The 46,867-nt window shown below is 71.8% G+C and carries 34 protein-coding genes and 2 pseudogenes; 21 read left to right on the top strand and 15 right to left on the bottom strand.

The annotated features are described in order from the left end of the window. Nucleotides 1-3: 3 nt before the first annotated feature. Both ACILR4_RS19230 and ACILR4_RS19225 read left to right on the top strand, forming a co-directional pair. Nucleotides 4-872 (top strand): annotated as a pseudogene (locus tag ACILR4_RS19230) (cation:dicarboxylate symporter family transporter); the annotation flags it as partial. Nucleotides 873-1,013: 141 nt separating this feature from the next. Next, nucleotides 1,014-1,364 (top strand): annotated as a pseudogene (locus ACILR4_RS19225) (cation:dicarboxylate symporter family transporter); the annotation flags it as partial. Nucleotides 1,365-1,377: 13 nt separating this feature from the next. Here the strand turns inward: ACILR4_RS19225 and ACILR4_RS19220 are convergent. Together ACILR4_RS19220 and ACILR4_RS19215 are read right to left on the bottom strand one after the other, a co-directional pair. Further along, nucleotides 1,378-2,592, bottom strand: a complete 1,215-nt coding sequence (locus ACILR4_RS19220) for an alpha-hydroxy acid oxidase (RefSeq protein WP_395702484.1) — start codon at nt 2,590-2,592, stop codon at nt 1,378-1,380. A gap of 107 nt (nt 2,593-2,699) precedes the next feature. After that, nucleotides 2,700-3,401, bottom strand: a complete 702-nt coding sequence (locus ACILR4_RS19215) for an IclR family transcriptional regulator (RefSeq protein WP_395702483.1) — start codon at nt 3,399-3,401, stop codon at nt 2,700-2,702. A 237-nt stretch (nt 3,402-3,638) separates the two neighbouring features. Here ACILR4_RS19215 and ACILR4_RS19210 point away from each other — a divergent pair, with 237 nt between their 5' ends. Continuing rightward, nucleotides 3,639-4,613 carry a Bug family tripartite tricarboxylate transporter substrate binding protein gene (locus tag ACILR4_RS19210; RefSeq protein ID WP_395702482.1) on the top strand — a complete coding sequence of 325 codons (975 nt, stop codon included), beginning with the start codon at nt 3,639-3,641 and terminating at the stop codon, nt 4,611-4,613. 7 nt (nt 4,614-4,620) lie between these two features. On the opposite strand, the gene ACILR4_RS19205 is transcribed toward ACILR4_RS19210, so the two are convergent. Next, a complete protein-coding gene (locus ACILR4_RS19205) occupies nt 4,621-7,830 on the bottom strand; it encodes a two-component regulator propeller domain-containing protein (protein ID WP_395702481.1) in 3,210 nt (1,069 codons plus the stop codon). Between the two features lie 154 nt (nt 7,831-7,984). Between ACILR4_RS19205 and ACILR4_RS19200 the strand changes: the two genes are divergently transcribed. Then, entirely contained in the window at nt 7,985-9,796 is a 1,812-nt protein-coding gene (locus tag ACILR4_RS19200; protein WP_395702480.1) for a response regulator, read from the top strand. Between the two features lie 20 nt (nt 9,797-9,816). Here ACILR4_RS19200 and ACILR4_RS19195 read toward each other — a convergent pair whose 3' ends face one another. Genes ACILR4_RS19195 through ACILR4_RS19175 form a run of 5 tightly spaced genes read right to left on the bottom strand, consistent with a single transcriptional unit; the run spans nt 9,817 to nt 13,059 of the window. Next, nucleotides 9,817-10,605 (bottom strand): Bug family tripartite tricarboxylate transporter substrate binding protein, encoded by a 789-nt coding sequence (locus tag ACILR4_RS19195; RefSeq protein WP_395702479.1) that lies wholly within the window; start codon nt 10,603-10,605, stop codon nt 9,817-9,819. After that, nucleotides 10,605-10,922 (bottom strand): putative quinol monooxygenase, encoded by a 318-nt coding sequence (locus ACILR4_RS19190; RefSeq protein ID WP_395702478.1) that lies wholly within the window; start codon nt 10,920-10,922, stop codon nt 10,605-10,607. Before ACILR4_RS19190 ends, ACILR4_RS19195 begins: the two co-directional genes overlap by 1 nt. Before the next feature lie 32 nt (nt 10,923-10,954). After that, nucleotides 10,955-11,749, bottom strand: a complete 795-nt coding sequence (locus tag ACILR4_RS19185) for an SDR family NAD(P)-dependent oxidoreductase (RefSeq protein ID WP_395702477.1) — start codon at nt 11,747-11,749, stop codon at nt 10,955-10,957. Beyond that, nucleotides 11,746-12,219, bottom strand: a complete 474-nt coding sequence (locus tag ACILR4_RS19180) for a nuclear transport factor 2 family protein (protein WP_395702476.1) — start codon at nt 12,217-12,219, stop codon at nt 11,746-11,748. The genes ACILR4_RS19185 and ACILR4_RS19180 overlap by 4 nt, the downstream gene beginning before the upstream one ends. Continuing rightward, complete coding sequence (locus ACILR4_RS19175) at nt 12,220-13,059, bottom strand: SDR family NAD(P)-dependent oxidoreductase (protein ID WP_395702475.1); 840 nt, start codon at nt 13,057-13,059, stop codon at nt 12,220-12,222. Between the two features lie 117 nt (nt 13,060-13,176). Between ACILR4_RS19175 and ACILR4_RS19170 the strand changes: the two genes are divergently transcribed. After that, entirely contained in the window at nt 13,177-13,896 is a 720-nt protein-coding gene (locus ACILR4_RS19170; RefSeq protein ID WP_395702474.1) for a Crp/Fnr family transcriptional regulator, read from the top strand. Here the strand turns inward: ACILR4_RS19170 and ACILR4_RS19165 are convergent. After that, nucleotides 13,882-14,832, bottom strand: coding sequence for a LysR substrate-binding domain-containing protein (locus ACILR4_RS19165; protein WP_395702473.1), 951 nt, complete (start codon nt 14,830-14,832; stop codon nt 13,882-13,884). The genes ACILR4_RS19170 and ACILR4_RS19165 overlap by 15 nt on opposite strands. A 67-nt stretch (nt 14,833-14,899) precedes the next feature. On the opposite strand from ACILR4_RS19165, the gene ACILR4_RS19160 reads away from it, so the two are divergent. The 6 genes from ACILR4_RS19160 to ACILR4_RS19135 all read left to right on the top strand — a co-directional run bounded on the left by ACILR4_RS19160 (nt 14,900) and on the right by ACILR4_RS19135 (nt 22,126). After that, nucleotides 14,900-15,847: a 3-hydroxyacyl-CoA dehydrogenase family protein gene (locus tag ACILR4_RS19160; protein ID WP_395702472.1), complete on the top strand. Its 948-nt coding sequence runs from the start codon at nt 14,900-14,902 to the stop codon at nt 15,845-15,847. Beyond that, the gene (locus tag ACILR4_RS19155) at nt 15,844-16,665 is read left to right on the top strand and encodes a 3-keto-5-aminohexanoate cleavage protein (RefSeq protein WP_395702471.1); all 822 of its coding nucleotides are present in this window, start codon (nt 15,844-15,846) and stop codon (nt 16,663-16,665) included. The genes ACILR4_RS19160 and ACILR4_RS19155 overlap by 4 nt, the downstream gene beginning before the upstream one ends. 78 nt (nt 16,666-16,743) lie before the next feature. Further along, nucleotides 16,744-17,730 carry a Bug family tripartite tricarboxylate transporter substrate binding protein gene (locus tag ACILR4_RS19150; protein WP_395702470.1) on the top strand — a complete coding sequence of 329 codons (987 nt, stop codon included), beginning with the start codon at nt 16,744-16,746 and terminating at the stop codon, nt 17,728-17,730. Nucleotides 17,731-17,851: 121 nt separating this feature from the next. Beyond that, nucleotides 17,852-19,027 carry an acyl-CoA dehydrogenase family protein gene (locus tag ACILR4_RS19145; protein WP_395702469.1) on the top strand — a complete coding sequence of 392 codons (1,176 nt, stop codon included), beginning with the start codon at nt 17,852-17,854 and terminating at the stop codon, nt 19,025-19,027. A gap of 55 nt (nt 19,028-19,082) precedes the next feature. Continuing rightward, nucleotides 19,083-20,069 carry a LuxR C-terminal-related transcriptional regulator gene (locus ACILR4_RS19140; RefSeq protein WP_395702468.1) on the top strand — a complete coding sequence of 329 codons (987 nt, stop codon included), beginning with the start codon at nt 19,083-19,085 and terminating at the stop codon, nt 20,067-20,069. Nucleotides 20,070-20,158: 89 nt separating this feature from the next. Further along, nucleotides 20,159-22,126 (top strand): amidohydrolase, encoded by a 1,968-nt coding sequence (locus tag ACILR4_RS19135; protein WP_395702467.1) that lies wholly within the window; start codon nt 20,159-20,161, stop codon nt 22,124-22,126. A 16-nt stretch (nt 22,127-22,142) separates the two neighbouring features. Here the strand turns inward: ACILR4_RS19135 and ACILR4_RS19130 are convergent, their stop codons facing one another. The 4 genes from ACILR4_RS19130 to ACILR4_RS19115 form a co-directional block, all read right to left on the bottom strand. After that, nucleotides 22,143-23,615 carry an APC family permease gene (locus tag ACILR4_RS19130; protein ID WP_395702466.1) on the bottom strand — a complete coding sequence of 491 codons (1,473 nt, stop codon included), beginning with the start codon at nt 23,613-23,615 and terminating at the stop codon, nt 22,143-22,145. A gap of 65 nt (nt 23,616-23,680) precedes the next feature. After that, a complete protein-coding gene (locus ACILR4_RS19125; protein ID WP_395702465.1) occupies nt 23,681-25,444 on the bottom strand; it encodes a carboxylesterase/lipase family protein in 1,764 nt (587 codons plus the stop codon). Then, nucleotides 25,441-26,415, bottom strand: a complete 975-nt coding sequence (locus ACILR4_RS19120; protein ID WP_395702464.1) for a Bug family tripartite tricarboxylate transporter substrate binding protein — start codon at nt 26,413-26,415, stop codon at nt 25,441-25,443. Before ACILR4_RS19120 ends, ACILR4_RS19125 begins: the two co-directional genes overlap by 4 nt. A gap of 66 nt (nt 26,416-26,481) precedes the next feature. Beyond that, nucleotides 26,482-27,675 (bottom strand): CaiB/BaiF CoA transferase family protein, encoded by a 1,194-nt coding sequence (locus ACILR4_RS19115; protein ID WP_395702463.1) that lies wholly within the window; start codon nt 27,673-27,675, stop codon nt 26,482-26,484. Between the two features lie 100 nt (nt 27,676-27,775). Between ACILR4_RS19115 and ACILR4_RS19110 the strand changes: the two genes are divergently transcribed. Beyond that, entirely contained in the window at nt 27,776-28,777 is a 1,002-nt protein-coding gene (locus tag ACILR4_RS19110; protein WP_395702462.1) for a LysR family transcriptional regulator, read from the top strand. On the opposite strand, the gene ACILR4_RS19105 is transcribed toward ACILR4_RS19110, so the two are convergent. After that, nucleotides 28,764-32,144, bottom strand: coding sequence for a tannase/feruloyl esterase family alpha/beta hydrolase (locus ACILR4_RS19105; protein WP_395702461.1), 3,381 nt, complete (start codon nt 32,142-32,144; stop codon nt 28,764-28,766). The genes ACILR4_RS19110 and ACILR4_RS19105 overlap by 14 nt on opposite strands. Before the next feature lie 153 nt (nt 32,145-32,297). Continuing rightward, complete coding sequence (locus tag ACILR4_RS19100; RefSeq protein WP_395702460.1) at nt 32,298-34,265, bottom strand: helix-turn-helix domain-containing protein; 1,968 nt, start codon at nt 34,263-34,265, stop codon at nt 32,298-32,300. A 173-nt stretch (nt 34,266-34,438) separates the two neighbouring features. Here ACILR4_RS19100 and ACILR4_RS19095 point away from each other — a divergent pair, with 173 nt between their 5' ends. From ACILR4_RS19095 to ACILR4_RS19055, 9 genes are all read left to right on the top strand, one after another. Beyond that, nucleotides 34,439-35,230: an SDR family oxidoreductase gene (locus ACILR4_RS19095; RefSeq protein ID WP_395702459.1), complete on the top strand. Its 792-nt coding sequence runs from the start codon at nt 34,439-34,441 to the stop codon at nt 35,228-35,230. A 6-nt stretch (nt 35,231-35,236) separates the two neighbouring features. Beyond that, nucleotides 35,237-36,178 carry a 3-keto-5-aminohexanoate cleavage protein gene (locus tag ACILR4_RS19090; RefSeq protein WP_395702458.1) on the top strand — a complete coding sequence of 314 codons (942 nt, stop codon included), beginning with the start codon at nt 35,237-35,239 and terminating at the stop codon, nt 36,176-36,178. Nucleotides 36,179-36,209: 31 nt separating this feature from the next. Continuing rightward, nucleotides 36,210-37,109: an SDR family NAD(P)-dependent oxidoreductase gene (locus ACILR4_RS19085; RefSeq protein ID WP_395702457.1), complete on the top strand. Its 900-nt coding sequence runs from the start codon at nt 36,210-36,212 to the stop codon at nt 37,107-37,109. After that, the gene (locus ACILR4_RS19080) at nt 37,106-38,338 is read left to right on the top strand and encodes a branched-chain amino acid ABC transporter substrate-binding protein (RefSeq protein ID WP_395702456.1); all 1,233 of its coding nucleotides are present in this window, start codon (nt 37,106-37,108) and stop codon (nt 38,336-38,338) included. The genes ACILR4_RS19085 and ACILR4_RS19080 overlap by 4 nt, the downstream gene beginning before the upstream one ends. Nucleotides 38,339-38,507: 169 nt before the next feature. Further along, on the top strand, nt 38,508-39,524 hold the full coding sequence (locus ACILR4_RS19075; protein WP_395702455.1) for a branched-chain amino acid ABC transporter permease: 1,017 nt from the start codon (nt 38,508-38,510) through the stop codon (nt 39,522-39,524). Between the two features lie 4 nt (nt 39,525-39,528). Further along, nucleotides 39,529-40,863: a branched-chain amino acid ABC transporter permease gene (locus tag ACILR4_RS19070; RefSeq protein ID WP_395702454.1), complete on the top strand. Its 1,335-nt coding sequence runs from the start codon at nt 39,529-39,531 to the stop codon at nt 40,861-40,863. Next, the gene (locus ACILR4_RS19065) at nt 40,860-41,630 is read left to right on the top strand and encodes an ABC transporter ATP-binding protein (protein WP_395702453.1); all 771 of its coding nucleotides are present in this window, start codon (nt 40,860-40,862) and stop codon (nt 41,628-41,630) included. Before ACILR4_RS19070 ends, ACILR4_RS19065 begins: the two co-directional genes overlap by 4 nt. A gap of 1 nt (nt 41,631) precedes the next feature. Then, nucleotides 41,632-42,327, top strand: coding sequence for an ABC transporter ATP-binding protein (locus ACILR4_RS19060; RefSeq protein ID WP_395702452.1), 696 nt, complete (start codon nt 41,632-41,634; stop codon nt 42,325-42,327). Nucleotides 42,328-42,384: 57 nt separating this feature from the next. Further along, on the top strand, nt 42,385-46,575 hold the full coding sequence (locus tag ACILR4_RS19055) for an SNF2-related protein (RefSeq protein WP_395702451.1): 4,191 nt from the start codon (nt 42,385-42,387) through the stop codon (nt 46,573-46,575). Nucleotides 46,576-46,867 lie beyond the last annotated feature (292 nt).

Below are 46,867 nucleotides of genomic sequence, written 5' to 3'. Positions count from 1 at the left end.
GCGCTGAAGCCGCTGGGCGACGGCTTCGTCAAGCTGGTGAAGATGATGATCGCGCCGATCGTCTTCTGCACCATCGTCAGCGGCATCACCTCGCTCAACGACACGCGCGAGATCGGCAAGACGCTGCTGAAGTCGATGGGGCTGTTCTATGCGCTGACGATCCTCGCGCTGCTGACCGGCCTGGCGGCGGTGTTCCTGCTGCAGCCGGGCGCGGGCCTGCACATCGACCCGAAGCACCTGGATGCCGCGGTGGCCGCCAGGTATTCGAGCCAGGTGCCGCCGCGCGGCTTCACCGAGTTCGTGATGCACATCATCCCGTCCTCGTTCTTCGGTGCCTTCGCCGAAGGCGAGGTGTTGCCGGTGCTGTTGTTGTCGGTGCTGTGCGGCTTCGGCCTCACCCGCATCGGCGCGGGCGGCCGCGCGGTGCTGGAAGGCATCGATGCCTTCGCGCACATGCTGTTCTCCGCCTTCGGCTTCATCATGCGGCTGGCGCCGCTGGGGGCCTTCGGCGCGATGGCCTTCACCGTCGGCCGCTATGGCATCAAGTCCATCGGCTCGCTGGGCCTGCTGATCGGTACCTTCTACGTCGCCTGCACCTTCTTCGTCGTCGTCGTGCTGGGGCTGCTGGCGCGGATGCACGGCTTCAAGCTGTGGCAGCTGCTGCGCTACATCCGCGAGGAATTGCTGGTAGTGCTGGGCACCTCGTCGAGCGAGCCGGTGCTGCCCCGGCTGCTGATGAAGCTGGAGCGGCTGGGCTGCAAGAAGGGCGTCGTGGGCCTGGTGCTGCCGACCGGCTACTCGTTCAACCTGGACGGCACGGCCATCTACCTGACGCTGGCCTCGATGTTCATCGCCCAGGCCTGCGACATCCAGCTCACAAGCTGGAGCGGCTGGGCTGCAAGAAGGGCGTCGTGGGCCTGGTGCTGCCGACCGGCTACTCGTTCAACCTGGACGGCACGGCCATCTACCTGACGCTGGCCTCGATGTTCATCGCCCAGGCCTGCGACATCCAGCTCACGTGGACCCAGATCGCGGCGATGCTCGGGCTGATGCTGCTGACCTCGAAGGGCGCCGCCGGCGTCACCGGCAGCGGCTTCGTCGCGCTGGTGGCCACGCTCACCGTGATGCCGGACCTGCCGGTGGCTGGCGTGGCGCTGATCGTCGGCATCGACCGCTTCATGTCCGAGGCGCGGGCCTTGACCAGCACGATGAGCAATGCGGTGGCCTGCGTGGTCGTGTCGATCTGGGAGAAGGCCTGCGACCGCGACGTGCTGACCCGCGAACTCGCGCAGAACTATGCCGAGACCGAGCTGGCGCTGGAGGCGGACGCGGCCCTGCCGACTGCTGCGCCGGCCTCCGTATGACGGTGACAAGCGCTCACACCGGGACGAGTCGATCCGGGGTTAGTTCGTCCAGCCGATTGACGCCCAGGAGCGCCATGTCGCGGTGGATCTCCTCTTGGAGCAAGGTGATGGCATGCGCCACGCCAGCGCGCCCTGCGACGGCTGCGGCATAGGCCATTGGCCGGCCCACGAAAACGTGATCGGCACCCAGCGACAGCGCCTTGAGCACGTCGGTGCCGCGGCGAATGCCGCTGTCCACCATCAGCGCCATGTGGCCCTTGGCATGCGCCGCCTCGGGTAGCGCCAGCAAGGGCGGCAGCGTGCCGTCGAGTTGGCGCCCGCCGTGGTTCGACAGGATGACGCCGTCGGCCCCTGACTGCTCGGCGCGTCGCACGTCGTCGCTGCTGGTCAGTCCCTTCACCACCAGCTTGCCCGGCCATGCGCGCCGGGCAGTGGCCAGGTGCTGCCAGGAAAGATGGTCACGCAGGCCGAACTGACGCACGACGGTGCGCGAGAGGATGGGCACCCCGCGCTGGGCGCCGGCGTTCTCGAAGTGCGGCATGCCGCGTCGAAGCAGTGTGCGGCCCAGCGTTCCAAGCGTCCACCGCGGCCGGACCATGCCGTCCCAGGCCAGGCGCAGGCTGGGTCGCAAGGGTGTCGAGAAGCCGACCCGCACGTTGTTCTCGCGGTTCGCGAGGGCGGCGGTGTCCACCGTGACGACCAAGGTGCCGAAGCCCGCGGCTTTCACCCGCTCGACCAGGCCTTCGATGTGGCCGGCGTCGCCGGGCATGTAGGCCTGGAACCAGCCGCAGGTCGGCGCGGCTTTCGCAATGGCTTCCATGCGGGTGAGTGAGGCGCCGCTCAGCACGTACGGAATGCCGGCCGCTTCTGCCGCCTGCGCCATCACGACGTCGCCGTCGAAGGCGAACAGCGCGCACAGCCCCATCGGCGCGATGCCGAAGGGCGCCTGGTAGTCGGTGCCCATCAGCCGCGTCGTCTGGCGACGACCCGAGACGTCCACCAGGACCTGGGTTCGGAACATCCACCGCTGGTAGGCCGCGCGATTGGCCCGCATGCTCACGTTGTCTTCCACGCCGCCCTGGAGGTAGCCGAACAAGGGCCGGGGCAGGCGGCGCCTCGCAGCGTCTTCCAGATCACCCAGGCAGAGGATGTCGCGCAGGCTGGCGGGCAGGTGGTGGCGCGCGTCGGGCGCAGGCCCGAGCTGCTGCTTTGGCGGGTTTTGACTCATGAGGCAGGCGAGTGGTTGCCGCCGGAGCGGCCTGTCCCGCATTGGATCGCTCCCCGTCCGCGCGCTGCAATCCGTTTCGCTCTGCGTAATGGCGGCGCGGCTGCCTATCAGGGATGCCAGGTGGCCCGCAGCGCGGTCGCCGGCATCGCGCCGAGGGCCTCGCCGAGTTGCCTGGCCGCTGAGACGGTGTGGGGTGCGTGGCGCCGAAGCACGGACACGGTCAGGCGTTCCAGCGGGCCCGAGAGACTGACCGAGCCGAGCACGGTTCCGTGGCGACCGCGAACGGCGGCTGACACGCTTGCGATGTCGGGATTGCGTTCGCCGCGGGTGAGGTGGAAGCCGCGCCGGCGGATGCGCTCGTGGAGATCGCCGGGTTCGCCCAGCGCGGCCAGGATCACCCGGCCCGCGGAGCCGCGGTCCAACGGAAACACCTCGCCGGAGCGGATGGGGCTCTGGATGGCAGCCGAGCCGTCACAGCGCATCAGGCAACTGCGCAGATTGCCCTCGAAGACGAAGAAGGAAGCCCGCTCGCCGGTCGACGCACTGAGTTGCAGCAGGATCGGCTCGATCGCGGCATTCAGATCGAACTGCGCCTGGTACCGGGACCCGATCCAGCCCGCGGCCGGACCGAGCCGCCAGGCGCCGTCCTCCCGCTTCACCAGAAAGCGGGCAGTGGCCAGCGTGCGGGCCAGGCGCAGCGTCGTCGGCTTGTGCATGCCCGTGCGGCGGGCCAGCTCGTGCAGCGGCAAGTAGAGCTCGTCGCCATCGAAGGCGGTCAGGATGGCCAATGCGCGCGACACGGCGTTCACACCCACGTCCGCCGCGCCGGCCGAAGCGGGCGCCGGTGCTTCCGTGAGCAGCCGCTTCAGCGCGCCCGTCGCTTCTGGCCTGGTTGTGTCTCTTCGCACGAGCTCGGTCCCCCCCTTGCAGCGTGAGCGAAGCCATCGTAATCGAGCCGGTCCAGGTCGTTACGTCAGTCGTAACGCCTTGCGGGCGGCGATGCCGCTTCCGATGATGCCGTCCATTCTGAGCACGGAGACATTCGCATGCCACGCACGATGCCAGACAGACGCGCGTTCATCGCTTCGACGGCCCTCGCAGCCATCGGCGTGCGGGCACAGGCGCCCTATCCGGCGGGCCCGATCCGGATCGTGATTCCCTTTGCTGCCGGCGGCGCGACGGATGTCCTGGGCCGGGACCTCGGAAAGGGCATGCAGCCGCATGTGGGCTCGCAGCCTCTCGTGATCGAGAACATGGGCGGGGGCGCCGGCGTGCCGGCCCTGAATGCCGTGGTGCGTGCCAAGGCCGACGGGTACACGCTGCTGTTCGCGGCCTCGGGCAACATTACGGCGCAGCCCTTGCTGATGAGGCAGCGGGTGGACATCCTCACGCAACTCGCGCCAGTTGGCATGGTCGCGACCGCGCCGCACGTGCTGGTGGTTTCGTCCAAGCTGCCGTTCAGGTCAGTGGCCGAACTGGTGGCCTATGCCAGGGCTCACCCCGGTGAACTCGACTTCGGAACGGCGGGGGTCGGCGGCCTGGCACACCTCGGTACCGAGCTCTTCGCGCGCGCGGCGCAGATCGACATCAAGCACATTCCCTATCGTGGCGCGTCCTCGGGACTCACCGATCTGGTATCGGGCCAGATCCACGCGATGTTCGGCACGCTGCCGTCGTTCACCGGAATGGTCGAGACCGGTGGCGTGCGCGTCATCGGCCTGACGGCGCCGAGTGCCTCCGCGGCGCTCAAAGGCATTCCGCTCATTTCGGCGACGGTGCCGGGCTTCGGCTACAAGAGCTGGAACGGCCTCTTCGCGCCCGCGGCAACACCCGCACCGGTGATTGCGCAGCTCCATGCCGCCATGGCGAAGGCGGCTGCGGACAAGGCGATGGCCGCGCGCTTCGACACGCTGGGTGTGGATGTCGCGCTGGCCAATCCGCAGCAGTTGGCTGAGATCGTCCGCAAGGAGACCGCCGTTTGGGACAAGGTGATCCGCGACGCGAAGATCACCCCCACCTAGCGCCCGTTCACATGGCGTCGGTCTCGGTCCCGCGACGCAGCACATCCCACCAACGACGGGCCTGGGCGGTCTTCTCATAGGCGGTGGGGCCGGGCACCTGCAGTTCCACCTCGGTGCCGCGCCCGACCGCGCTGCGGATGTCCAGCTGCCCGCCGATGATCGCGGCACGCTCGCGCATGCCGGGCAGCCCGAAGTGGCTGAGGGGCTGCTGGCCCTCGACTGTTTCGGGGGCGATGCCCTTGCCATCGTCGGCCACCGTCAGCCGGAACTGCCGCGCGCCGTAGTGCAGCGTGACGGTGATCTGCCGTGCGCCGGCATGGCGGAAGCTGTTGCGCAGCGCCTCGCCGGCAATGCGGCAGGCTTCCTCGCGCACCAGCGGATTCAGGTGGCGGGTTGCCCCCTCGAGCCCGACGCTGACGGCCGGCGCGTCGGTCGAACCCTGGGTCCGGGCCAGGTCGGCGCCGATCGCCGCAATCGCCTCGGCCAGGTCGTTGACCTCGACGGTCGAGGCGCGCAGGCCCTGCACGGCATCGCGCCCTTCGACGATCGCCGATTCCGCCCGGTCGAGCGCCTGCGCCAGCCTCTGCTTCGCTTCGAGCGGCCGCTCCGGCAGCACGTTCATTGCCGCCCGGAACCACAGCAGCGAGGCCTGGTAGGTCTGCAGCAGCGTGTCGTGCAGCTCGCGCGCGATGCGGGCCCGCTCGCCGAGCCGCGCATAGAGCGCGATCTCGAACCGGCGGTGCAGCTGGCGCACGCGCAGGCGGTGCGCCAGCCACAGGGCCGTGAGCAGCAGGGCGGCGATGCCGATCCGGAAGGTCCAGGTCGCGTACCACGGGGGCGGGACGCTGATCTTGAGCGCCAGCGTGCTGTCGTTCCAGTCGCCGCGGGCGCCGCGCGCCTGCACCCGGAAGGTGTAGTCGCCCGCGGGCAAGGTCGTGTAGGTCGCACTGCGGCGGGCGCTGTCCGTCTCGTTCCACTTCGTCTCGAGCCCGTCGAGCCGGTAGCGATAGCGCGTGCGGGCCGGGTCGACGTAGTTCAAGGCGGCAAAGTCGAAGGACACGATGCTGCGCGGCTCCAGGTCGAGCGCCTTGGCGGACCAGATCGGCTGCTGCAACGGCCCACTGCCCGGCAACACCGACTCGCCGGCCAGGCGGAGGTCGGTGAGGAACACCGGCAGCACCTGCTGGCGCTCGACCACCTGCCCCGGCCGGAAGGCCACCAGCCCCGTCTGCGAGCCGAAGAACATCTCGCCGCTGGCGCTCTGGGCGGCGACCACGGGGGTGCGGAAGCGATCGGTCAACAGGCCATCCGGCTCGTGGTAGTTGGCAAAGGTCCGGGTGCGCGGGTCGAAGCGCGAGAGCCCGTTCGGGGTGCTCAGCCACAGGCGTCCATCGTCCTCTTCCAGGATGCCGACGACGGTGTCCGCCGGCAGCCCCGAACGCGAGTCGTACGACGTGAAGCGCCCGTCGCGCGGATCGAGCTTGCCCAGCCCGCGGAAGGTCGCGACCCACACCGTGCCGGCGCGGTCGACGTGAACCGCATTGACGCGGTGATGCCCGGGCGGGCGCGCCGCCCGCAGCTCGGCATCGAAGACCCGGAAGCTGCCCGCGCGGGGATCGAAGCGGTGCACGCCGTGCGAGGTCGTCGCGAGCCACAGCACGCCCTCCGCGTCCTCCGCGATCGAGCGGTACTGCAGCAGGCTTCTCGCCTGCGGGGTGAAGGTCGTGAACTGCTGGGTCGACGGCTCCCAGCGGCTGAGGCCGAAGTCGGTCGCGACCCACAGGCTGCCGGCCCGGTCGACCCGCAGCGCGGTGACCCGGTCGTGGTTCAGCGATCGCGGATCGGCTGCCGCATGGGTGTAGATCGTGCTCTGGCCCTTGCGGGCGTCGAAGCGAACGAGGCCGTTGCCGTTCGTGCCGAACCACAGGTGGCCGTCGCGATCCTTGGCGATCGCGCTGACCCCGCGCGCGAAGACCGGCAGGTCGATGTGCGTGACGCCATCGGTGGCGCGGTCGATGCGGTTCAGGCCGCGGTCGGTGCCGACCCACAGCGTGTCGGCATCTTCGGCGAACACCGCGGTCACCGCGCCCTTGCCCAGGCTGTTCGGATTCGCCGGCTGATGCCGGTACGAACGGAAATGGCGCGGCTCGGCGTCGAAGCGGTAGACGGCCCCCAGCTTCGTCGTCGACCAGAAGCTGCCGTCGCGGTCACGGAACAGGCTGATGATGAAGTCGTCGCCCGGGCCCTCGGGATCGTCCGGGTTGCTCTGGTACCAGATCGCCTGCTGGCGGTCCGGCGTCAGCTTCACGAGGCCGAGCTTGTGGGTGCCGAGCCAGAGCGCGTGGTCCTGGTCCTCCTGGATCGACACGACACAGGCCGAGGCGTTCGGTGCCAGGCCGCCGCCCTTGAACGCATAGACCGTGACACGGCCGCTCGCCGGGTCGACCGCGGCAAGGTCGCCACCGGAGGACAGGCCGATCCACAGCCTGCCGCTGCTGTCCACGAACGGCTTCGCGGGAAAGCCGGTGCAGACGAACTTGCGGCCCGCCGGTGTCTCCAGCCTCAGGTGGCGGGTGACCTTGCCGGAACGCCGATCCAGCGTGTAGAGCCCCTCACTGCTGGTGGCCCACAGCGTGCCGTCCGGCAATGCGATGGTGGCAATGACGCGCGTCTCGCCGACCGAGGGCGTGTAGCGTGGCCGATGACAGGCCGTCTTCGAGGTGCTCGGGTCGAGGGCGGTCACGCCGTCGTCGGTCGCGAGCCAGATCAGGCCGTCCGGGTCCTCGACGATGTCGTGGGCGACCCGGACGGTGCCGCAGGCCGCGTCGGGCGAGCGGAACTGCGTGAGGCTGCCGGTGTCGGGGTCGTAGCGCACCAGCGAGTCGTCGCCGCCGATCCACAGCCGGCCCGCGCGGTCGCGCGCCAGCGAGTGACCGTTCAGGTAGCCGACGTCGTGGGCACTGCGCCCATCCGGCACCTTCATGAAGCCGTAGGCGTCGTAGCGCTGCAAGCCGTCTTCGGCGCTGAGCCAGAGGAAGCCGTACTTGTCCTGGGCCATCCGCTGCATCGCGACCGACGCAGAGGGCAAGGGCAGCTGCTGGAACGGCAGCGGTGGGCCCGCGGCGAGCGCCACGTCGAGCACCGGAATGTCCTGCGCATGCGCGGGCACGGCCACGATCACGGCCGATGCGGCAGCCGCGCCCACAGCGAACAACATGCGCAAGAGACGGCTCGACTGCTTCATACACCGTGATGGGCTGCGCGGCCATGGCGCCTGCAGCATCGGGACCGCATCCTATCGCCCGGCTGGTCGCAGGCCCAGGGCACCCACGGCGTACAGTAGGCGCTTCTCGTCCCGCGAGAAGCGGCCCATGACCGAAGCGTTGATCCCCATCAAGGTTCTCTGCGTCGACGACCATCCGATCGTGCGCCAGGGCATCGCCGCCTTGCTGGGCGTGGAGCCGGACATGGCGCTGGTGGCCGAGGCATCGAACGGGCGCGAAGCGATCGAGCAGTTCCGCGCGCACCGCCCGGACGTGACGCTGATGGACCTGCAGATGCCCGGGATGAACGGGCTCGATGCGATCAGCGCAATCCGCGCCGAGTTCCCGCAGGCACCGATCCTCGTGCTCACGACCTATGCCGGCGACGCCCAGGCGGAACAGGCGCTGCGGGCCGGTGCGCGCGGCTACCTGCTGAAGAACGCGCTGCACCGGGAACTGCTCGAAGCCATCCGCGGCGCGCACGACGGCCGCCCGGTGCTGCCCTCGGAAGGTTCGTCCGAACTCGCCGTGCAGGCGGCGGACGCGGGCCTGATGCCGGCGGAGATCGGCGTGCTGCGCTTCATCGCCCAGCGCGGTGCCTATGCAGAGATCGCGCGGGCGCTGGGCCTGAGCGCAGCGCTGGTCGAAGAGCAGGTGCGAAGCTTCCTGTCGCAGCGGGACCCGCAGGACGGCCTGCCGTCCGGGCCCGCGGGATCCGAACACGAGCTGCTGCAGGCCGAGCGCGCCGCCCGGCATGTCGCCGAGGCGGCCAACCGCGCGAAGAGCGAGTTCCTGGCGAGCATGAGCCACGAGTTGCGCGAGCCGCTGAATGCCGTGCTCGGCTACGCCCAGCTGCTGACGATGAATGGCGGCCTGAGCCCGCGGCAGGAGCGCGGCCTGAACACCATCCACCAGAGCGGGCAGCACCTGCTCTCGCTGGTCAACGACATCCTCGACCTCGCGCGCATCGAGGCCGGCCGCGCCGCGCTGAACCCGGTGGCGCTGCCCCTGCCCACCTTCGTGCAGGCGGCCTGCGAGCTGATGCTCGTGAAGGCCGAGGAAAAGGGACTGACCCTGGTGTTCGACGCCGCGACAGGGCTTCCCCGGTCGGTGCTGGCGGACGAGCGCCGGCTGCGCCAGCTGCTGCTGAACCTGCTGGGCAATGCGATCAAGTTCACCGACCGGGGCACGGTCACGCTGCGCGTGTCTGCCGCGTCGCAGAGCCCGTCGCAGGTGTTGCTGCGCCTGGAGGTCGAAGACACCGGTGTCGGCATCCGGCCCGATGACCTGGAACGCATCTTCCAGCCCTTCGAGCAGGTGGGTGACGCCGCGAGCCGGCGCGGCGGCACCGGGCTGGGCCTGGCGATCACGCGGGCCCTGGTGAAGGACATGGGCGGGCAGGTGCAGGTCAGCAGCGCGCTGGGCCGCGGCACCCGCTTCCGGGTGGAGCTGCCCTTGCCGGTGGTGCAGCCCGCGCAGGACGCGTCGCTTCCGGTGACCGGTGTCTCGCGCTACGCGGGGCCGCTGCGGCGGGTCCTGGTGGTCGACGACGACGCGGCGAGCCGCGCGCTGATGAGCGACTTCCTCGCCCACGCCGGATTCGAGGTGGCGCAGGCGAGCGACTGCAGCCGGATGCTGGTGACGGCGAAGACCTTCCGCCCGGACCTCATCGTGATGGAGACCGTGATGCCGGTGCTGGACGGCGTGGAGGCCATGCGCCGATTGCGGCGCGATGCCGAACTGGTCGCGGTGCCGGTGATCGCGGTCACCGCCTCGACCTCCGCCGAGCACCGCGCCGCCTGCCTGCAGGCCGGCGTCCAGGTGGTCCTGACCAAACCCGTGTCGCTGCAGACGCTGCAGGCCCACGTCGGCCAGGCACTCGGCCTGCAGTGGATCGAGCCGACCCAGGGCGCGCACTGAGCCCGCGCGGCCGGCGACCCTTACTCGAGCTTTGCGCCGGACCGGCGGATCACCTCGGCCCACTTGTCCGCCTCGCGGGCGACGAAGGGCTGGAAGGTCTCGTGCGGCATGTCCATCGGGAAGCTGCCGGCGGCGTCGAGCGTGGCTTTCACCTCGGGCGTCTTCATCACCGCATCGAGCGCGTCCGACAGGCGCTTGACGATCGCCGGTGGCGTGCGGGCCGGCACGAAGACGCCGCCCCAGCTCAGCGCATCCACCGCGCCGAAGCCGGCTTCGGCCATCGTCGGCACCTCGGGCAGCGGGGCCAGGCGCTTCGCGCTGGTCACCGCCAGCGGCACGACCTTGCCGCTCTTGATGTGCGGCCCGGACGTGATCGCGAAGTCGAACAGCGCCTCGATGTTGCCGGCCATCAGGTCGACCAGCGCCGCGGAGGTGGACTTGTACGGGATGTGGGTGAAGCGGGCGCCGGTGGTGGTCTGCAGCAGCTCCAGGCACAGGTGGCCGGCGGTGCCGCTGCCGCCGGAGCCGAAGCTGATCTTGCCGGGTTCGGCCCTGCCGCGCTCGACCAGCGCCTTCACGTCGCGCCACTGCGTGGCCGGGTTCACCACCAGCACGTTGGCATTGCCCAGCAGGCCGTGCACCGCGACGAAGTCCTTCACCGGGTCGTAGCGGATGTTCTTGTACAGCGCGCTGTTGGTGCCCTGCGTGCCCTGGGTGCCGATCAGCGGCGTGTAGCCGTCGGGCGCGGCGCGCGCCACCGATTCCGCGCCCAGCGCGCCGGCCAGCATCGCGAAGCGGCGGCGATCCATCAGCGGCCTCCCAGGGCGGGTGGCAGCGGCAGTTCGCGCGCCTCGTAGAGCTTGATCTCCGGTGCCGCGGCCGCCAGCGCCGCCATCGCCCGCGCGAAGTCGATCGACGCCGGCACCGCGAAGTGGCGGAACAGGTCCTCGGCGCTCGCCCAGCGTTCGACGAAGACCAGCCGGTTCGGGTCGGCCAGGTCGGGCATCACCGCATGGTGCAGGCAGCCGGGTTCCTGCAACGAGCGGGCGACATGCGCCTGGCTCAGGCGCAGCACGTCGGCGCGGGTGTCGTCGCGGGCGACGACGCTGCCGAGGACGATGATCATGGGTTGTCTCCTTTTGGGGGCTAGGGCAGGGCTCAGCGCGCGCTGGCGCCGCCGTCCACCGGGATCACGGCGCCGGTCATGTAGCTCGAGGCGTGCGAGGCGAGCAGCAGCGCCAGGCCCTGGATCTCGGTGGTGTCGGCGATGCGGCCGAGCGGAATGTAGGTCTTCATGCGCTCTGCAACCTCGGGCAGGCGCAGCCGCCCGCCGTTGATGCCGGTGGCGAACGGGCCGGGCGCGATGGCATTGACCCGCACGTTGTGCGGCGCCAGTTCCACCGCGGCCTGCCGCACCAGGTTGTTGACGGCGGCCTTCGAGGCCACATAGGCGTAGCCCGACATCGCTTCGGCGCGCAGCCCGGCGATCGACGAGGTGACGACGATGCGGCCGCTGCGCCGCGCCTTCATCGGCTTCGCGGCGGCGCGCAGCGTCGCCAGAACGCCGTCCAGGTTGATGGCCAGCACGCGGTGCCAGGCCGCGAGGTCGACGTGCTCGAGCTGGCCCGTTTCGACGGCGAAGCCGCGGCCGGCGCTGATGCCGGCGTTGGCGAACACCGCGTCGATGGCGCCGTGCCGCTGCAGCGCGGTGTCGATCAGCGCGTCGACCTGGGCAGCATCGGCCACGTCGGTCACCACACCGTGCAGCGCACCGCGGGCGCGCGGCCGCAGTCCTTCGATGGCGGCGGCCAGCTGCGGGCCGTCGACGTCGCTCATCACCAGGTTCGCGCCGGCATCGAGCATCGCCTCGGCGATGGCCAGGCCGAGGCCGCTGGCCGCGCCGGTGACCACGGCGGTCTGGCCGCCCAGGTCGAACAGCGAGAGCGCGCTCACCGCTGGCCTTGCGCCGGCACCTGACGCGGCAAGTGAGCGTCCCAGCCCTGGCCGGGCTCGATCATGTAGTGCACCGTGAGCACGACGCGCTGGAAGAGCCAGGCACCGTCGAGGCGCACGTACTCGTCGTCGAAGCGGCCGACGACGTACCAGCTCTTGCCGTCCTTCACCGGCCGGCCGTCCAGGTAGCTGTAGCCGCGGCCGGTGCGGCCGTCGGTGTGCACGACGTGGTTGTGCACGAACTGGCGCGCATGCTGCACCGGGAAGGTGGCGAAGAAGTCGCGGATCGCCACGCGCCCGTGCACTTCGGGCCGGCCGCCGTAGGCGATGGTGGCGTCGGGCGCGAACAGCTCGTGCAGCCGCGGGCCCTGGTCTTCGTTGACCAGCTCGTGGTAGCGGCAACGCAGTTCACGGATGGCTTCGATGCTTTCCAGCACCAGCAGGCGTTGTTCGATCGAGGTCTCGGCCATTCAGAGGGGCTCCGGGTGGGTGTGATGGAAGTCGGCCAGGATGGCCGACAGGCGCTTCTTCACCGAGGCGCCGGTCTGTGCATGCGGCACAACGTAGAAGCGGCCGGCGTCGATGGCCTGCAGCGTCTGCTCGGCCGCATCGCGGGCGCTGATGGGCGAGCCCGCCATGCCGGCACGCACGCGCTGCTGCGCGGACGGCGGCTGGGCCGCGGCATCGGCCAGCGCGGCCGGGCGGTTGCGCGCGGCCTCGCCGATGCGGCTGGGCAGCAGCGAGGGGCACAGCACCGTCACGCCGATCGGCGCCTGGAGGGCCGCCAGGTCGTGCGCCAGGCATTCCGACAGCGCGACCACCGCATGCTTGGACGCGCAGTACACGCCCGAGCCCGCCAGCGTCGCGAGCCCCGCGGCCGAGGCCGTGTTGATCACCTGTGCCTTCGTGCCGCGCGCCAGCATCCGCGGCACGAAGGCGCGCACGCCGTTGGCCACGCCGATCAGGTTGACGCCCAGCACCCAGGCCCAGTCGGCAGGCGTCGCGGCCCACACCGGGCCGAGCGTGGCCACGCCGGCGTTGTTGAACAGCCAGTCGGCACCGCCGAACAGGTCGTCGCAGGCCTGGGCCAGGCGCTCGAGCTCGTCGGCTTGCGTGACGTCGCAGTGCTGCACATGGCAGCGCACGCCCAGCGCGCGCAGCATCGCCGCGGTCTCGTCCAGCGCCGGCCGCTCGATGTCGGCACCGACGACGGCCATGCCGCGGCGCGCGCAGGCCAGGGCCAGCTCGCGCCCGATGCCGCTGCCCGCGCCGGTGACGACCGCGACCTGGGGACCTGTGTGTTCGACCATCGGCCGATGCTAGGAACACCGCGCCGCGGCGACTGTCTGAAATCGGACGTTCGATGTCGGCCGGCCTGCTCGTCAACCCGCACCACAATCCGGCCCCAGGCACCCGGGAATCGCGACATGCTCAACGCCGAGGAACTGCGGCATCGGCTCCGCACCCACGACTGGTTTCGCGGCTGCAGCGAAGCGCTGCAGGACGCCTTGATCGCGCATGGGCGCGAGCGCCGCCTGCAGGCCGGCGAGCACCTGTTCCGCCAGGGTTCGGCCGACGGCGGCTTGTACGCCGTGCTGGGCGGATCGATCAGCGTGCAGGCGCTGGACCCGCAGGACGAAGCCCCGGTGCTGCTGGTGCTGGAGCCCTGCCACTGGTTCGGCGAGCTGACGCTGATCGACGGCCTGCCGCGTTCGCACGATGCGGTGGCCGACACCGATTCGCTGGTCTGGTGCGTGGCGCGGGCACCGCTGCTGGCCTGGCTGGAGGCGCATCCGCAGCACTGGCGCGAGATGGCGCGGCTCGCGGCCGGCAAGCTGCGCATCGCCTTCCAGATCTTCGACCTGGAGATACGCAGCCCGATGACCGAGCGCGTGGCGCGCCGGCTGCGCCTGGCCAGCCTGGGCTGGGGCTGGCGCCGCGATGCGCCGCGTGCGCAGCTGCGCCTGTCGCAGGAGCAGCTGGCGCGCATGCTGGGCACCAGCCGCTCCAGCGTGAACAAGTCGCTGCGCGAGCTGGCGCAGCAGGGCGCCGTCGCGCTGCACTACGGCGTGATCGAGGTGCGCGACGCGGCGCTGCTGCTGCAGGCCTGCGGCAGCAACGCCGCCGCGCCTTCACGCACGGCTTGAGGCCTGCGCGCTGCCGCGCACCGCGCGCGGCCGGTGCAGCCGGCGCAGCACCTCGCTGCGCAGCAGGTCGGCCACCGCCTGCGCCGCGGTCGACAGGCGCCGGCCCTGCAGCGTGACCAGCCCGATCGGGCGGCGCACGACCGGCTCGGCCAGCGGCCGCTGCACCACGCCGGCGCCGCGGGCCACCAGCGCGGCCAGCGCGGGCAGGGCCGCAACGCCCAGGCCCGCCGCCACCATCGCGTCGATCGACGCCAGGTGCTCCACTTCGTAGCGCGGCTCGAAGCGCCGGCCCAGCTGCAGCAGCGTGGCATCGGCGTACTGGCGCACGCTGGTGGCCGCCGGCATCGAGATGTGCGTCAGGTCGGCCACCTCGGCCCAGCGCAGCGGGCCGCGGCCGCGCGCGAGCGCGTGATCCGCGCCCAGCAGCAGCACGAACGGATCGCTGGCCAGCGCGACGTAGGACAGGTCGGCATAGGCGGGGTTCTCGGCGGTGAGCGCGAAGTCCACCTCGCCCGAGCGCACGAGCTCGAAGGACACCGCCGACAAGGTGTCCAGCAGGTCCAGCCGCACCCCCGGATGGCGCGCCGCGAAGCGGGCGAAGACCACCGGCACGACGGTGGCGGCCAGCGAAGGCAGGGCCGCCACGCGCACGCGGCCCTGGCGCAGCTCGACGACGTCGCGCACCGCGGCCGTCGCGGCGCGGGCCTGCGCGTTCAGCCCGCGTGCGTGCGCCAGCAGCGCCTGCCCGGCGTCGGTGAGCTGCACCGCGCGCGTGCTGCGCTCGAACAGCGCTGCGCCGAAGCCGGCCTCCAGCCGCGCCACCACGCCCGACACCGCCGGCTGCGACAGGTGCATGCGCTCGGCCGTGCGGCGAAAGCTCAGCGTCTCGGCCAGCGCGATGAAGACCTCGATCTCGCGGAGGGACCAATTGATCATGCTGGATTATCAATTCATCGGGAAATGCGACTGGACCCTATCGATGGCCGTTCCTAGACTTTGGGCCATGACCAATCGACTTCTCGCGCAGGTGCTGGTGGTGGGCGGCGGCACGATGGGGGCCGACGTCGCGGTGGTCTTCGCGCGCGGCGGCGCCGGCGTCACCATCGTCGAGCCCGATGCGGCGCGCCGCGAGCGGCTGCCCGGCTACGTGGCGGCACAACTCGCGGCGGCCGGCCAGGCCTCGCGCCCCGGCGCCTTGCGGACGGCGGCAGCGCTCGACGATGTCGACTGGACCGACGTGGGGCTGGTCGTCGAATGCATCGTCGAGCAGCTCGCGCCGAAGCAGCAGCTGTTCGCCCGGCTCGCCGCGCTGGCGCCGCGCGGTGCCGTGCTGGCCAGCAACAGCTCCGGCCTGCCGATCAGCCGCATTGCCGACGGCCTGCCCACGCGCGGGCGCATGCTCGGGCTGCACTTCTTCATGCCGGCCCACCTGGTACCGCTGGTCGAGGTGGTGCTCGGTCCGGACAGCGACGAGGCGTTGGCCCGCTCGCTGATGGACGCGATGCGCCGCTGCGGCAGCGTGCCGGTGCTGGTGCGCAAGGACCGGCCCGGCTTCCTGGCCAACCGGCTGCAGCACGCGCTGGCCCGCGAGGCCTTCGCGCTGCTCGACGAGGGCGTCGCCAGTGCCGAGGACATCGACGCCGCCGTGCGCTTCGGCTTCGGCTTCCGCTTCCTGGCGGCCGGGCCGATCCTGCAGCGCGACCATGCCGGCCTGGACATCCACTGCGCCGCCGCGGCCACCATCTACCCGAGCCTGTGCAATGCCGGCGAACCCGCCGCGGTGCTGCGCGCGCAGGTGGCGGCCGGGCGCCATGGCATGAAGAGCGGTGCCGGCTTCAGTGAATGGCCCGCCGAGCGCCGCGATGCCGAGCGCGCCCGCTACGACCGTCTGCTGCGCGCCGGCCTGGACCTGCTGCGCGACGAACTGCCGCCCCCTGCCACCGCATCATGAGCCCACCCGAACCGTTGATCCTCACCGTCGCCCCGAACGGCGCCTACAAGCAGGCGGCCGATCATCCGGCCCTGCCGTTGACCCCGCAGGCGCTGGCGATCACCGCGAAGGCCTGCCTCGAGGCCGGCGCGGCGATGCTCCACCTGCACATCCGCGACGACGCCGGCCGCCACAGCCTGGACGTGGCCGGCTACCGCGAAGCGCTGCGGGTGCTGCGCGCCGCGGTGGGCGACGCGATGGTGCTGCAGGTCACCTCGGAAGCGGCCCGCGTCTACCGCGCGCCGCAGCAGATCGCGATGGTGCGCGAACTGCAGCCGGAGGCGCTGTCGGTCGGCCTGCGCGAGATCGACCAGCCGGAGATCGGCGAGGCGGGCCTGGCCGACTTCTTCGGCGCGCTGGCGCGCGCGCGCACGATGACCCAGGTCATCCTCTACGACGAGGCGGACCTGCGCCGCTGGCAGGCCCTGCGTGCCGCCGGCACGGTGCCCGATGCGCCGTGGTTCCTGCTGTTTGTGCTGGGCCGCTACAGCGCCGGGCAGACCTCCGATCCACGCGACCTGCTGCCCTTCCTGGCAGCGCACCAGGGCGCCGAGCCCTGGGCCGTGTGCGCGTTCGGGCCGACCGAGCACACCTGCGTCGCCGCGGCGGCGGCTTTCGGTGGCCATGCGCGCGTGGGCTTCGAGAACAACCTGCGGCTGCGCGACGGCAGCCTGGCGCCCGATAACGCGGCATTGGTGCGGCAGGCGGCCGACGTGGCCGCGGCGTTGGGTCGGCCGCTGGCCACCGCCGCGCAGATCCGCGCCCGTTTCGGCCGCTGAGTCGCGGCTGCCCCGATGCCCTTCCCGAACCGCGGCGCCGCCGGGCGGCGACCGTCCACCCCCACCAGGAGACTCCCCATGCTCGACCGCCGCCAATCGCTGATGACCCTGCTGGCCCTGGCTGCCGGCCTCTGCGCCGGCGGCGCCGCGCAGGCGCAGGCCGGCTATCCGAACGGCCCGGTGCGCTTCGTGGTGCCGTACCCGCCGGGCGGGCCGACCGACCTGATGGCACGGCTGCTGCAGCCCGAACTGCAGAAGCGCCTGGGCGTACCGGTCGTCGTCGACAACAAGAGCGGCGCCGGCGGCAACCTCGGCAGCGCGGAGGTCGCCAAGCAGGCACCGGCCGATGGCCAGACCCTGCTGCTGGCCGCCAGCGGGCCGATGGCCGTCAATGCCACGCTGTACCGCTCGATGTCCTTCAATGCGCTGAGCGACCTGGCGCCGGTGGTGCAGCTGTCGGCCTTTCCGCTGGTGCTCGAAACGCACCCTTCAGTGAACGCCGCGACGCTCAAGGACTTCATCGCAGCGGCGAAGGGGCAGAAGGAGCCGTTCAGCTATGCCTCGGCCGGCAACGGCACGCCGCAGCACCTGGCGGGCGAGCTGTTCGCGCGCGCCGCCGGCGTGCCGCTGATGCATGTGCCCTACCGCGGCGCCGGCCCGGCGCTCAACGACGTGCTCGGTGGCCAGGTGAAGGTGATGTTCGACATCCTCGGCAGCTCGCTGCCGCACATCCAGGCCGGCAAGCTCAAGCCGATCGCGGTGACCTCGGCCAAGCGCAGCCCGGCGCTGCCCAACGTGCCGACCATGGCCGAAGCCGGCCTCCCGAACTTCGAGACCACCGCCTGGCACGGCGTGGCGGTGCGGGCCGGCACGCCGGCGCCGATCATCGCCAAGCTCAACGCGACTTTCCTGGACATCTTCAAGGACCCGGCCTTCCGCAAGAAGTGGGAAGAGATCGGCACGCCGGTGGTCGCCGGGACGCCGGAAGACTTCGGCCGACTGGTCCGCACGGAATCCGTGCGCCTGGGCCGCGTGGTGCGCGAGGCCGGCGTCACGGCGGATTGATGCAGCGCGGCGGGCCCTTGCCGCCAGGGGTCAGGCGGCATTTGATTGACACCTAAATACTTTAAGTCTAAATTTAATGCGGCGACAGCGCCGCCGCCCGCGGCCGACCCCGGAGCGCATCATGAACCTCGAGCACCTCGCGTGGCCGTTCTTCGAATCCCGCCATGCCGCGCTGGCCCGCGCGCTGCAGGACTGGGCCCAAGCCCACCTGGGTGACCATGCCGCGCAGGACGTCGACGACCACTGCCGCACGCTGGTGCGCCAGCTCGGCGCCGCGGGCTGGCTGGCCCATGCGGTGGCCGGCCAGGCCTACGGCGGCGCCGCCGACACCATCGACACGCGCTCGATCTGCCTGCTGCGCGAGACCCTGGCCCACCACGACGCGCTGGCGGACTTCGCGTTCGCGATGCAGGGCCTGGGCTCGGGCGCCATCAGCCTCGGCGGCACGCCGGATCAGAAGGCCGCCTACCTGCCGCGCGTGGCCGCGGGCCAGGCCATCGCCGCGTTCGCGCTGTCCGAACCCGACTCCGGCTCCGACGTCGCGTCGATGGCCTGCGAGGCACTGCGCGACGGCGACGACTACCTGCTGCAAGGGCAGAAGACCTGGATCTCCAACGGCGGCATCGCCGACTTCTACGTGGTGTTCGCCCGCACCGGCGAAGCGCCGGGCGCGCGGGGCATCAGCGCGTTCATCGTCGATGCCGACACGCCGGGCCTGCAGATCGCCGAGCGCATCGCCCTCATCGCGCCGCACCCGCTGGCCCGCCTGCGCTTCGACCGCTGCCGCGTCAAGGCCAGCCAGCGGATCGGTCCGGCCGGCGAGGGCTTCAAGCTGGCGATGCGCACGCTCGACGTGTTCCGCACCTCGGTGGCCGCCGCGGCGCTGGGCTTCGCGCGCCGGGCGCTCGCGGAAGGCCTGCAGCGGGCCACCACGCGCCAGATGTTCGGCAGCACGCTGGCCGACTTCCAGATCACCCAGGCCAAGCTGGCGCAGATGGCGACCACCATCGATTCGGCGGCGCTGCTGACCTACCGCGCCGCCTGGCAGCGCGACCGCGGCCACGGCGTGACCCGCGAGGCGGCGATGGCCAAGATGGCCGCCACCGAAGGCGCCCAGCAGGTGATCGACGCGGCGCTGCAGATGTGGGGCGGCCTGGGCGTGGTCAGCGGCGTGCCGGTGGAGCAGCTGTACCGCGACATCCGCGCGCTGCGCATCTACGAAGGCGCCACCGAAGTGCAGCAGCTGATCATCGCCCGCGAGCTGCTGCGCGAGCAGCAGGCCCGCCCACCGCGCTGAACGACGCTGCGCCGGGCGCGCGGCGCCCGCATTCGCGACGCCTACACTGAAGCCGATGCAGATCGGCCGGCAGACGCTCGAAGCCTTCAGCGCGCGGCTGCTCGCGCTGGACGGCCTGCCGGCCGATGTCTCGCCCTCGCGGCTGATGAGCGAAGGCCTGGCCGGGCTGCGCAGCCTGGTGCCCTTCGACGCCGCCTGGTGGGGCGAGAGCTCCGGCGGCATGGATGGCCTGGCGCCGCGCAACTGGCTCAGCGGCCGCATCCAGCTCAGCGCCGACTTCGCGCGTGAATGGAACCGCATCAGCGCGGCCGACCGCTTCGCGAACGAATCGATGCAGCGGCTCGACACGGTGGTCTGCGCGGTGGGCTATGCCGATCCGGAGCCGGCGGTCGAGGCCTTCTCGCGCCGCCACGACCTCTACCACGTGATGGCGATCACCCGCTCGCTGGCGGGCAGCGGGCTGCTGCAGTTCATCTCGCTGTACCGGCACCGCGCGTCGCCGCCCTTCGAGCCGGCGCACCGCGTGCTGTTCGATCAGTTCAGCGCGCACCTGATGCAGCGCTGGAGCGCACGCATCGCGGCACTGGTCGACGGCGACGGCACGCCGGGCGAGGCGCATGGCCTGGTCGATGCGGCGGGCGATTTCGTCTACGTCGGCGCACGCCTGGCGCTGATGCTGCGCGAGCGCTTCGCGCACTGGGACGGCACCCGCCTGCCGACCGAGCTGGCCCGGGCCGCGCGCGGCGCGCCGGCCACGCTGAAGCTGGGCGCGCAGCGGCTCGCGGCGCAGCCCTGCGGCGAGCTGGTGCTGCTGAGCCTGACGCCGCGCCGCCGCGCCGCGCCGCTGCCGCCGCGCGAGATGAGCGTGGCGCTGCTCTATGCCGATGGCCGCTCGCACAAGGAGATAGCACGCACCACCGGGCTGGCGCCGACCACCGTGCGCACCTACCTGCGCGAGGCCTACCTGCGGCTGGGCGTGTCCGACAAGGTGGCCCTCGGCCGCGCGCTGGCCGGCCAGGCGCCGCGCCGGCCCGGCGGCTGACCCCCCCGTCCGCATTTGCAGAGGGTCGCGCGGCCCGCCGGCGGCTACCTTCGGCCCACCCCTGTCGGGTGAAGTCGGAGGAGACCATGATGAGGATCAGAAAGTCGAGCGGCGCGCTGCTCGCGGTGGCCGTGGCGACGGCCGGCATCGTCGGCGGCTGCGGCGGTGGCGACAGCGTCGAGCCGGCGGACATCGTGCTGCGCGGCGGCAAGGTCGTCACGATGGACGGCCAGCGCCGCATGGCGCAGGCGGTGGCGGTGCGCGCCGGGCGCATCGCGTTCGTCGGCTCGGACGCCGATGCCGCGCAGCGCATCGGCCCGGGCACGAAAGTGATCGAGCTCGGCGGCCGCATGCTGATGCCGGGCTTCGTCGATGCCCACCTGCATGCGCTGGCCGGCGGCCGCGCGCTGCTGCTGTGCGACCTGGCCTATGCGCCGCTGACGCGCCCGCAGCTCGCGCAGAAGCTGCAGGCCTGCCTGGACGCCACGCCCGAGGCCGGCGCCGACACCTGGCTCGAAGCGGTGAACTGGGACCGCCAGTCGACCGCCGCACTCGACGCCGACCCGACCCGGGCCCTGCTCGATAACCTGAAAACGACGCGGCCCATCGCCGTCACCTCGTCGGACTTCCATTCGGTGCTCGCGAACTCGCGCGCCTTCGCGCTGGCCGGCATCACCGCCGCCACGCCCGACCCGGCCGGCGGCAAGTTCCTGCGCGAGGCCGGCGGCGCGCCCAGCGGCATCTGCGAGGACGCGGCCGGCTTCCAGCTGAAGGCCGCGATCCCGCCGGACAGCGAGGCCGACCAGCTGAAGCAGGGCCGCGCCGCGCTTGCCGCGCTGCGCGAGCAGGGCATCACCAGCTTCATGGACGCCGCGGCCGGCGAACCGCACCTGCGCGTGTTCAAGGCGCTGCGCGAGCGCGGCGAACTGACGGCCCGCGTCAACCTCGCGATCAACCTCGACGCCGAGCATGCCAACACCGCGCCGGCCGACGAGATCGCCCAGGCCAAGGCGCTGGCCGCGCAGGCCGATGCCGGCGCGCCGGTCCCGGCGCCGGGCGTGCGGGCCCGGGTGGTCAAGGTGTTCGTCGACGGCGTCGTCAACGCGCCGGCCGACACCGGGGCCCTGCTCACGCCCTACCTGCAGAACGCCGGCACCGAGGCAACGCCGCAGTGGGTGCCGGGCAGCAACCTCGGCCAGCTGTACTACACGCCCGCGTCGCTGCAGGCGCTGATGCTCGCGACGGTGGATGCCGGGCTCGACATGCACCTGCACGCCACCGGCGACCGCGCGGTGCGCACCGCGCTCGACGCGGTGGCGGCCACGCGGCAGCAGCGGCCCGGCGCGGACTTCCGGCCGGCGATCGCGCATGACGAGACCGTCGCGGTGGCCGACTACCCGCGCTTCGCCGCGCTGGACGTGATGGCCACGATGTCGTTCCAGTGGGGCCAGCGTGCGCCGTACTCGATCGGCGACACCGAGCACCACCTCGGCGTCGATCGCTTCGCGCGCATGGAGCCCTCGGGCAGCCTGCGGCGCGCCGGTGCGCGCATCGTGCACGGCAGCGACTGGCCGATCGATCCGTTCGACACCTTCCTGGCCTTGAAGGTCGGCGTCACGCGCTCGGGCGACCCGGCCAACCCGCACAGCGCGGCCAGCCTGGCGCCGGTGTTCGAAGGGCCGATCAACGCCGACCCCGCGTTGTCGCGCGACGACGTGCTGGCCGCGATCACCGTCAACGCCGCGCAGCAGCTGCGGCTGGAGAAGGAGATCGGCAGCCTCGAGAACGGCAAGTTCGCCGACCTGATCGTGCTCGAGCGCGACTTCCTCACCGTGCCCGACGCCGAGCTCGGCCGCAACCGCGTGCTGCTGACCATGGTCGGCGGCCAGGTGGTGTCCGCGCTCGACGGCCTGGCCGGCGCGCTGGCGCCGCAGCGCGCGGCGCTCAATGCCCGGGCCCGCGTGCTGAGCCCGCGCGGCTTCGCCGGCCATGCCATCCCGTCCCAGGTGCCCGGCGCGCCGCACGGCAAAGGCAACGGCGACGGCCACAACCACTGACGCCGCCGGCGGCGGATCAGGCCGTGTCGCGCGGCGCGGCCGGTGCCCCTGCGCGTTCGAGCACCTGCTCGACCGGCACCGGCGCGAACGGCGCTTGCCGCCGCACCCCCACGGTCCAGGCCAGTGCATAGACGAAGCTCAGCACCAGCACCGCGGCGAACGGGCCGTAGATGGCGGCCGGGGACATCGTCGGTGGGGCGATGTCGGCCAGCGCGGCCACGATGCCGGCCGAGGCCAGCAGTTGCGGCAGCGGGAACCACGGGCTGCGGAACGGCCGCGCCAGGTCCGGCCGGCGCCAGCGCAGCATCGCGATCGACAGGTTGACCAGCAGGTAGGACCCCGACCACGCGCACACGCCCGCCAGCACCAGCGGCATGATGCGCGTGACCTCGCCCTGCACCGCGATGGCGCCGACGATCGGGATCGCCGCGGACACCACGATGCCCAGCACCGGCGTGCGGTAGCGCGGGTGCAGCCAGGCGAAGGCGCGCGGCAGCGCACCGTCCAGCGCCATGCCGTACAGCAGCCGCGGCAGCGCGGCCATCAGCGTGTTGATGGTCGCCGCGCCGGCCAGCAGGAACGCGAGGCCCAGCCACACGCGGCCCGGCGCGCCGAGCACCGCGCTGGCCAGCAGCGGCACGGCCTGCGGTGTCTCCAGCAGGCGCAGCGTGCCGTCGCCGATGGGCCGGTCGGGCACCTGCCGCAGCAGTGCCAGCGCCCACAGCCCGGTGCACAGCAGCACGCCGAACAGGCCGAGGACCATCGCGCGCGGAATCCAGCGCTGCGGCGCGCGCATCGACGGCGCCAGCGGCGTCACGAACTCCAGCCCCAGGAACATGAACAGCGCCATGCCCACCAGCGAGAAGGCCGCGGCCGGGTCGTCGCCGATGCGCGAAGCGCCCAGCCCGGGCGGCGCGCCGGCGGCCGGCGGCAGCAGCAGCGCGCCGATGCCGAACACCATCAGCGTCAGCCACATCGCCGCGGTGACGACGATCTCGACCCGCGCGAACAGCTGGATGCCGAAGAAGTTCAGCACCGCGAAGCCGAGCACCAGTGCGACGCCGACGACCCAGGTGGCCTGGTGCGCCACCAGCAGCGCGTGCAGCGACTCGAAGTGCACCGTGGCCATCACGCCGGCCAGCACCGTCTCGGCGGTGCCGGCGAAGGTGTGCACCAGCAGGTAGGTCGACAAGGTGCCGGTGATCGCGGCCACGCGCCCGAGCCCGCAGGCGATGAAGTCGTAGACCGAGCCGGCGGTCGGCAGCAGCGTGGCGGCTTCGGCGAAGGTGCTGGCCTGCAGCGCCATCAGCGCGGCGGCGACCAGCATCGCGACGAAGAACAGCCGGCCGCCCAGCGAGACGCCGCTGCTGGCCGTCAGCATCACCGGACTGGCCATCACCAGGCCCACCGCGGTGGCCAGCGCGGTGGGAAAGCCCACCGCGGCGCGGGCCAGCTGCGTGGAAGGCGGGGGTGGGGGAATCGGTGTCAAGGCCTCGGCGTCCGGCGCGTCGGCACATGCCGCGCCGGCGCATGCTAGCGCCGGGCGCGCGCGCCTCAGTGCACCGTGATCGCCTTGGCGTCCAGCGTCGCGTCGAATCGCAGCGTGGCCGGCCAGCCGGGCCAGCCCACGCCCAGCGCGGCGTTGTTCGGGTCGCCGGTGCGGGCGAAGGCGCCGAGGCTGCGCATCATCGCGTCCGACAGGGCCAGCCGGCCGGGCCGGTTGGCCCGCGTGAACGAGATGTTGGCGTACAGCGAAGGGCCGAAGTTGCCGAACACGAAGGGCAGGTCGAAGGTGTGCGCGGCGCCGAAGAGGCGGTCGAACGGCGGCGGCAGGCGGTCCCAGGCGAACTCGTAGGCCCACACCGGCTGCCGGCGCGTCTGCAGCGCGTTCAGCACGTCGTCGCGGATCGCGGTGAACCACAGCCGGTCGAGCGCGGCGGCGCGGGCATCGAAGCCGGTGCCCGGCGCGTCGGTGGGCAGGTAGGCGGCGGGGATCCAGTCCTCGAGGCGGGTCTGCGGCGCGGCCTCGGGGTCGTAGCGCGAGGCCAGCGCGAACACCGCCGCGTCGTCCAGCCGCCGGCCGCTGACCCCGCCCAGGTCCGGCCGCAGCGCGAACAGCTGCGGGAACAGCTTGGTCTCGTCGCGCGCATGGCCGGCCAGCACCGGCACCGCGACATGCTGCCCGGCGCGGATCGCCGCGATCGGGTCGGGCGGCAGCACCCAGCCGTCGGGAATGGGATTCGAGGCGGCCATCCCGCGCGCGGCCAGGCGGGTGCGCACCAGCGCCAGCAGGGTGTCGGCACTGCGGCCGCGCAGCCAGGCCGCGAGCGCGGCAGCATCGTGCGTGGCCACGTGGCGGCGCGCGGCGTCGAGGTCCGGTGCCAGGCCTGCGGCCACCAGCGCTTCGAGCAGCAGCGCTTCGCCGCGGGCGGCCCACACCGGGGCCGGCAGCACGCCCGGGATGGCGCCCTTGGGCAGCGTGGCGGCGCTGGAAATGCCGCCACTCAGCGCCACCAGGCGGTGGAAGAGCGGCCGGCTGCGCGCCACCAGCATCGGCGAGGCCAGCAGCGCGTAGACGTTCACCGCGCCGGCCGACTGGCCCATCAGCGTCACGCGCTGCGGGTCGCCGCCGAAGTGGTGGATGTCGGCGGCCACGAACTCGAGCGCCTTCACGATGTCCAGCAGCGCGAAGTTGCCCGAGTCGGCCTCGCGCTGGCCGGTCTTCAGGGCCGCGAGGTTCAGGAACCCGAAGATGCCCAGCCGGTAGTTCACCGAGACGACCACCGCGTCCTGGCTGCGCGCGAGCGCGGCGCCGTCGTACACCGGGTCGGCGGTGTAGCCGGTGATGTTGCTGCCGCCATGCACGAACACGATCACCGGTCGCGGGGCCGCGGGCCGCGAGGCCGGGGTCCAGATGTTGAGGTAAAGGCAGTCCTCGGCGCCCACGGTCTGGCCCAGCGTGCGGCCGATGGTCTCGTCGTAGCGGTTGTTCAGGCCCGGGCCGTAGAGCCGGCCGGTCTGCACGCAGGCCGGCGCGAACGCGGTGGCCTGGCGCGGCGCCTGCCAGGGCAGCGGGTCCTGCGGCGCCTGCCAGCGCAGCTCGCCGACCGGCGGCCGTGCGAAGGGCACGCCCTTCCAGTGCCAGGTGCCGCTGGCCTGCGTGTCGTCCTGGCCCAGCACCGGGCCCCAGCGGGTGTCGCGTTGCATCGGTGGCTGCGGTGTGGTGGCCGGTCCGGCGCAGGCGCCGGCCAGCACGGCCAGGCCGAGCGCGCAGGCGCGCGCCCAGCGGACCGCGAAGGGCTCCAGGGCGCGGCTCATTCGGGGGTGATGTTGGCGGCCTTGATGATCTGGGCCCATTTGCGTGTCTCGCTGTCGATGAAGGCGGCGAACTCCGGCCCGGTGCTGCCGCGCAGCTGCAGCCCCAGGGCCTCGGCCTTCTGCCGGATGTCCGGTCGTGCCAGCACGGCCTGGGTCTCGCTGGCCAGGCGCTGCACCACCGCGGCCGGGGTGCCGGCCGGCACCATCAGGCCGTACCAGCCGTAGCCCACCACGCCGGCCAGGCCCGCTTCGCGGAAGGTCGGCGTCTGTGGCTGCAGCGGCGTGCGGTCCTCGTTGGCGACGGCCAGCACGCGCAGCTTGCCGGCCTGCACGTGCGGCAGCGCGGTGGAGAGGGCGGTGAGCGTGCCGTCGATGCGGCCGGCCAGCAGCTCGTTGTAGGCCGGCGCGTCGCCGCGGTACTGCACCACGACGCCCTGGACGCCGGCCGCGCGCAGCAGCAGTTCGGCCGTCAGGTGCGGGGCCGATCCGGCGCCGGGCGAGCCAAACGTCAGCCCCTTGGGGTTGGACTTGGCGTAGGCCACGAACTCGGCCACCGTCTTGTACGGCGCGCTCGCGTTCACCACCAGGAACAGCGGGGCGATGGCGGTGCGCGTCACCGGCTCGAAGCTCTTCCTCGCGTCGTACGGCAGCTTGGGGTAGAGCGCCTCGCCGATGGCGATCGGCGCGGCGGCATGCAGCACCGTGTAGCCGTCGGGTGCGGCGCGGGCGACGAACTCGTTGGCGATGCGCGTGCCCGCGCCGGCCTTGTTCTCGACCACCACGTTCTGGCCCAGCCGCGCCGCCAGTGCCTCGGCGAGCAGCCGCGTGAGGATGTCGTTCGAGCCGCCGGCGCCGTAGGGCGAGATCAGGCTGAGCGGGCGCGCGGGCCAGGCCTCGGCACGCGCCGGCGGCGCGAGCAGGCCGAGCGGGCCGAGGCTGGCCCCGAGCAGGTGGCGGCGGGTGATGGGCATGGCGGGTCTCCGGGTCGGGCGGTGGAGGAGGGGCTGCGCTGGGGTGTGCGGCGGCGTCGCGGGGCGTCAGGCCAGCACGCCGGCCCGGCGCAGGCCGTCGATCTCGGCGGCGGCATAGCCGGCCTCGGCCAGCAGCGCGTCGCCGTCGGCGCCGCAGGCCGGCGCGGCGCGCAGCACCGGCTGCGGCGCGCCGTCGATGCGGTAGGGCCGGCCGAGCGCGCGGTAGTGCACGCCGTCGGCGCCGGTGGCCTCGACGACGAGGCCGCTGGCGGCCAGCTCCGGGCCGGCCAGCACCTGCGAATAACGCCTGACTGCACCGGCCACGATCTGCTGGCCGGACAGCAGCTGCACGCAGTCGTCGCTGCTGCGGCCGGACAGGCACTCGCGCAGCACCGCGCGCAGCGCCGGGCGGTTGGCCACGCGCAGCGCGTTGGTGGCGAAGCGCGGGTCGGCCACCAGGTCCTCGCGGCCGAGCAGCCGGCACAGGCGCTGCCAGTGGTCCTGCGCATAGGCCGAGACCACGATGTGGCCGTCACGCGTGGGCACCAGCTCGGCCGCCGGCGCATTGAAGGGCTGGCCGTCGCCCACGCGGGCGGGCTCCTCGGCGCCGCCGAGGTAGTCGGCCCAGGTGGCCGCCTGCAGGTGCATGGCCACCTCGAACAGCGAGGTCTCGACGGCGGCGCCGGTGCCGCTCTTCTTGCGGCCGTACAGGGCCGCCAGCACCGCCTGCGCGCCGAGCTGCGCCGCCGCGGCATCGATGATGGGCACGCCCACGCGCTGCGGGGGGCGGTCCGGCTCGCCGGTCACCGACATCAGCCCGCTCTCGGCCTGGGCCGCGATGTCGTAGCCCGGGCGCTCGCGCGACGGGCCCTGGCTGGCGAAGCCCGCGATCGAGAGGTACACGATGCGCGGGTAGCGCGCGCGCACCGCCCTCGGGCCGAGCCCGAGCTTGTCGGCCGCGCCAGGCCGCAGGTTCTGCACCACCACGTCGGCCCCGGCCATCAGCCTCAGCGCGGCCTCGCGGCCGGGGTCGCTCTTCAGGTCCAGCCCGATCGAGCGCTTGCCGCGGTTGTAGGCGCGGACCATCGCCTGGCCATAACGTCCGATGTGACGGGCCTGGTCGCCGGCGAGCGGCTCGATCTTGACCACCTCCGCGCCCAGCTCGGCCAGCGCGAGCGCGGCGCCGGGGCCGGCGATGTACTGGCCGAGGTCGATCACGCGCAGGCCGGCGAGCGGCAGGGCCGTGGCGGTGGGGGGCATGGGCGGCGTTGTCTCCGGTGGGGGCTGCGGCTCGGGGTGGCGCGCTGCTGCGCAAGATAGGTCATGTGGCGATGCCAGAAAAGTCGAGAATGCTGATGACGTGATCACCATTCGTGATGGAAGCAAGGGCGGTGCACCGATGAGCAAGGGCTTCGACTTCCTGGTGCGCCGGCTGCGCCTGCGGCACCTGGACCTGCTGGTGGCGCTGGCCGAGACCGGCACGATGCGCGCGGCCGCCGCACGGCTGCACCTGAGCCAGCCGGCCATCAGCAAGATGCTGCGGGAGGCCGAGGGGGCCCTCGGCGCGCGCCTGTTCGAGCGAAGCCGCCAGGGCGTGCAGCCCAGCGCGGCGGGCATCGCCGCGGTGCACCGGGCGCGCGTGGCGCTGAACGAGCTGGCGCATGCCGGCAGCGAGGTCGAGGCCATCCGCGGCGGGCGCAGCGCGGTGCTGCGCGTGGGCACCTTCTCGGTGACGGCGGCGGTGCCGGCGGCGGTGGTGCGGCTGCGCCAGCGCATGCCCGGCGCGGCGGTGCACCTGCACGAGGGCCGCGTGGGCGAGCTGGTGCAGCGGCTGCTGGAAGGCGACCTCGATTGCGTGTTCGGCGCGCTCACGCCCGAGCTGCTGTCGAGCAGCCTGCTGCGTTCGCTGCAGTCGCAGCTGCTGCTGCCCGACGCGCTGTGCGTGCTCGCGGCCGAGGGCCACCCGCTGTGCCGCCGGCGCGGCCTGGGCTGGCCCCAGCTGCGCACGGCGGCCTGGGTCGCGCCGCCGAAGGGCACGCTGGTGCGCCAGGCCTTCATGTCGGCCTTCCTGGACCAGGGGGAGGAGCCGCCGGAGCCGGTGATCGAGACCATGTCCTCGGTCACCATCGGCACGCTGCTGCGGCTGGACCCGGCCCTGGTGGGCGCGGTGCGCCACGAGCATGCGCGCGACGAGGTCGCACGCGGCGGCTTGCGGCGGCTGGCACTGAAGCCCGCGGTGCCGCTGCCGCCGCTGGGTCTCTACACCCGGCGCGGCGATGCCGCCGCCACGCCGGTGCTGCAGGAGTTCGTGCGCGCGCTGCAGGCGGCCGGCGCGCGCGCGGCCAGTCTCAATGCACCGTGATCGCCTTGGCGCCTAGCGTCGCGTCGAAGCGCAGCGTGGCCGGCCAGGTGGGCCAGTTCACGCCCAGCGCGGCGTTGTTCGGGTCGCCGCTGCGGGCGAAGGCGCCGAGGCTGCGCATCATCGCGTCCGACAGGGCCAGCCGGCCGGGCTGGTTGGCCGAGGTGTACGAGATGTTCGCGTACAGCGAGGGCCCGAAGTTGCCGAACACGAAGGGCAGGTCGAAGGCATGCGCGGCACCGTAGATCACGTCGAACGGCGCGGGCAGCTGGTCCCAGTCGAAGCGGTAGGCCCAGACGTTCTGCTGCTGCGTCAGCAGGGCTTCGGCGGCCTTGTCGCGGCCGATGCCGAAGAAGATCTGGTTGACCTGCTCGGTCTTCGCGTTCCAGCCGGTGCCCGGCGTGGTCGCGGGCAGGTAGCTGGCCGGGATCCACTGCTCGACGGTCGTCGTGGGCGGGCCCTCGGGCTTGTAGTTGAAGGCGATCGAGAACACGGCGGCGTCGTTGATCAGCCGGCCGTTGATGCCGCCCACGGCAGGCAGCAGCGTCGGGAACAGCTTGCCCTCGTCGCGCGTGTTGCCCAGCAGCACCGGGCCCTTCACGTACTGGCCGGCCTTGATCGCCGAGATCGGGCTGGTGGGCACCACCGTGCCTTCGGGAATCGGGCCCGAGCCGCCGGCGCCGATCGGCGCGAGCTTGCTCACCACCGTCTGCCAGATCGTGTCGGCGCTCTTGCTCCTGAGGTACGCGGCCACCTCGGCCGGCGTCTTCGAGGCGACGTAGGCGCTGGCCGCCGTGAGGTCGGCGGCCAGGCCGTCGGCGATCACCAGCTGCGCGAGGAAGTAGTCCGCCTGGCCGCGGAAATCGGAGGGGCGGGCCAGCGCAGCGATGCTGCCGGCCGGCAGCTCGGACGCGAGCGAGATGGCGCCGCTGATCGGCACCGTCTTGTGCACCAGCGCGGGCTTGGCGCTCACCACCAGCGGCGAGGTCATCACCGCGAACACGTTCACCGCGCCGGCCGACTGGCCCATCAAGGTGACGTTGCCGGGGTCGCCGCCGAAGTTGGCGACGTTGCGGTTGACGAACTGCAGCGCCTTGATGATGTCCAGGATCGCGAAGTTGCCCGAGTCGTCCAGCGCGTTGCCGCTCTTCAACTGCCCGAGGTTGAAGAAGCCGAGCAGGCCGAGGCGGTAGTTCACCGTGACGACGACGGCATTGGCGGTGCGTGCCAGGGTGGCGCCGTCGTACACCGGGTCGGCGGTGTAGCCGGTGATGTTGCTGCCGCCGTGCACGAACACGATCACCGGCAGCTGCGTGGCGGCGCTGGCCGGGCGCCAGATGTTCAGGTACAGGCAGTCCTCGGCGCCCACCGTCTTGCCCAGGGTGCTGCCGATGGTGGCGTCGTATTGGTTGTTCTGCCCCGGCCCGTACAGCCGGCCGGCCGATGAGCAGGCATTGCCGAAGCTCTGCGCGAAGCGCGGCGTGGTCCACGCCTCGGGCTCGGCCGGGGCCTTCCAGCGCAACTCGCCCACCGGTGCCTTCGCGAAGGGAATGCCCTTCCACGCATAGGTGCGGCTGGTGGCCGACTGGTCGGTGCCGATCACCGTGCCCAGGTGCGTGGCGCGCTGCGTGGGCGGCACATCCTCATACGGCACGCAGGTGAACGAGGCCGCGGCATTGACGTCGCCCGTGCCGTTGTAGCGCGGCCAGTTCGGGTAGTCGCACAGCGGCCGCGTGCGGCTGATGGCCCCGGTGGCGGTGTCGGCCATCACCTGCGGCGGCGGCGCAGTGCCTTTCTCGGCCCAGTTCTCCAGCGTGGTCAGCGAGTCCCAGGCCACGTTGAAGTTGGTGCTGACGGCATGGCCATAGCCCGGCGCCTGGTAGAAGCGCACGAACTTGGCCACCTCGGCCGGGCCCATGCGGGCCTGCAGGCGCTGGTAGTACTCCTCGGTGCCGCGCGAGCTCACCAGCACGTCGGCCGTGCCGTGCGCGAGCAGCAGCTTGCCGCCCTTGGCGGCGAAGGCGTCCAGGTTCACCGGCACGTCCAGCAGGGTGCTGATCTCGCTGATGCGCGGGCCCCAGGGGCCGGGGTTCTCGGGGTCGAGCGAGAGCGAGTCGAAGCCGATGTCGCGGGTGATGCCGTAGCGGATGATCGCGTCGGTCTGCCGGCTGATGTAGGGCGCGGTGGCCGGCATCGGGAACACCGGTTGCGAGGTGGCGAGGTTCAGGAACGCGACCGTGGCCTCCAGCGGGTTCGGGTTGCTGGTGATGCCCAGGTCCGCGCCCCACACGTTGTAGCCGGGATAACCCGTTTCGCCGCTGGCCAGCGTGAAGTTGAAGCGGGTCGATGCGTTCATTGCCTTCAGCGTGGCGATCTGCACGTCCGACAGGCAGTGGTCGCCGGCGTCCACGCCGTCGGGGCAGCGCAGCGGCGTGCCGTTGACGGTGGCGGTCTCGGGGTCGAACGCGGCATTGCAGCGCTGCTGGTTGGCGATGATGCCGTCGGCCAGGCCGTCCATGGCATCGCAGGCGGCCAGCGCGGCGTTGTAGACCAGCAGGCGCTTGGCCGGGCTGGGGTAGGCGCCGGGCTTGGCCAGCGCGCGGTTCATGCGGTGGCCGGCCAGGATGGCCGACATCTGCTTCCACGCCGGGTACCAGGCGATGATGCCGTTCCAGTCGTCGGGCCAGCGGGTGCCGACCTCGAGGGCCTCGCGCCCGCCGGTGGAGCCACCGGCGAAGTAGGCCTTGTCGATCTTGTCGACGGCGTAGCGGGCCTTGATCAGGTAGGTGGCCGCGTCGCGCGTCTTCTTCAGCGCCTCGCCGGCCCAGTTGCGCAGCATCTCCTCGTTCGTCAGGAACGTGCCGTCCAGCGAACCCAGCGCGCCGGCGGCGTGCCCGCCGTTGCTGGCGAACACTGCGTAGCCGCGGCCGATCGGCACGGTCTGGTCGGCGGGGCCGGCCGGCACGTTGCCGGTGACGTTGGGGAGCGTGCCGTCGAAGCCGCCGCCGCCGAACATCACCGCCTTCCTGTTCCACACCGTCGGCAGCGCGAGCCGGAAGGTGATGGGCTGCGCGGCCGGGTCCACCGGCGCGATGGTGGCCGTGACCAGGCAGTGCTCGGGTACCAGCTTCGCGCCGCTGCCCGCGGCATCGACCGGCGTGGCCGTGGTCACCGTGCCGCCGGTGGTCGGCAGGCCGATCGCCGTGGCAGGGATGGCCAGGCCGACCAGTTGCGCGCAGGTCAGCGCCACCGGGCCACTGGGCGGCGCCGGGGGTGGGGGCTCGGTCTCGCCACTGCCGCCACAACCGGCCAGCAGGGTGGCCAGGGCGATCGCCGACGCGCCTCGCCAATCGAGTCTCGGGTGTGTCATGGGTCTCCTCGTTCCGTCCAGGGCGCGCCCCGTCGGGGCGCTGCACGGGTCAGTCTCGGAGGGGGGACGGTGGCGATCAATGTCGGGCGGGCACACTGCCCGCCGCGGCCCGATGTGTGCGCAGACCACCGCACAAACCCTGGCCGCGGGCGCTCAGGTCGGCGGCGGTTCGCTCAGGCTCCACAGCCGCAGCGCGATGTGGAGCTCCAGTGCGCGCGAGGCCTGGCCCCAGTGGCCGAGCAGGTCCTCGATGGTCGTCAGCCGCTGGCGCACCGTGTTGACGTGGATGCCCAGCCGCTGGGCGGTGGTCTTGGCGTTCTGGTTGCAGTCGAAGTACTTCAGCAGCGTGGCGGCGAGCTCGCTGCTGCGCTTGCGGTCGTGCGCGATCAGCGCACCGATGGTGGCCTCGAGGTAGCTGGCCAGGCTGGCCTGGTCGTGGGTCTCGAACAGCGCCGAGTACAGCGCCATCTCGTTCTGGCCGACCACCTGGCCCTGCACGCCCAGCCGCCCCAGCACCGCCAGCGCGCGCCGCAGCATCGCGAACAGGGCCGGCACCTCGGCCGGTCCGCTGACGGGCCGCGACAGCACGCCGCGGTGCCGCGCGCCGAACTCGCGCCGCGCCCACACCGACACCGTGTCGCGCACCTCGGCCGCGCGCGTGGCGCCGCACAGCAGCACCAGCACGCCGTCGACATCGTCGAGCAGCGTGCCGGCCAGCTCCGACAACCCGCGCAGCCGGCGCGCGGCATAGCCGGCACTCGGGCCGTCGAAGACCACCACCATCAGCGACAGCGACTGCGCCAGGTTCATGCCGTGCCGTTCGGCCTGGTTCATCAGCACCGCCGGCTCGTCCTGCCGCGGCGACAGCAGCGCGCGCAGCAGCGCGGCCACGCCGCGGCTGCGGCTGGCCTCCATGCGCTCCTGCGACAGCAGCACGATGCCGATGACGCTGGAACTGCGCTCGAAGGTGCGCACCGCGACCTCCTCGAGCTCGCCGCGGTGGAACAGCGCGATCGCGCCCAGCACGTCCTCGCCGCCGATCACCGGCATCACGCGGCAGGCCTCGCCGGCCACGCGGTAGGCCTCGACCGAGCGGCCGAGCTGCCGGCTCTGGCGCAGCGCGGCATGCAGCTCGGCGCTGCGTTCGCCATGCGGCGCATAGCCCTGCATCAGCCGGCCTTCGTAGCCGGCGGCCAGGCCCTGGCTGACCACCTGCGCTGCCTCGTCCAGCACCAGCAGCGCGCCGCCGAGCAGCTGCGCCACCGTCTGGCACAGCGTGGACAGCGTCGCGCCGCGCGCCAGCAGCGAGGTCATCTGCTCGTGCGCGTCGGCCGCGGCCTGGATGCCGCGCAGGTGGTGCTCGAGCTCGGCGCGCGCGCGGCCGGCGTTGTCCAGCGCGGCATGGGTGCGCTCGAAGTCGCGCGCGTTCTTCAGCGCCACCGCGGCATGGGTGGCCAGCGTGCACAGGATCGAGAGGTTCTGCGCGCCATGCGTGCGGTGGTAGCGGTCGGCGACGAACAGCAGCCCGATGACCTCGTTGTCCCAGATCAGCGGCACGCCCACCAGCGCGGCAATGCCCTCGGCGCGGAAGGCGTCGTCGAGCTGCGCGTCATGGGCGAAGCGCTTGTCGTGCAGGTAGTCCGGCGTCGCGAAGGGCAGGCGGCTGGACATCACCACGCTGACCACGCCGCGGTCGTGCCGCGCCACCATGCCCGAGGTGCTGCCCGAGAGCGCGCCATCGGTCACCAGCACGTGGAACTCGCCGCGCGCGGGATCGTGGATCGACAGCCACGCCACGTTCGCGTCCAGCAGCTTGCGCGCGCGCTGCACGATGGCGTTGAGCACGGCCGTCAGCTCGAGCCGGCTCGACAGCTCCTGCGCCGATTCGATGACCGCCAGCAGGCCGTGCTCGCGCTGCTGGTGCAGCTCCAGCCGGTTGCGCACGGCCATGGCCATGCGCACGGTCTCCACCAGCGCGGGCTTCGCGGGTGACCCATCGTCCAGCGCCTCCGCTTCGGCCAGCCGCTGCGCGAAGTCGTCGGCCGGCGCGTCCGCGTGCAGCAGGCGCACCAGTTCGCCGGCGAGGCGGGCGCCGCTGTCGGGGGTCGGGGGGCTCCTCATGGCGCGTGCAGGCTAGCAGATGCGGGGTCGCCCAGGGGCGCCGGCGGCAGGCCGCGGGAGACACCGAATCCGCCGCTTCAGTGTGCGCACGCGACATTGGTTAGGCGCGGTCGGCCACGCACACTGGCCCCCGACCGCCGCACCCCGAACGCCCCGTGCCCCGAAGGACAACGATGCCCATCCTGGATACCCTGCGCCCGATGCCGAACCTGCGCGTGCTGGTCACTGCCGGGGCCGGCGGCATCGGCGCCGCGATCGCCCGCGCCTTCCACGAGGCGGGCGCGCAGGTGCATGTGTGCGACATCGACCGCAGCGCGCTCGACCGTCTGATCGCCGAGACCCCGGGCCTCACCGGCAGCATGGCCGATGCCGCCGTCGAACGCGACGTCGACCGCGTGTTCGACGACGTGCAGGGCGCGCTGGGCGGCCTGGACGTGCTGGTGAACAACGCCGGCATCGCCGGGCCCACCGGGCCGATCGACCAGATCGACGAGGCCGCCTGGGCCCGCACGATCGCCGTCAACCTGAACAGCCAGTACCACTTCGCGCGGCGCGCGGTGCCGCTGCTGAAGAAGTCCGAGGCCGGGCCCAGCATCGTGGCGATGAGCTCGGCCGCCGGCCGGCTGGGCTATGCCTATCGCACACCGTACGCGTCCAGCAAGTGGGCGGTGGTCGGCCTGATGAAGTCGCTGGCCATCGAGCTGGGGCCCCACGGCGTGCGCGTCAACGCGATCCTGCCCGGCACCGTCGAGGGCGAGCGCATGCGCTCGGTCATCGCCGCGCGCGCCGCGGCGGGGGGCGTGGGCTTCGAGGCCATGCGCGAGGAGTACCTGCGCAAGATCTCGCTGCGCCGCATGGTCAGCACCGACGACGTGGCGGCGATGACGCTGTTCCTGTGCTCGCCCGCCGCCCGCAACGTCACCGGCCAGGCCATCAGCGTCGACGGCAACCTCGAATACCTCTGAAGCGCCATGGCATCGCCCACCGACAAGGTCATCATCAGCTGCGCCGTCACCGGCTCGGTCCACACGCCGACGATGTCTCCCCACCTCGCGCTCACGCCCGAGCAGATCGCCGAGCAGGCGATCGAGGCCGCGCAGGCCGGCGCCGCGATCCTGCACCTGCATGCGCGCGATCCGGCCGACGGCCGGCCCACCGCCGACCCGAAGGTGTTCGACGCCTTCGTGCCGCGCATCAAGGCCGCCACCGACGCGGTGATCAACATCACCACCGGCGGCAGCACGCGCATGACGCTGGAGGAGCGCCTGGCCTACCCGCTGCAGGCGCAGCCGGAGATGTGCTCGCTGAACATGGGCTCGATGAACTTCTCGATCCATCCGGTGGCGCGCAAGGTCAGCCAGTGGCAGCACGCCTGGGAGAAGCCGTACGTCGAAGGGATGGAGGACACCATCTTCCGCAACACCTTCCGCGACATCAAGCTCATCCTCGATCGGCTGGGCCAGGGCTGCGGCACGCGCTTCGAGTTCGAGTGCTACGACGTCGGCCACCTGTACAACCTGGCGCACTTCGTCGACGAAGGGCTGGTCGAGGGCCCGCTGTTCATCCAGAGCATCTTCGGCATCCTCGGCGGGCTGGGGCCGGACCCCGAGAACCTGGTGGTGATGAAGTCCACCGCCGACCGCTTGTTCGGCCGTGGCGGCTACCGCTTCTCGGTGCTGGGCGCCGGGCGCCACCAGATGCCGCTGCTGACGATGGGCGCGGTGCTGGGCGGCCATGTGCGCGTCGGCCTCGAAGACAGCCTGTACCTCGGCAAGGGTCAGTTGGCCCGTTCCTGCGCGGAGCAGGTGCGCAAGATCCGGCGCATCCTCGAGGAGCTCTCGCTCGACGTGGCGACGCCCGCCGAAGCCCGCGCGATGCTGGGCCTCAAGGGCGCCGACGCGGTGGGTTTTTGACACGGCCGCGACGCCGGCCGCAGGAGCAAGCATGAATCGGAGACTGCAAGGCCGCGTGGCGCTGGTGACCGGCGCCGGCGGCGGCCTCGGGCGCACGCACGCGCTGGAGCTGGCGCGCCATGGGGCGCGCGTGATCGTCAACGACCTGGGCGCCTCGGCCGAGGCCGTGGTCGACGAGATCCGCGCGCTGGGCGGTGAGGCGCTGCTGCAGGTGGGCGACGTGACCTCGGCGGCCGACATGGCCGCGCTGGCAGCACGCGCGATGCAGGCCTGGGGCCGCATCGACATCCTGGTCAACAACGCCGGCGTGCTGCGCGACCGCAGCTTCGCGAAGATGAGCCTCGACGACTTCCGCCTGGTGCTGGAAGTGCATGTGATGGGCGCGGTGCATGCCACCCAGGCTGTGTGGGCGCAGATGCAGGCGCAGCAGCACGGGCGCATCGTGTTCACCACCTCGTCATCGGGCCTGTACGGCAACTTCGGCCAGGCCAACTACGGCGCCGCGAAGATGGCGCTGGTCGGCCTGATGCAGACGCTGGCGCTCGAAGGCGAACGCAAGAACATCCGCGTGAACTGCCTGGCGCCCAGCGCGGCGACCGCGATGACCCAGGGCATCCTGCCGCCCGAGGCGCTGGCCCAGCTGACGCCCGAGCGCGTGAGCCCCGGCCTGCTGGCGCTGGTGGCCGACGAGGCGCCCACGCGCACCATCCTGCTGGCCGGCGCCGGCAGCTTCGAGTGCGCGCACATCACGATGACGCAGGGCATCCACCTGGCCGACACCGCCGGCGCGGCCGAACAGCTGTGCCGGCGGCTTGGCGAGGTGATGCAGCGCCACGGTGAGCTCGTGCCCGCCTCGGGCTGGGAGCAGTACCGGCTGGAGCTGCGCAAGGCCGAAGGCCACTTTCCCATTCAACAGGAGACAACCCGATGATCCGCATTCCCCGTGGTCCACTGGCGCTGGCCGCGCTGGCCCTTTGCTTGAGCACCGCCCACGCGCAGAAGGGCGAGACGGTCAAGATCGGCTGGATCGATCCGCTCACGGGGCTGATGGCGCCGGTGGGGCAGAACCAGATCAAGAGCTTCCAGTTCGTCGCCGAGCACTTCAACAAGAGCAATCCGGCCGGCGTGAAGTTCGAGATGGTGCCCATCGACAACAAGTTGAGCCCGCAGGAGAGCACGAACGCGGTGAAGTCGCTGATCGACCAGGGCGTGCGCTACATCGTGCAGGGCAATGGCTCGGGCGCGGCGCTGGCGATCATGGACGCGGTGGGCAAGTACAACGAGCGCAATCCGGGCAAGGAACTCGTCTACCTGAACTACGCCGCGGTGGATCCCGACCTGACCAACAGCAAGTGCAGCTACTGGCACTTCCGCCTGGACGCCGACACTTCGATGAAGATGGAAGCGTTGACCAGCTGGATGAAGGACGAGAAGGACATCCACAAGGTCTACATCATTGGCCAGAACTATTCGCACGGGCACCAGGTGTCGCGCTATGCGAAGGAAATGATCGCGCGCAAGCGGCCGGACATCCAGATCGTCGGCGACGACCTGCACCCGCTGGCGCAGGTGCGTGACTTCGCGCCCTATGTCGCGAAGATCAAGGCCTCGGGTGCCGACACGGTGCTCACCGGCAACTGGGGCTCCGACCTCACGCTGCTGGTGAAGGCCGCCAACGACGCCGGCCTGAACGTGCGGTTCCTGACCTACTACGCCAGCGTCTCGGGCACGCCCACCGCGCTGGGTGCGGGCGCCGCGGGCCGCGTGTACCTGGTGAGCTACGGCGAATCCAACATGCCCGGAGAGATCGGCAAGCTCGCCAACGAGTTCAAGGCGCGCTTCAACGACGACTACTACACCTTCGCCACCTACCACGCCTTCGCCTTGCTGAGCACCGCGATGGCGCAGGCCAAGACCACCGACCCGGCCAAGGTGGCCGCCGCGATGGAAGGCCTGAAGTTCAAGACCTTCAGCGGCGAGGCCGAGATGCGCAAGGCCGACCACCAGCTGCAGCAGGGCCTGTACATCGCGGTATGGAAGAAGGCCGATGCGAAGAACCCGTACTCGGTCGAGAACACCGGCTACAACTTCCAGCGGGTCAAGTACTACGAGCCCTACGTCTCCAGCACGCCCACGTCGTGCCAGATGAAGCGTCCGTGAGCTGTTGACCCCGGCCGCCTGGCGGCCGCCCCCGAGGGGCTACCCAACCCGACCGGCAGAGCCGGATCGGGTCGGGCGGCTCCGATCACCATCGCGCTCCCCTGGCCGCCCTTGGCGGCCTGTCCCCTCCGGGGGGGTGCTGCGCGACTTGAGCATTAGCTGGAGTGCCATGAGCCAGGTGCTGATCAACACCCTGAACGGCGTCAGCTACGGGCTGATGCTGTTCATGTTGAGCTCGGGGCTGACGCTGATCCTGAGCATGATGGGCGTGCTGAACTTCGCGCACGCGAGCTTCTACATGCTGGGGGCGTACTTCGCGTACACGCTGACCGGGCTGATCGGCTTCTGGGCGGCGCTGCTGGTGGCCCCGCTGGCGGTGGGCGTGGCCGGCGCGCTGTTCGAGCGCACGGCGCTGCGCCGGGTGCACAAGTTCGGCCACGTGCCCGAGCTGCTGATCACCTTCGGGCTGTCGTATGTGGTGCTTGAAGTCGTGCAGCTGATCTGGGGCCGCACCTCGCTGGCCTTCGACCCGCCGGCGTCGCTGCAGGGCCCGGCCTTCACCGTCGTGCAAAGCGCGGCCAGCGGCCTGTCCATCGTGCTGGGTGCGGCGTCCGACACGGTGTGCCAGGCCGCCAGCTGCTCGCGTTTTCCGATGACCCGCGCCTTCATGATGGGGGTGGCGCTGCTGATGCTGCTGGCGCTGTGGCTGCTGCTCACGCGCACGCGCATCGGGCTGGTGATCCAGGCGGCGCTCACGCACCCGGAGATGGTCGAGGCGCTGGGCCACAACGTGCCCTGGGTCTTCATGCTCGTCTTCGGCGTCGGCTCCACGATGGCGGGCCTGGCCGGCGTGGTGGGCGGCATCACCTTCGTCACCGAGCCGGCGATGGCCGCGGTGGTGGGCTCGATCATCTTCGTCGTCGTGGTCGTCGGCGGCATGGGCTCGCTGGCCGGCGCGTTCGTCGCCTCGCTGCTGATCGGGCTGCTGCAGACGCTGCCGCTGACGGTGGACGCGTCGCTGGCCGACGCCATCAACCGCTTCGGTGGCCAGATCGGGCCGAACTCGCCGGGCTGGCCGCTGCTGCGCATCACGCTGGCGCAGGCCGCGCCGATCCTGCCGTACCTGCTGCTGGTGCTGATGCTGATCCTGCGCCCCAAGGGCCTGATGGGCACGCGTGAAGGCTGACCCCATGACCACACAGACCATCAAGATCGCCAACGGCGCGCACGCGCAGCGGCCGAACTACCACTTCAAGCCCCACAACGTCGGCCGCTGGCTGATCTGGGGCGGCTTCGCGCTGATGCTGGGCGTGGTCCCGCTGCTGTGGACGAGCAGCTTCGCGCAGACCATGCTCTCGCAGATGGGCATCGGCATCATCGCGTGCCTGGCCTACAACATCCTGCTGGGCCAGGGCGGCATGCTCAGCTTCGGGCACGCGGTGTACAGCGGCTTGGGGTCCTTCCTGGCCATCCACACGCTGAACATGATGATCGCCGGCGACATCTGGCTGCCGGTGAGCCTGGTGCCGCTGGTGGGGGGCTTCGGGGGCCTGTTCTTCGCCGCCATCCTGGGCTACGTCACCACCAAGAAAAGCGGCACCACCTTCGCGATGATCACCATGGGCATCGGCGAGCTGGTGTGGTCGATGTCGCTGATGATCCCGGAGTTCTTCGGCGGCGAAGGCGGCATCACCACCAACCGCGTGTTCGGCAAGCCGGTGCTGGGCATCAGCTTCGGCCCGCAGATCCAGGTGTACTACCTGATCGCGATCTACTGCTTCATCTGCACCGCGGCCATGTATGCGCTCACGCGCACGCCGCTGGGGCGCATGCTCAACGCCGTGCGCGACAACCCCGAGCGGGTGGAGTTCATCGGCTACAGCACGCAGAACGTGCGCTACCTGGCGTTCATGATCTCGGGCTTCTTCGCCGGCATCGCGGGCGGCCTGGGGGCGCTGAACTTCGAGATCGTCACCGCCGAAGTGGTGGGCGCGCTGCGCTCGGGCGCGTACCTGCTGTTCGTGTTCCTGGGCGGGGCCACCTTCTTCTTCGGCCCCATCATCGGGGCGGTGCTGATGGTCGTGGCGCTGGTGCTGCTGTCCGAACTCACCAAGGCGTGGCTGCTGTACATGGGCATCGTGTTCCTGTTCATGGTGATGTACGCGCCCGGGGGCGTGGCCAGCCTGATCATGATGAACGTGCGGCTGGCGGCCTACGGCAAGCTCAAGCGCGTGTGGACCTCCTACCTCGCGCTGGGCGGCTCGGGCCTCGTGGCGCTCAGCGGCCTGGCCGTGATGATCGAGATGGTCTACCACCTGCAGCTCAATGCCGCGCTGGGCCCGGAAATGGAGTTCCTGGGGGCCAGCCTGAACGCCCGCGGCCTGGACAGCTGGCTGGGGGCCCTGTTCGTGCTGGGCATCGGCGTGGCGATGTTCGAGCTCTCGCGCCGCAGCTTCAGCCGCGAGTGGGGCCAGATCCAGGAAGAGATCGAGGCCGAGATCAAGCGCAAGGAGTCGGCAGCATGAGCTACGCCATCGAGCTCAAGGAACTGCGCAAGAGCTTCGGCAAGACCGAGATCATCCGCGGCGCCAACCTGGCGGTGAACCCCGGCGAGCGGGTGGCCATCATCGGGCCCAACGGCGCGGGCAAGTCCACGCTGTTCAACCTGATCAGCGGGCGCTTCGGCCCCAGCAGCGGCGAGATCCTGCTGCATGGCCAGCGCATCGACGGCATGACGCCGTTCCAGATCAACCGCCTGGGGCTCTCGCGCAGCTTCCAGGTCAGCAACCTGTTCACGCGGCTGTCGGTGTTCGAGAACATCCGCTGCGCGGTGCTCTGGAGCATGGGCCACCGCTACGCGTTCTGGAAGTTCCTGGCCGACCTGACGGATGCCAACGAGCGCGCCGAAGAGGTGATGGCGATGATCAAGCTCGACCGCCGGCGCGACCACCTGGCCACCAACCTGACCTATGCCGAGCAGCGCGCGCTGGAGATCGGCATCACCATTGCCGGCGGCTCCAGCGTGATCCTGCTGGACGAGCCCACCGCGGGCATGAGCAAGAGCGAGACCAAGCGCTTCATCCAGCTGATCCGCGACGTGACGGTGGGCAAGACCCTGCTGACGGTGGAGCACGACATGGGCGTGGTGTTCGGGCTGGCCGACAAGATCGCGGTGCTGGTGTATGGCGAGGTGATCGCCTTCGACACGCCCGATGCGGTGCGCGCCAACCAGCGGGTGCAGGAGGCCTACCTCGGCTCTGTTCTCGCCGACGCTCAAGCCGCAGGACATTGAGATGCTGAAACTGCAGGACCTGCACGCCTACTACGGCAAGAGCCATGTGCTGCATGGCGTGAACTTCGAGGTCAAGCCCGGGGAGATCATTGCCCTGCTCGGGCGCAACGGCTCGGGGCGCTCGACCACGGTCAAGACCATCATGGGCCTGGTCGAAGGCCAGGGCACGATCCAGTGGCGCGACAAGCCCATCCTCGGGCTGCAGGCCTACGAGATCGCGCACCAGGGGATCGGCTACGTGCCCGAGAACCGCGACATCTTCCCCAAGCTCACGGTGCACCAGAACCTGATGCTGGGCGAGAAGCGCGGCGCGAAGAAGCCCAGGTGGAGCTTCGACGACATGTACGGCATGTTCCCGCGGCTGAAGGAGCGGCAGCACACGGAAGCCGGCGTGCTGTCCGGGGGCGAGCAGCAGATGCTCACGCTGTGCCGCACCTTGATGGGCGACCCGGACCTGATCATGATCGACGAGCCCACCGAAGGGCTGGCGCCCAAGATCGTCGAACTGGTCGCCGAGTACCTCAAGGAGCTCAAGCGCCGTGGCATCTCGGTGCTGCTGGTGGAGCAGAAGCTGACGATCGCGCTCGAAGTCTCCGAGCGCTGCCTGGTGATGGGCCACGGCCAGATCGTGTTCGAGGGCACGCCGGCGGAGCTGAAGGCCGATGCCTACATCCGCAAGGAGTGGCTGGAGGTGTAGCGGCGCGGGGTCGACGGTCGGCGCGGGCAGGGCGCTGCGGATAATCGTCGACCCGCCATGACCGACTTCCAACTCGTCCCGCCGCCCTCTCCGGACGCCGCTGACCTCGACCTGCTGTGGCGGGCCGTCTGCCTGGCAGGGCCGCCGCGCAGCCGCACCTGGCTGCTGCGCTTTCTGCGGACGCTGGAATGGCGCACGGCACAGGGCACCTTCTTTGCCGCTGCCGATGTCGAGGCGGGACTCAAGCGCCTGCAGGCCGAGCGCCGCCTGGTCGATCAGCCCGGCCAGGGCCTGGACGTGCCGGCCGCGCAGCGCGCCGGACAGATGCCTCATCTGCTGGCCGGGCCCTTGGCCGCCCAGGCCTGGCGTGCCTGGGCGCTGGCCGGCACGCACGATCTGGCCAGCGGCCTGGAGCCCACGCCGCCGGGCCTGCAGGGCCGTGCCGAGGCCGTGGCCTTTGCGCGTTTGCTGCTGTATGCCGGCTTCGATGGCGAGACGCTGCGTCGCACGCTGCGCCGCATGATGGGCGCGACTGCCAGCGACCCGGTGCTGGCCGAAGCGCTGGTCTCGCCGTTCATGCCGGCCCTGTTCGAGCGCATGGCGGCCGATGCGCGCGACCTGCTGCTCGAGGGCCTGCTGCCGCAGCTGTCCAGCGCCACGCCCATGCTGCAGCCGCTGCTGGCCTGGCTGGAGGCGCGGCTGGACAGCGATCCGGCCAGCCTGCCGCCGCCGCTGCGCCTGAGCCTGGCCGAGCGCCGCCTGCATGCGGGCGACACCGCCGGATGCGAGCGCGCGCTGGCCGGGCTGCAGGGCATCGGCCCGGCGCTGATGCAGGCCGGCCTGCTGGCCCATGCCGGTCGCTGGCGCGAGGCCTCGGCGGCATTCGCCAAGGCGCTGAAAGATGCGGCCACCGAGCTGCGCACCAAGCGCGGCATCGCCCCCTACAGCCTGCTGCAGTGGTATGCCCTGAGCCTGCTGGCCCAGCCCGAGATCGCCGCCTGGACACAGGCGATGAAGTTCTGCATTGCCGAATCGGGCTCGCGCAAGCCGCCGCCCGACGAAGGCTGGGGCCTGTGGGCGCATGCCGTGGCCGCGCGCCTGGGCGATGAAGCCTGGGCCGCGGAAGCCTTCGCCCACCGCAGCGGCTGGAACCCGCGCGACGACCTGCAGGACAACGCCGACCGCCTGATCCTCGCCGCCTGGCTGGGCCAGTCCCCGCCAGGCTGGAAGGACGCGCAGATCCTGGCCACCGTGCGGGCGCTGCACGTGGCCGGCCTGCCGTGGAAGGCCGACCTGGTGCGGCAGGCCTGCGAACGCCTGGGTCGCGCCGTGCCGCCGCGCCTGCCGGACGACGGCCCGCGCTGGGCGCCGCGGTTCTACGCCGCGCCGCAGGAACCCTGGCGCGACGCGCTGGCGGCGATCCAGGCACTGGGCGACGCCAAGACCACCGACACCCAGTCCGCGCGGTCGGCGACGCTCCAATGGCACGTTGTGCTCGATGCCGAACACCGGCCGATCGAGGTGGCGCCGTTCGAGCGCGTGGTCGGCGCGCGCGGCCCGGGCAAGCCGAAGCCGGTGCCCTTGTCGCGGGTGAAGAAGAGCGCCCAGCTCGATCCGCGCGACGCCGCGGTGGCGCGCTGCATCGATGCCAGCCGCTGGATGCCGTCGCAGCTGGCCATCGACGTCAGCAGCGCGGTGCTGGCGCTGATCGGCCACCCCTCGGTGGTGTTCGCCGACGCGCCGGAGCAGCCGGTCGAGTTGCGCGAGGCTTTGCCGGTGCTCGAGGTGCAGCGCCAGCGCAGCGCCGATGGCAGCGAGCAGTTCGTGTTCCACCTGGCCGACCCGCTGCTGGCCAGGCGCCCGGCAGAGGCCGGCGAACGCTTCACCGCCAGCGATGCCAGCGCCGAGTCCGAGCGCCGCAACGGCCTGCGCGTGCTGCGCCAGGGCCCGGCCCTGGCGCGGGTGATCCGCATCACCCCGGCGCAGCGCCGGGTGGCCGAGCTGGTGGCCAAGCAATGGGCCGTGCCCGCCACCGCGCAGGCCGAGCTGGCCGCCGCCTTGCGCGTGCTGGCCGGCCACTTCCAGCTGCACAGCGACGCCGACGCCGGCGAAGCCGTGCCCAGCGAGCCGCGCCTGCGCGCGCAGCTCAGCCCCAGCGGCGAAGGCCTGCTGCTGCGGCTGCGCGTGCAGCCCTTCGGCGGCTTCGGCCCGCAGCTGCTGCCGGGGCAGGGTCGTGCACGCCTGCTGGCCCTGCACCAGGGCCGCAACCTGTCGACCGAGCGCGACCTGGCGGCCGAGTCCGCGCACCTGCAGTCGGTGCTGGAAGCCTTGCCGGGGCTGGCCGCTGCCGACGAGGCCGAGTCCGCCGGCTGGCGGCTCGACGATCCGGAGGCCGCGCTGGCGGTGGTGGAGGCGCTGCCGAGGCTGCCCGGCGTGATCGGCATCGACTGGCCGCGCGGCAAGCCGGTGCGCGTGCTCACGGCGGCCAGCCCGGCGCTGAAGCTGGCGGTGGGCAGCGGCGCGGACTGGTTGTCGGTCGATGGTGAGCTGCGCGTCGACGAGCAGCGCGTGCTCGGCCTGCAGCAGCTGCTGCAGCTGGTGCAGGACTCGCGCCGCAGCCGCTTCGCCGCGCTGGGCGAGGGCGAGTACCTGGCGCTGAGCGAGCAGCTGCGCCAGCAGCTGGCCGACCTGCAGGCGCTGGGCCAGCCCGCGAAGAAGGGCCTGCAGGTGCCGGCCGCCGCCGCGGCCTGGCTGGCCGAGACGCTGGAGGGCAGCGCGCTGTCCGGCGACAGGCGCTGGTCCCAACGCCTGAAAGCCCTGGAGGCCGCGGCCGCGCTGCAGCCGGAGCCGCCGGCCGCCTTGCAGGCCCAGCTGCGCGGCTACCAGGCCGAGGGCTTTGCCTGGATGATGCGCCTGGCCCATGCGGGCCTGGGCGCCTGCCTGGCCGATGACATGGGCCTGGGCAAGACCGTGCAGACACTGGCGATGCTGCTGGCGCGCGCGGCCGAAGGTCCGGCGCTGGTGCTGGCACCGACCTCCGTCTGCGGCAACTGGGTGGCCGAGGCGCAGCGCTTCGCACCGGCCTTGCGCGTGCGGCTGTACGGCGAGGGTGACCGCGCGCAGGCGCTGCAGGGCCTGGGCCCGGGCGACCTGGTGGTGGCCTCCTACGCGCTGGCGCAGATCGACGACGAGGCCTTCGCGCCGGTGGCCTGGGCCACGCTGGTGCTCGACGAGGCCCAGGCGCTTAAGAACGCCGCCACCAAACGCGCAAAGGCCGTGGCCAACCTGCAGGCCGGCTTCCGCCTCGCGCTCACCGGCACGCCGGTGGAGAACCGGCTGGCCGACCTGTGGTCGATCATGAACCTGCTCAACCCGGGGCTGCTGGGCAGCGCCGGCCAGTTCGCCGATCGCTTCGGCAATGCCATCGAGCGCGCCCGCGACGAGGCCGCGCGCCAGCGCGTGCGCCGGCTGGTCTCGCCCTTCCTGCTGCGCCGAACCAAGGCCCAGGTGCTGGACGACCTGCCGCCGCGCACCGAGATCATCCACCGCGTCGAGCCCGGCGCCGAAGAGCGCGCCTTCCTCGAAGCCGCGCGCCGCCAGGCACTGGAGCGCGTCGAATCATTGGGGCTGGAGCCCGGTGCGCCGCAGGCCTCGTTCCACCTGCTGGCCGAGCTCACGCGCCTGCGCCGCGCCGCCTGCGACCCGCGCCTGGTGGCGCCCGAATCGGGCCTGGTCGGCGCCAAGGTGATGGAGTTCGAGCAGCTCGCGCTCGAACTGGTGGCCGGCCGCCACAAGGCGCTGGTGTTCAGCCAGTTCACCGACTTCCTGCGCCTGCTGGCCGAGCGCCTGCAGGCCGCCGGCATCGCCCACCAGTACCTGGACGGCGGCACGCCGGCGGCGGCACGCACGCAGCGCGTGGAAGCCTTCCAGCGCGGCGAGGGCGAGCTGTTCCTGATCAGCCTGAAGGCCGGCGGCTTCGGCCTGAACCTGACCGCGGCCGACTACGTGATCATCGTCGACCCCTGGTGGAACCCGGCCGCCGAAGACCAGGCCATGGGCCGCGCGCACCGCATCGGCCAGCAGCGGCCGGTCACCGTGTACCGGCTGGTGACGGCCGGCTCGATCGAGGAACGCATCGTCGCGCTGCACCACGACAAGCGTGCGCTGGCCGAAGGCATCCTCGAAGGGCAGGACGGCGGTACACCGCTGCGGCCGGAGGAATTGCGGGAGTTGCTGGGCGGAGCCTGATCGGCGCGGCGTCCTGCCGCCACGCCCGCCCGCCGAGGGTTTTCACCGAGGCCTCCGCCCTTGTCGCTCCAGCGACATGCTCCGACGATGGACGATCCATAGAATCGAACGATCGTGCTTTTTCCTGTTCCGACCTCCCCGCTGAAAGGGATTGCCTCATGAGCGCCAGCTACGAAGTTCGCGACGGTGTTGCCGTCATCACGATGAACAACCCGCCGGTCAACGGCCTGGGCTACGACACGCGGGTGGCGATGGCCGATGGCCTGGCGCGTGCGCAGGCCGATGCGGCGGT

The organism is Aquabacterium sp. (assembly GCF_044226965.1).
GTDB lineage: Bacteria > Pseudomonadota > Gammaproteobacteria > Burkholderiales > Burkholderiaceae_C > Pseudaquabacterium.
The sequence above is the reverse complement of the archived record's forward strand: the minus strand, read 5'-3'. Positions and strand labels throughout refer to the sequence as shown.

Bases quoted from the DNA above. Each gene is read 5' to 3' on its own strand.
- ACILR4_RS19220 (WP_395702484.1), bottom strand. From the start codon at position 2,592: ATGAGTCAAAACCCGCCAAAGCAGCAGCTCGGGCCTGCGCCCGACGCG.
- ACILR4_RS19210 (WP_395702482.1), top strand. From the start codon at position 3,639: ATGCCACGCACGATGCCAGACAGACGCGCGTTCATCGCTTCGACGGCC.
- ACILR4_RS19205 (WP_395702481.1), bottom strand. From the start codon at position 7,830: ATGTTGTTCGCTGTGGGCGCGGCTGCCGCATCGGCCGTGATCGTGGCC.
- ACILR4_RS19200 (WP_395702480.1), top strand. From the start codon at position 7,985: ATGACCGAAGCGTTGATCCCCATCAAGGTTCTCTGCGTCGACGACCAT.
- ACILR4_RS19195 (WP_395702479.1), bottom strand. From the start codon at position 10,605: ATGGATCGCCGCCGCTTCGCGATGCTGGCCGGCGCGCTGGGCGCGGAA.
- ACILR4_RS19190 (WP_395702478.1), bottom strand. From the start codon at position 10,922: ATGATCATCGTCCTCGGCAGCGTCGTCGCCCGCGACGACACCCGCGCC.
- ACILR4_RS19180 (WP_395702476.1), bottom strand. From the start codon at position 12,219: ATGGCCGAGACCTCGATCGAACAACGCCTGCTGGTGCTGGAAAGCATC.
- ACILR4_RS19175 (WP_395702475.1), bottom strand. From the start codon at position 13,059: ATGGTCGAACACACAGGTCCCCAGGTCGCGGTCGTCACCGGCGCGGGC.
- ACILR4_RS19170 (WP_395702474.1), top strand. From the start codon at position 13,177: ATGCTCAACGCCGAGGAACTGCGGCATCGGCTCCGCACCCACGACTGG.
- ACILR4_RS19165 (WP_395702473.1), bottom strand. From the start codon at position 14,832: ATGATCAATTGGTCCCTCCGCGAGATCGAGGTCTTCATCGCGCTGGCC.
- ACILR4_RS19160 (WP_395702472.1), top strand. From the start codon at position 14,900: ATGACCAATCGACTTCTCGCGCAGGTGCTGGTGGTGGGCGGCGGCACG.
- ACILR4_RS19155 (WP_395702471.1), top strand. From the start codon at position 15,844: ATGAGCCCACCCGAACCGTTGATCCTCACCGTCGCCCCGAACGGCGCC.
- ACILR4_RS19150 (WP_395702470.1), top strand. From the start codon at position 16,744: ATGCTCGACCGCCGCCAATCGCTGATGACCCTGCTGGCCCTGGCTGCC.
- ACILR4_RS19145 (WP_395702469.1), top strand. From the start codon at position 17,852: ATGAACCTCGAGCACCTCGCGTGGCCGTTCTTCGAATCCCGCCATGCC.
- ACILR4_RS19140 (WP_395702468.1), top strand. From the start codon at position 19,083: ATGCAGATCGGCCGGCAGACGCTCGAAGCCTTCAGCGCGCGGCTGCTC.
- ACILR4_RS19135 (WP_395702467.1), top strand. From the start codon at position 20,159: ATGAGGATCAGAAAGTCGAGCGGCGCGCTGCTCGCGGTGGCCGTGGCG.
- ACILR4_RS19125 (WP_395702465.1), bottom strand. From the start codon at position 25,444: ATGAGCCGCGCCCTGGAGCCCTTCGCGGTCCGCTGGGCGCGCGCCTGC.
- ACILR4_RS19120 (WP_395702464.1), bottom strand. From the start codon at position 26,415: ATGCCCATCACCCGCCGCCACCTGCTCGGGGCCAGCCTCGGCCCGCTC.
- ACILR4_RS19115 (WP_395702463.1), bottom strand. From the start codon at position 27,675: ATGCCCCCCACCGCCACGGCCCTGCCGCTCGCCGGCCTGCGCGTGATC.
- ACILR4_RS19105 (WP_395702461.1), bottom strand. From the start codon at position 32,144: ATGACACACCCGAGACTCGATTGGCGAGGCGCGTCGGCGATCGCCCTG.
- ACILR4_RS19100 (WP_395702460.1), bottom strand. From the start codon at position 34,265: ATGAGGAGCCCCCCGACCCCCGACAGCGGCGCCCGCCTCGCCGGCGAA.
- ACILR4_RS19095 (WP_395702459.1), top strand. From the start codon at position 34,439: ATGCCCATCCTGGATACCCTGCGCCCGATGCCGAACCTGCGCGTGCTG.
- ACILR4_RS19090 (WP_395702458.1), top strand. From the start codon at position 35,237: ATGGCATCGCCCACCGACAAGGTCATCATCAGCTGCGCCGTCACCGGC.
- ACILR4_RS19085 (WP_395702457.1), top strand. From the start codon at position 36,210: ATGAATCGGAGACTGCAAGGCCGCGTGGCGCTGGTGACCGGCGCCGGC.
- ACILR4_RS19080 (WP_395702456.1), top strand. From the start codon at position 37,106: ATGATCCGCATTCCCCGTGGTCCACTGGCGCTGGCCGCGCTGGCCCTT.
- ACILR4_RS19075 (WP_395702455.1), top strand. From the start codon at position 38,508: ATGAGCCAGGTGCTGATCAACACCCTGAACGGCGTCAGCTACGGGCTG.
- ACILR4_RS19070 (WP_395702454.1), top strand. From the start codon at position 39,529: ATGACCACACAGACCATCAAGATCGCCAACGGCGCGCACGCGCAGCGG.
- ACILR4_RS19065 (WP_395702453.1), top strand. From the start codon at position 40,860: ATGAGCTACGCCATCGAGCTCAAGGAACTGCGCAAGAGCTTCGGCAAG.
- ACILR4_RS19060 (WP_395702452.1), top strand. From the start codon at position 41,632: ATGCTGAAACTGCAGGACCTGCACGCCTACTACGGCAAGAGCCATGTG.
- ACILR4_RS19055 (WP_395702451.1), top strand. From the start codon at position 42,385: ATGACCGACTTCCAACTCGTCCCGCCGCCCTCTCCGGACGCCGCTGAC.